This window comes from Chamaesiphon sp. VAR_48_metabat_135_sub (assembly GCF_031418915.1).
Lineage (GTDB): Bacteria > Cyanobacteriota > Cyanobacteriia > Cyanobacteriales > Chamaesiphonaceae > Chamaesiphon.
This window is the reverse complement of the sequence record NZ_JANOJV010000056.1, coordinates 1-42,259: the sequence shown is the minus strand read 5'-3', so window position 1 is coordinate 42,259 and position 42,259 is coordinate 1. Positions and strand designations below refer to the sequence as shown.

The 42,259-nt window shown below is 45.7% G+C and carries 28 protein-coding genes; 15 read left to right on the top strand and 13 right to left on the bottom strand.

What is annotated here, in order from left to right; translation table 11 throughout:
* Positions 1-230: 230 nt before the first annotated feature.
* The 7 genes from atpC to RMO55_RS04310 all read right to left on the bottom strand — a co-directional run bounded on the left by atpC (position 231) and on the right by RMO55_RS04310 (position 17,884).
* Positions 231-632, bottom strand: a complete 402-nt coding sequence (gene atpC / locus RMO55_RS04340) for an ATP synthase F1 subunit epsilon (RefSeq protein WP_310424080.1) — start codon at positions 630-632, stop codon at positions 231-233.
* A gap of 182 nt (positions 633-814) precedes the next feature.
* Positions 815-5,536 (bottom strand): non-ribosomal peptide synthetase, encoded by a 4,722-nt coding sequence (locus RMO55_RS04335; protein WP_310424077.1) that lies wholly within the window; start codon positions 5,534-5,536, stop codon positions 815-817.
* A gap of 167 nt (positions 5,537-5,703) precedes the next feature.
* Positions 5,704-6,444, bottom strand: coding sequence for a hypothetical protein (locus tag RMO55_RS04330; protein ID WP_310424074.1), 741 nt, complete (start codon positions 6,442-6,444; stop codon positions 5,704-5,706).
* Positions 6,441-7,508: a MupA/Atu3671 family FMN-dependent luciferase-like monooxygenase gene (locus tag RMO55_RS04325; protein ID WP_310424071.1), complete on the bottom strand. Its 1,068-nt coding sequence runs from the start codon at positions 7,506-7,508 to the stop codon at positions 6,441-6,443. The genes RMO55_RS04330 and RMO55_RS04325 overlap by 4 nt, the downstream gene beginning before the upstream one ends.
* A gap of 281 nt (positions 7,509-7,789) precedes the next feature.
* On the bottom strand, positions 7,790-12,409 hold the full coding sequence (locus tag RMO55_RS04320; RefSeq protein ID WP_310424068.1) for a polyketide synthase: 4,620 nt from the start codon (positions 12,407-12,409) through the stop codon (positions 7,790-7,792).
* Positions 12,410-12,635: 226 nt separating this feature from the next.
* Entirely contained in the window at positions 12,636-16,100 is a 3,465-nt protein-coding gene (locus RMO55_RS04315) for an amino acid adenylation domain-containing protein (protein WP_310424064.1), read from the bottom strand.
* Positions 16,101-16,378: 278 nt separating this feature from the next.
* Complete coding sequence (locus tag RMO55_RS04310; RefSeq protein ID WP_310424061.1) at positions 16,379-17,884, bottom strand: 3-oxoacyl-[acyl-carrier-protein] synthase III C-terminal domain-containing protein; 1,506 nt, start codon at positions 17,882-17,884, stop codon at positions 16,379-16,381.
* Positions 17,885-18,318: 434 nt separating this feature from the next.
* Here RMO55_RS04310 and RMO55_RS04305 point away from each other — a divergent pair, with 434 nt between their 5' ends.
* The 5 genes from RMO55_RS04305 (at position 18,319) to RMO55_RS04285 (ending at position 23,217) form a co-directional block, all read left to right on the top strand.
* On the top strand, positions 18,319-19,641 hold the full coding sequence (locus RMO55_RS04305; RefSeq protein WP_310424058.1) for an MFS transporter: 1,323 nt from the start codon (positions 18,319-18,321) through the stop codon (positions 19,639-19,641).
* Between the two features lie 55 nt (positions 19,642-19,696).
* Positions 19,697-19,924: a hypothetical protein gene (locus RMO55_RS04300; protein WP_310424053.1), complete on the top strand. Its 228-nt coding sequence runs from the start codon at positions 19,697-19,699 to the stop codon at positions 19,922-19,924.
* On the top strand, positions 19,921-20,202 hold the full coding sequence (locus RMO55_RS04295) for a type II toxin-antitoxin system mRNA interferase toxin, RelE/StbE family (protein ID WP_310424049.1): 282 nt from the start codon (positions 19,921-19,923) through the stop codon (positions 20,200-20,202). Before RMO55_RS04300 ends, RMO55_RS04295 begins: the two co-directional genes overlap by 4 nt.
* A gap of 520 nt (positions 20,203-20,722) precedes the next feature.
* Positions 20,723-21,106 carry a hypothetical protein gene (locus RMO55_RS04290; RefSeq protein ID WP_310424046.1) on the top strand — a complete coding sequence of 128 codons (384 nt, stop codon included), beginning with the start codon at positions 20,723-20,725 and terminating at the stop codon, positions 21,104-21,106.
* 8 nt (positions 21,107-21,114) lie between these two features.
* Positions 21,115-23,217 carry a caspase, EACC1-associated type gene (locus RMO55_RS04285; protein ID WP_310424042.1) on the top strand — a complete coding sequence of 701 codons (2,103 nt, stop codon included), beginning with the start codon at positions 21,115-21,117 and terminating at the stop codon, positions 23,215-23,217.
* Positions 23,218-23,260: 43 nt separating this feature from the next.
* Here the strand turns inward: RMO55_RS04285 and RMO55_RS04280 are convergent, their stop codons facing one another.
* From RMO55_RS04280 to RMO55_RS04260, 5 genes are all read right to left on the bottom strand, one after another.
* A complete protein-coding gene (locus tag RMO55_RS04280) occupies positions 23,261-23,548 on the bottom strand; it encodes a hypothetical protein (protein ID WP_310424039.1) in 288 nt (95 codons plus the stop codon).
* A gap of 13 nt (positions 23,549-23,561) precedes the next feature.
* Positions 23,562-23,819, bottom strand: a complete 258-nt coding sequence (locus RMO55_RS04275; protein WP_310424036.1) for a hypothetical protein — start codon at positions 23,817-23,819, stop codon at positions 23,562-23,564.
* 62 nt (positions 23,820-23,881) lie between these two features.
* A complete protein-coding gene (locus RMO55_RS04270) occupies positions 23,882-25,216 on the bottom strand; it encodes a salicylate synthase (RefSeq protein WP_310424033.1) in 1,335 nt (444 codons plus the stop codon).
* Positions 25,217-25,316: 100 nt separating this feature from the next.
* Positions 25,317-26,843: a benzoate-CoA ligase family protein gene (locus RMO55_RS04265; RefSeq protein ID WP_310424031.1), complete on the bottom strand. Its 1,527-nt coding sequence runs from the start codon at positions 26,841-26,843 to the stop codon at positions 25,317-25,319.
* Positions 26,844-26,886: 43 nt separating this feature from the next.
* On the bottom strand, positions 26,887-27,150 hold the full coding sequence (locus tag RMO55_RS04260; protein WP_310424028.1) for a phosphopantetheine-binding protein: 264 nt from the start codon (positions 27,148-27,150) through the stop codon (positions 26,887-26,889).
* Between the two features lie 670 nt (positions 27,151-27,820).
* On the opposite strand from RMO55_RS04260, the gene RMO55_RS04255 reads away from it, so the two are divergent.
* The 9 genes from RMO55_RS04255 to RMO55_RS04215 all read left to right on the top strand — a co-directional run bounded on the left by RMO55_RS04255 (position 27,821) and on the right by RMO55_RS04215 (position 39,580).
* Positions 27,821-30,925: a filamentous hemagglutinin N-terminal domain-containing protein gene (locus RMO55_RS04255; RefSeq protein WP_310424026.1), complete on the top strand. Its 3,105-nt coding sequence runs from the start codon at positions 27,821-27,823 to the stop codon at positions 30,923-30,925.
* Positions 30,926-31,206: 281 nt separating this feature from the next.
* A complete protein-coding gene (locus tag RMO55_RS04250; protein ID WP_310424023.1) occupies positions 31,207-31,596 on the top strand; it encodes a hypothetical protein in 390 nt (129 codons plus the stop codon).
* Positions 31,597-31,645: 49 nt separating this feature from the next.
* A complete protein-coding gene (locus RMO55_RS04245) occupies positions 31,646-32,005 on the top strand; it encodes a hypothetical protein (protein ID WP_310424020.1) in 360 nt (119 codons plus the stop codon).
* Between the two features lie 215 nt (positions 32,006-32,220).
* Positions 32,221-35,229 carry an S-layer family protein gene (locus tag RMO55_RS04240; protein ID WP_310424017.1) on the top strand — a complete coding sequence of 1,003 codons (3,009 nt, stop codon included), beginning with the start codon at positions 32,221-32,223 and terminating at the stop codon, positions 35,227-35,229.
* Between the two features lie 69 nt (positions 35,230-35,298).
* Complete coding sequence (locus RMO55_RS04235) at positions 35,299-35,469, top strand: hypothetical protein (protein WP_310424014.1); 171 nt, start codon at positions 35,299-35,301, stop codon at positions 35,467-35,469.
* Between the two features lie 94 nt (positions 35,470-35,563).
* Positions 35,564-35,689, top strand: coding sequence for a hypothetical protein (locus RMO55_RS04230; RefSeq protein WP_310424011.1), 126 nt, complete (start codon positions 35,564-35,566; stop codon positions 35,687-35,689).
* A gap of 50 nt (positions 35,690-35,739) precedes the next feature.
* Positions 35,740-36,186 (top strand): hypothetical protein, encoded by a 447-nt coding sequence (locus RMO55_RS04225; protein ID WP_310424008.1) that lies wholly within the window; start codon positions 35,740-35,742, stop codon positions 36,184-36,186.
* Positions 36,187-36,235: 49 nt separating this feature from the next.
* Positions 36,236-38,896 (top strand): S-layer family protein, encoded by a 2,661-nt coding sequence (locus tag RMO55_RS04220; RefSeq protein WP_310424003.1) that lies wholly within the window; start codon positions 36,236-36,238, stop codon positions 38,894-38,896.
* Between the two features lie 204 nt (positions 38,897-39,100).
* Positions 39,101-39,580: an LCCL domain-containing protein gene (locus tag RMO55_RS04215; protein ID WP_310424000.1), complete on the top strand. Its 480-nt coding sequence runs from the start codon at positions 39,101-39,103 to the stop codon at positions 39,578-39,580.
* 174 nt (positions 39,581-39,754) lie between these two features.
* Here RMO55_RS04215 and RMO55_RS04210 read toward each other — a convergent pair whose 3' ends face one another.
* Positions 39,755-40,834 carry a hypothetical protein gene (locus RMO55_RS04210; RefSeq protein ID WP_310423997.1) on the bottom strand — a complete coding sequence of 360 codons (1,080 nt, stop codon included), beginning with the start codon at positions 40,832-40,834 and terminating at the stop codon, positions 39,755-39,757.
* A 282-nt stretch (positions 40,835-41,116) separates the two neighbouring features.
* Between RMO55_RS04210 and RMO55_RS04205 the strand changes: the two genes are divergently transcribed.
* Positions 41,117-42,259: MFS transporter (locus RMO55_RS04205; protein ID WP_310423994.1), on the top strand; the 1,143-nt coding region annotated here is incomplete at its 3' end.

Here is a 42,259-nt window from a genome sequence, read left to right as displayed (position 1 = left end):
TGTCTGATACCAATTTAAAGTGAGTAAACGACAGATTGGCTCCTCCCCGCATCTTCGGGGAGGTTGGGTGGGGTAAAGATCTGTCGCTTTGATTCAAGAAATTGGTATGAGTTTGAATTTGGAACTCCTATTCTATCAAACACAAAACAGCTCCCTAATCAATTAATTAGGGAGCTGTTTTGTATGAGGTATTAGCGTTTGGGAACAATAATTATTCCAATTGCAAACAACTAACCTGCGGCTTGTAGTCTAGCGCGGGCGCGTTTGAAAGCTTGAGTAGCCTGGATTTGTTCTTGACGTGTACCAGATTGAGTAGTAGCTAATTTCTGTTCAGCTTCAGTCAAATCTTTCTGAGCTTGTTCTTTATTAATGGTTTCGCCTAATTCTGCACCGTTAACTAGTACAGTTACTTCATTATTATCAACTTCAGCAAAGCCACCCATCAAAGCGATTGGGATCCATTTATCTTTACCAGATTTAACGCGCATCACCGCAGTATCTAATGCAGTCAAAAGCGATGCGTGACCTGTCAAAATACCTAACTGACCAGTTGTGCTAGGCAAGATTACTTCGTCTGCTGTGCCGTCCCAGACGGTCTTATCTGGAGCAATTACTTTTACTGCTAATGTCATCTTTTATAGTTAGTTTTTATAGTTGGGTTCGAGCTTGATGGCGTGCAGAGATTTTACCCCCAACCCCCTTGTAAAAGCCCCCTCCCCTGCTTGGTGCGCTACACTGTCGGGGAACCCGAACAGTACGCGCATCCGCTTTATAAGGGGGGGTTGGGGGGGTAGAGCACCATCAAAAACGAAGTCTAATCCACTTGTGTGTGCACCGTAGCCAGTAGCTGTGCTACCGTAGCTGCTGGTGCGGTTGTGAGTTTGGTCAGGATCGATCGATAGTTGGCGAGTAGTCGATCGATCGACTCTTGGGTATACCTTTCGATACTATAATTAACCATCACCCGCATTGGTTGAGACATTTCCACATAAAACTCCAAGGGCGTGACCAGATCGTAGAGTTCGGCAGAAATATCATCCCATTGTTGGGTTCGGGTTTGCATGACAACTAGTTCCCAATTGGGGATGGTAGCTAAACCCTGAGTGGAGTTAGTTACAGTCAGACTCGCCATCAGATCGATCGGCGCGTGCTGATCGATTTGGGCGAGTACCGACTCAAATGGGACATCTTTATGGGCGATTGCCTCGTAGATATCCACTTGGAGTCGATCGAGTAACATTTTGCCAGTCAGATCGGGGTGAAGTTGCGATTTTAAGATCGTTTCATTGATAAAGCAGCCCAGCATGGTTTCAGTTTGGGGCACCGTGCGATTACCGATCGTGGTCACGATCGCGACCTCTGTTCGTCCACTTTCAGCCGCTAGAGCCAGTTGTAATCCAGCCGTGAGGATCGCAAAACTGGTAACGCCAAGGGCTTGACTCAAGGCAGCGATCGCCTCAGCCAGATCGTCGGGGAACGCAGCAAACGCATATTTAGACTCAAAAGTCAAGGTTTTGGCCGAGACAGCGGGGTCAGCATTTCCATTACTAGCGACTAATTTTTGCTGCCAGTAGGCTAACTGGCGATCGATTTCAACTTGATGCTCTGGCTGCTGTTGCCAAGCGACAAAATCGGCATATTGCAGCGGGACAGGGGGCAAGGGGGAGGGCAAACCCCGCTCGTAAGCTTGGATGAGTTGATGCAATTCAGCTAAGAGCAGACTGAAGGAACCGCCATCGGTAATGATGTGGTGCATCGTCAGCACTAACCAATGTTCCTGCGGTGCGAGTTGCAACAGATGGGTTCGCAGCAGTGGTGCAACGGCTAAATCGAATTCCGGCATGGCGAGATCTACCGCCAAATTATAAGCTGCTAATTCCCGTTCGGCTGGCGGTAAGGGCTGTAAATCTTGATAATTCAAAGGCAAGTGCAGGCTTGGTAAGATAAACTGGATCGGTTGTTCGTCAACCTCGCGAAATACCGTGCGTAAAATTTCATGGCGGCGGACTATTTCGTTAAAACTTTGCTCGACGACAGCAGGGGTAAGATCGCCAGCGATGCGGATGACGATCGAGCTATTGAGTGCCGCGCTGGTACTCCCTGCATGATGCCACGCCCAGATTGACTCCTGGGAAAATGAGAGCGGTGCTGATGTTGAGAAGGTTCGATTCGCCGAGAGCGACGCTGCGCGAACGATTGGGCGTAGTGACGATTTATTATCGATCGAAAGTCGCTCGACGCACTCTGCCAAACCAGCAACCGTCGGCGATTGAAATAGATCGACGATCGATACTGGTACTTCAAATTGGGATAGCAATCGCGCGATTAGTTTAGTGGCGAGTAAAGAATGTCCGCCCAATTCAAAAAAGTCATCATCGACACCAACGCGAGCGAGATTTAATACCTCACCAATCATGCGGGCAATTTCTGTCTCAATTGGATTGCGTGGGGCGATAAATACTCGATCGAGATCCGATCGATCTAGTTCGGGCGCGGGTAACATCTGGCGATCGATCTTGCCATTACTATTGAGCGGGAAGGATTCTAGCAGCATGAATCCGGCTGGCATCATATATTTAGGCAATCGGCTTTCTAGCAGACGGCGCAGGCTGCGGATGCTCAGTGTAGAGCCAGATTCCGGCACGATATAGGCGATGATTTGCTTATCCCCATTGGCATCGGCGAGATCGATAACTAGACTTTCGCGCACTTGGGGATGTTGAGTCAATAAGGCTTCGATCTCGCCCAATTCGATCCGAAAGCCACGTATTTTCACCTGTCGATCGATCCGCCCCAGAAATTCGATCGTCCCATCCGCCCAGTAGCGGGCGCGATCGCCTGTTTTATACAGACGGGCATCGGGTTTGAAGGGATCGGGGATAAATGCGAGTGCGGTGAGATCGGGGCGATTGAGGTAGCCTCTCGCCACGCCCATCCCGCCGATGTACAATTCGCCAGGGATGCCGATGGGAGTGGGTTGGAGTGCAGAGTCGAGGATATAGGTGCGGGCATTGGCAACTGGTTTACCGATCGGTAGTTCGCGTCCGGTTAATTCTTCATCTGTGAGTGCGGATAAATCGATCGTAGTGGTGACAATTGTGGCTTCAGTCGGCCCATAACTGTTGACAAGATGGACGTGAGGTTTAACCAGTTTTTGCCAGGTTATAAAGCGATCTCGCGCGGCTTTTTCACCGCCCAAAATAACCAACCGGATCGTGTCGGGTAGGGTTAATTTCTGGGTTGCCATTTCTGTTACCATCTGATGCCAGAAGGCTGTAGGCAAATCCAGCAGGGTAATTTGCCACTCTTGGCAGGTATGGAGAAAAATCGCCATCGAACTGAGCATCTCTTCGGTTCTTAATACCAGTGTCGCCCCACACGTCAAACAGGGGAAAATTTCTTCCGCCGCCGCATCAAAACTCAGATTGGCAAATTGCAGCACGCGATCGCGATCTCTAATGGCATATTCCTCAATCGCGGCGGCGGTATAATTTGCCAAAGAATCATGCTGCACCATTACACCTTTGGGTTGTCCGGTTGAGCCAGATGTGTAGATAATGTAGGCGAGGCGATTCTCCAGGGAAGCGGGCTTTCCGCCAACGATCGGCAGAGAAACAGCTAAATCTGTATCACTTTCCAGCTCGATCTTGTCCCAATCCGCATCTAGCAACACCGCAAGGGCATCGAATTTTGGCAGTTTGGCAACGAGGGATTTTTTAGTTAATAAAACCGATACCTGAGCATCAGCAAAGATAAACTCCAAGCGTTCGGCTGGATAGTTGGGATCGATCGGTACATATGCGCCGCCAGCTTTGATAATGCCTAATAAACCGACGATCGTTTCAATCGATCGATCGACACAGATCCCGACTAAACTTTCTGGTTTAACGCCTAAATTTTGGAGATAATGGGCGAGTTGATTGGTACGTCGATCGAGTTCGCGATAGGTTAATTGGCAATCGCCAGCGATGACGGCGACTGCATCGGGGGTTTTTGCTACCTGTGCGGCAAACAAGCGATCGATGCAGGTAATTGGGGCATCATTGACGGCGATTTGACTCCACGCTTGTAACTGTTGGCGTTCGATCGGCGTTAGTAATGGCAGTGCCGACAACGGGCGATCGGGATCGGCGACAATGGCGGTTAACAAGGTTTGAAAATGTCCGAACAAGCGATCGATCGTCGGCTCGTCAAACAAATCGGTATTATATTCTAACTTGACAATCAGCCCAAAATTTGCTTCAACAAAGTGAAAAGTGAAATCGAATTGGGATGTTTGGTTGTCGATCCGACTATGTTGGACATTCAATCCAGGTAGTTCGATATTCTCGATCGCGAAGGTATTCTGGAACACCAGCATCACCTGAAACAACGGCGCATAGGTTAAATTTCGCGCTAGCTGTAATTCTTCGACTAATTTTTCAAACGGGAGGGTTTGGTGAGTTAAAGCACCCAAGACAGTTTCGCGCACCCGCCGGAGTAAGACACTAAAGCTAGGATCTCCCGATAGATCGGTTCTTAACACCAAGGTATTGATAAAACAGCCAATTAAATTTTCGACTTCTGGCTGCACCCGATTGGCAATCGGCGAACCGATCGAAATATCCTCCTGACTGCTATACCGCATCAGTAACGTTTGCAGCACTGCTGTTAACGTCATAAATAATGTGGCTCCATTTTGCTGAGATAGAGATCTAAGCGAGTCAACCAGTGGTTTGGAGAGCGTCAGAGACAGCGTTTTGCCCGTAAATGAGTGAACGGCAGGGCGGGGACGATCGCTCGGTAAGGGCAATAATTCGGGGACATGGTGCAATTGCTGTTTCCAATATGCCATCCCATCAGCTAATACTTTGCCCTGCATGTATTGTCTCTGCCATACCGCAAAGTCCGCATATTGAATCGGTAACGGGGCGAGTGGCGACGGTAGATCGCGCGTAAATGCGGCATACAGGGGACTGAGTTCTCGAAATAGCACGCCGATCGACCAAGCATCAGAGGCAATATGATGCAAGTTGAGCAATAAGATATACTCGGTGGGTGCGACTTGGACTAATACCGTTCGCAATAACAGATCGGTGGCTAGATTAAAGGGTTCGCAAGCCTGCTCGATCGTCAGGAGATCGATTTCTCGTGCTTGTTGCGCTGGGGAGATCGATCGCAAATCGACGATCGACAATTGCCAATTATCGATCGAGATCGCGGTTTGAATTAATTCACCCTCGATCGTCTGATAAGTTGTACGCAGAATTTCATGGCGGGAAAGGATTTCTTTGAGGCTCTTTTCTAAGGCGGCAATGTTCAAATCTCCAGCGATCTTGAGCGAGATTGGGATATTATTAGAAACCGCACTTTTAGTACTTAACTGATCTTGAAACCACATCCGTTGTTGCCCGAAGGAAACCACTGTTTGCGATCGATCTCGTTTCTGAATGGCTAATTGTTTAGCTGGCTGGGTTGCCTGTGAGTTTAAGCGTTGTTTTAATAATGCTTGTTGTTCCGGTGATAGTGCGGCAATTCGTTTTGATAAGTCGTTCATGTGAATAGAATAGTGGATAGAAAATAATTTTGTAGGTTGGATAGAGCGATAGCGAAACCCAACAAACACTCAAACACCCTAGAAATGTTGGGTTTCATTCTTCAACCCAACCTACCCGAAAAGATTTGTCCGTCAATCAGTGGGATGACAGTAAATGTGTATATTATTCAGTCCTCATTCATAATCACCTCACCCAGATCGCGCCTGAGCCACCACCAGCCGATCGCACTCAAACCGCTATAAGCTGTGACAATTGCCGCGATCGCGAAATCCCCAAATAACCAATCAAAACCTAATCCTTCGCCCAACCAAAACGTCCCCAAACTACCTAATAAAATGCCAGATCCTAACTTAATTAATACCTCTGGTACATTTAATAAATACTTGTGTAAAACCGTGACAATAAGTACTGAAAATACGAGCGCGATCGCCGTGCCAGCTAAAGACTCATACCACGCACCCGAAGCTAATCCTAACGTGACAACTAAGATAGCAACTTCAAAAGTTTCGAGGATCGCACTTTTTGCCATCACCCAAAAATTTAATTGATTGAATCCCAAATTTTGCCCATCCAATACGATCTCTTCGGCAGCAAGTGGATCGTCTGACATCCAACCCGCTCGTTTGCCTTTTGCTAGCCGTTTGATAGATTTATTTACCCATCGCCAACCAAACCAGAGTAATGTTACGCCGACGAGAATTTCTAGCCAATTGAGGGGAATCGATCGCAAGATGCCGCCAAAAGGGATGGCAATTATCCCAACTAGTATTACGCCAAAAATACTACCCGCGATCGCTTCTTTTTTATAACCCGATCGCGCGATTGCGTAAGCAATTACAGCAATCTCTAAAAAATCGATGGCTGCTCCGCCTAGTGCCGCGATTAAAATCTGCCAATTAACGTTCATACTAATGTTTTTAGATGATGATTCGATGTATAAGTATCATTGAGATCTTTAAGCAAATCCAAGCTTTCCATTACCCAATCAAATTCCACACCAAAATCAATCAATGCGGCAACTTCATCGACTCCAGCTTGTTGCAAACTATCGACGAGCGATCGACAATATGCGGGCGTTCCCATTAATACTTTGCCGTTAAAATAAGTCTCGAAACTAAATTCCAGTAAGTCATCGAGATCGCGGGCAGTCATGGTATTGGGATCGATCGAAAACCGCAGATCTCCAGCCGATCGAACTACTAGATCGAAATGAGTTTTGAGATAATTTTTGAACGGTTGTTTGACTTTAATTTTAACGGACTCTAGATCGGTACCGATAAAGGTATGAATCATCATGGCAACTTTGCCACTCTGCGGATCGCGACCACTTTGAGCTAAAGATTGACGATATAAAGTGATTTTGCGAAGGATTTCATCTAAACTTTGATACAGCGGGGAGGTGAGGATATTTGCACCGATTTTACCTGCCTCGATAAATGATTCGTCGGATAGCGAAGTAATCCAAATTGGTACTTGAGGTTGTAACGGGCGGGGAAAAGTATTAATGCTAACTGACTTCCCATTGCCGCCGATTAGCTCGATCGATTCTCCCTGCCACAGCCGCTGAAATACTTGAATATCGCGCCACATAATGTCTTTTTTGTCGGCATATTTGGCAGGATACAGGACAAAATCGTTGGGATGCCAACCAGGGGCAAATGAGAGTCCGACTCGTCCTTGGGAGAGGTTATCCACCATCGCCCATTCTTCAGCGACGCGCAACGGATCTTGCAAGGGCATGACCACGCTACCAGAGCGGATTTGAATGTTGTCGGTGAGGGCGGCGATCGCGGCTCCAGCGACCGCTGGATTGGGGTACAAGCCACCAAAAGCATCAAAATGTCGTTCGGGAATCCAAACCGCCGCCAACCCATGTCGATCGGCAAATTTGGCTCCTTCAATTAACAGGCGATACTTATCACGGTTAGTGGTGGAGCCATCCCCAGAGAAATAAAATAAACTAAATTCCATCCTATAGCACTCCTAACTGATTTGTAAGATTGTGTTTTCGAGCGAGGATGTGAGACTACGGTGTATACACAAGTTATTTGAGTTGATGCGTAGTCTGTGTTACCCCACCCCAGCCCTCCCCTTGTAAAGGGGAGGGAGTAGAGCCTCCCCCTTTACAAGGGGGGGTTGGGGGGGTAGAGCACCATCGAAAACGAAGTCTAGCCAACTTGTGTATACACAGTAGGCATGTGAGTAGGGGCAATTCATGAATTGCCCCTACTCACGAGTCGAGGATTGATATATTAATCCTCGACTTGGGATAACTGGGCTTGGATTTCGGCTAGCGATAGATGTTCGATTTCTGCGAGTAGTCGTGCTACCTCATCAGCCTCGGCGGAGTCTACTCGATCGAGTTGCTCGGCGATCGTGCTGGCTAATCCTGCTACTGTTGGGGCTTCAAATAGCAATGTGCCTAGCGATAAATCCACTGGGTACATTTCGCGGATCTGCGAGACTACTCGCACCGCTAGCAAGGAATGTCCGCCCAACTCAAAGAAGTTATCGTTGATGCCCACTCGATCGATCCCCAGTTGTGATTGCCACAGTGCGGCAATCCGTTGCTCGATCTCATTAGTAGGTGCGATGTAAGTAGTAGATTGGAGCGAACGCTGATGTCCGGTAGCTACTGGCGACGGCGGCGCATTCTCCACAGGAGCATCTAAGCCAACGAGATCGCGATCTGGGGCGATGCCTGTCTGTTGCTGTTGGCGATCGAGTACTACTTGCCAATCCTTCGTCGAAACTAAGATCTGGCGGCAGCCAATCTGGAGAATCCGCTCCAATCCATCCATCCCTTCATGGGTGGCAATCCCCATTTCTAGAGTTTCTAAGCGTTTTTGTTTTAAGTAATCGGGCAGCCCCGTCAGATCGGCACCCATCCCCACTTCTTGCCACATATCCCAATCGATCGACAAGATCCGCTGCTGCTGGTTCTGCGCTTGAGAACGGGCAAAAGCATCGAGAAAACAGTTGGCAGCACAATAGTCAACTTGTCCCAATCCACCCAGTACGGCACTGAGCGAAGAAAATAGCACCCAGAAATCGAGCGGACTCGCACCAAAAATCTGGTGGAGGACGAGCGTACCTCGAACTTTGGGACGCATTACGCCTGCGGCGGTTTCAAGAGTTTTAGTCTGCATGATGCCATCGCCCAGAACTCCCGCAGCGTGGAAAATACCGTGAAGTTCGCCAAAAGTTTCGTACAGGCGATCGCGCACGGCTTGCATCTGCTCTAGATCGGCAATGTCGGCATTCAGCACCAATACCTCGGCTCCCATTGCTTCGAGAGCTTGGATTTTCTGAATCCCAATCTTCGTCGCATCTCCATCGCTATGGGTGTCTGTCCATTGTGTCCACTCAGTTTCGGGTGGGAACGGCGAACGACTGACTAAGACTAATTTTGCCCGTACCGTGCTAGCCAGATGTTCGGCAATTGCCATGCCAATTCCACCCATGCCGCCTGTAATTAGGTACACCCCCCGATCGCGAAATGGTGCTGGCGATGTCGCCGCTTTTAAATACAGTGGTTCGTGGATCGGCAACCAGCGATAATTACCCCGATAGGCAACAATCGGGGCTGATGAATTGGCAGCCTGAGCCAAAATCTCGGCAATAATCCGATCGATTGTCCCGTTATCTGTGGCGGGAATTGCCAGATCGATATTGCTACAAGTGAGGTGGGTATATTCTTGAGGGATGACTTGACACGCACCCAAAATCGTCGCTTTTTCTGGGTGAATTACTTCTATTCCCGTCACATCTTGAATATTGCTAGAAACTACCCCAATGTGGATCGGATGAGCGCGATCGATCGGCGACTGTCCGATCGCTTGAGCTAAATAGAGCAAACTATAGAAGCCCAGGGTTTGTGATTCCTCAAAAGAGAGATCCGCGCCCAACGTCCAGAGATGAGTAATAATCGGAGATCGATCGACCTCTAAAATCGATCGCATTAGTGTCTCATAGTGGCTGAGATCGCTAGGATCGATCGTATAAATATCACGATCGTGGCTATATTGAGTACCAATTTTGACCTCAATTACCCGTTCGCCCTGTTGCTGCAAGCGTTGTGTCATCGAGTCTGCGAACCCAGCCGGATCGCTAAATATTACCCAACAACGAGATCGATCTGTCGGTGCAAGTGTGGGTAAAGTCGAACGTTTCCAGGAGGGAATATAGAACCAGTCGCCGATATCCGCTTTTTTAACTGGCGTAACCAGAGCGCGATTTGGCTCGTTTAGCGCAGGTGCGTTGATCCAATACCGCTGTCGATCGAAAGGATAGGTGGGCAGGGGGACGCGCTGGCATTGACGATCGGCATAAAAGCTAGTCCAATCGATATCTACGCCGTTTAACCACAGTTGTCCCAAGGTTTTGAGCAGCAATTCTAGATCCGAAGATTTATCCTGGGGATGGGGGAGGGAATAAAGAATAGTCCGATCTGGTGCCTGTTGTTTGGTTAAGGTGCCTAGAGTTCGCCCCGCCCCGACTTCCAGGAAGATAGCATCGGGATTATTTAATAACTCGGCGATTCCGGCTGAAAATTGGACGGGTTGCCGCAAGTGCTGCGCCCAGTACAGCGGATCGGTAGCTGCTGTGGGGGTAATCCAAGTCCCCGTAACGTTGGAAATAAATGGCATCTGGGGCGGATTGAGAGTAATACCGTGCAAGCATTCGATAAATGGCTCGATCGCGCCTTCCATCAGCGGCGAATGAAAGGCATGAGAGGTATGCAACGGACGGCAAGTAATCCCCCGCGTAGCTAGTTCGCTCTCCAGTCCCGCGATCGCCTCAACTGTCCCCGAAACTACGCTCAGATCGGGGCTATTACTGGCTGCCAGGTAGAGCGAATCGTCGAGTAATGGTTGAAGGTCGCCGACAGACAAATTGACGGCTACCATAGTGCCTGTGGGTTGCTGCTGCATCAATCGTCCCCGCGTCGCCACTACAGTCAGGGCATCTTCCAGCGAGAAGACACCCGCCAGACAAGCGGCAACATATTCGCCGATACTATGTCCGATCGCTCCTTGCGGTGTTACGCCCCAAGAGATCCAGAGTTGGGCGAGGGCATATTCGATCGTAAATAAGGCAGGTTGGGCGATTGCAGTTTGGGTGAGTTGGTAAGTCGCCGATTCTACGTCTACTCGATCGGCAAATAGGATCGGGCGAATGTCGATTTGATGTTGAGACTGAAGGAGAGAAATACAGCGATCGCATTCCGATCGAAAGGTAGCTTCGCTCTCATACAGTTCTCGTCCCATATTCACATACTGGGAACCTTGCCCAGGGAATAGGAACATTATCGGCGGATTGCTGGCTGCTGACTGTCCGGTGAATACTCGATCGGAGTCTCCCACACTAAATACTTCTACCGCATCTTCCAGACTGGATACAAGAGCAATCCGGCGATGTTCTAAAGCCCACCGTCCGACTTGGAGCGTATAAGCAACATCAGCTAAATTGAGATCCGTGGCGTGCTGGAGTCGATCGACCAAATTAGCTGTCGATCGATCTAATGCGGTATCTGTTTTCGCGGAAAGTGCCAACAGTTGATAAGCTCTCGGCTGTGACGTTACCGGATAGAGCGGTGGAGCCTCTTCTAAAATGGCATGGACATTCGTACCGCCAAACCCGAAGGAACTGACACCCGCTCGTCGGGGAGTACCGTTAGTTTTCCACTCGGTGAGTTGAGTATTGACGTAAAACGGACTATTGGCAAAATCGATTTGGGGGTTAGCAGTCTTAAAATGAAGACTGGGGGGAATCCGTTTGTGATGCAGTGCCAACACCGTTTTAATAAAACCTGTAATCCCCGCCGCCGCATCGAGATGTCCGATATTAGTTTTGACAGATCCGATCGCGCAAAACTGTTTGAGATCTGTCGATGCACGAAAAGCTTGAGTCATCGCCGCAACTTCGATCGGATCGCCCAATGCCGTACCCGTACCGTGAGTTTCCATATAGCTAATGGTTTCCGGCTCCACTTCTGCCATCAGTTGGGCGGCGCGAATCACTTTGGCTTGCCCTTCCTGACTGGGTGCGGTGTAGCCAACTTTCATCGCTCCATCGTTATTAATCGCCGAACCTTTGACTACCGCATAAATCCGATCGCGATCGGCGATCGCATCTTCTAAGCGTTTTAATACTACTATTCCCAGCCCATTACCGCCCACAGTGCCATTTGCATTAGAGTCGAAAGCGCGACAATGCCCATCGGGAGACACGATTTCATCCGGCGAGAGGGTCGTTTCACTCTGCGGTACCTTCACCGCCACCCCAGCGGCTAGAGCCATGTCACATTCGCCACTGAGCAGACTTTGACAAGCTAAATGCACCGCAACTAAGGAACTAGAACAAGCCGTCCCCACGCTGATACTCGGCCCCCGGAGATTCAATTTATAAGAGACACGAGTGGGTAAATAATCTTTATCAACTCCCACTAATGTGGGCAAAAATCCCCGCGATTCGATCAATCCTGGATTCGGACTGAGGTTATATAACAGGTAAGTTCCCATCCCTACACCTGCAAATACCCCGATCGATCGCTCCTCATTTTCCGAGCTATAACCAGCATTTTCGAGAGCCTCCCACGCCGATTCCAAAAACAACCGATGTTGAGGATCCATTGTTTCAGCTTCTTTAGGATTGAAACCGAAAAAAGCAGCATCAAATCGATCGACATCTTTTAAGACCGCCCCAACCCGCTCGATTCCATTAGATCGCGCCTCACCCTCATTAAATGGTGTAATTAATTCGACCCCATTCTCTAAATTTTGCCAAAAATCATCGATCGTCTCACTACCTGCAAATTTGCCAGCCAGTCCAATTACTGCTATTTCTAAACCGTTAAAATTTGAATTCATATCACTATATTTTTATTGTTTTTTGGTAATCGATCGCGACTAAGCTGCGATGGAAAATCCCCTCCGAGGAGGGGTGCCCGTAGGGCGGTGTGGGTCAGATCTAAGCTTCACCCCAACAGCCCGATCGAGTTTATTGGTGGGGTTGAACAGGTTTTACGAAGGTTATTCATTTTTTAACCGCAGAGGCGCAGAGAGCGCAGAGAAGATCGAGTAGAGAGAATTGATCTTATTTACTAGCCAATTTCGATCGTTCCAATCGTTGTTTAAGCCGATCTTTCCCCTGACTTAACTTCTGCCGATCCTCCACACTTTGCTGCCTCAAAACATTGACATCCTTAGCTTGCATCAACCGCTGCGCCAAAGCCCTCACCGTCGGATAATTAAACAAATCCACCAGCGAAATCGATGCAATTTGTGTGGGTAAAACCTCACCTAATTTGCGATAAACAGTGGTAATCAACAGTGAATTAGCACCGAGATCGAAGAAATTATTAGTCACTCCGATTTCCTCGATTTCTAATACTTCTTGGAAAATAGACGCGATCGAACGTTCGATTTCATTCTGCGGGGCGGTATATACTACCTCCCTCGATCGAAATAGATCCAGTTGTGTCGGTAATGATTGCCTGTCAACTTTGCCATTAACAGATAGTGGCAAAGCATCCAAAAACATGAAACTCGATGGCACCATATAATCGGGGAGTTTGCGCCCCAGGGAGTCGCTCAGTTCCTCGACGGTGGGTAAATTCGATCCAGATACGATATAAGCCACCAACCGCGCTTGCTGACTGTCGCCGATGACTTTGACGATCGCGGTTTGCACGGCGGGATGTTGCATCAGGGCTGCTTCCACTTCCCCTGCTTCGATCCGATAGCCGCGTAGCTTGAGTTGAAAGTCTACCCGTCCCAAAATTTCGATTGTGCCATCTGGTAAATAACGACCGCGATCGCCTGTCCGGTAGAGCCTTTCACCTGTGCGTGGATGGATGATAAAATTAGCCTGCGTCCTTTCCTCATCGCGCCAATAACCTTTGGCTACTTGTACGCCAGCGCAATACATTTCACCTGCTACCCAAGTGGGACAGTTATTTAGGGCTTCATTTAAGATGTAATACTTAGCATTCGCCATCGGATGCCCGTAGGGAATACTTTTCCAAGTGGGATCGACTGCGCCGATCTGATAGCCGATATTCCAAATTGTAGTTTCCGTGGGGCCACCAATACTCAATAATTCGATCGCTGGTACTAGGTTGCGAATTCGATCGGGTAGTCTCAGTGGTAGCCAATCCCCACCTAAAATCGCCAAGCGCAAACTGCTAGTAAATGGCGTATCGCCGACGGCATTTACTAACATTTCCATCATCGGCGGTACTGAGTTCCACAATGTCACCCGTTCGCGCTGGATTAATTCCGCCCAATGGTTGGGATCTTTAACTAGCCGTGCATCGGGGATGACGATCGATCCACCTGCTGCCAACAGTCCGAAGATGTCATACACGGATAAGTCGTGATTGAGAGCGGTTACAGCTAATATCCGATCGGTAGATCCGATCTGAAACCGTTGGTTGGTATACACTACCACGTTAGCCACATTCCGATGTGTCACCATGACCCCTTTCGGTAAGCCAGTGGAACCGGAGGTATAGATTACATAAGCTAAGTCGTCGGGAGTTTGGACGGATTCGAGTGGTGCATTACTCTTTGTTGTTAAATCTTCAGTATCGATCAATAATCGCTGAATCCGATCTTCCCACTGTAATTTATCCTCTAACCAGGATTGGGTGAGGACGATCTCGATGTCACTATGTTTGAGTAAATACTGAAGGCGTTCCGGCGGTAAATCGGGCGCGATCGGCACGTAAGCCGCCCCAGATGCTAAAATCCCCATCACAGCGACGATCTGTTCCCAGCCTTTTTCCATCACCACGCCGATTAATTGATTCGGCTGTGCCCCAAGCTGTCGCAAGCGATGACCGAGGCAAGTGACACGAACGCTCAATTCTCGATAAGTTAGGGACTTACCCGCAGCGATAACGGCGATATTATCCGGTGCTTGGAACACGCGATCGGCAAACAGTTCGTGTAATAATGCGTCGGAAATCGCTGCATCTGTCGCGTTAACCGCCTCCCGTGCGAGTAATTGCGCTGGCGGCAGCAGTTGAGGCTGTGGCTCGTGCCAGAGTGCCTCATCATCGGCTAAATGTTGGAGCAAATCGCAGTAAGCCGCAAACATCTCATCGATCGCACCTGCGGGAAATAGTTCCTCCACTACATCCCAATTGAACGTCAGCGTTTCTTGCTCCTCCCACACTTGAATATCCATCCAAGCTTGTGAGGCTTGACTGATTCCATACACTAATTCACCAAAATGGCTAAATGTCAAGGTTTCCTGCCCGATTCCCGCAAACCCCAACGTACTCGTAAAAATCACAGGCATCGCATTCGGGACATTCCCCTGACGGCGGGTTAGCTCCCGCGTCACCCGTACCCCACTATAGTAGCGGTGTTCCAAATCCTGCCAGAGTTGGGTTTGAATCCGCATTGCTCGATCTCGGAACGATTCAGGCGCAGAATTATCTACCCCTAGTAGTGTTACCGATGTGAAATCTCCCAACAGCCGATCGACGTGGGGATGCAGCGGTAATCGATTGAACAGTGCCAAATTGAGCGTAAATTGCGGATTCTGGCTCCACAGGGCGAGAATTTCGGCAAAGGCAGCCAGTAACATCCCTGAAGGAGTCAGCCCGATATTTTTCGCTTTCTGCTTCAGCCGTTGCCAATCCGCCGTCCCCATCTGCGCGTTATAACGGCGACAGCGGTGCTGTTTGAGTTCCTTGGGACTTTTCGCCAGGGGTAAATCGGGCGCGGGTGGTAGCTTATCAATCCGATCGAGCCAATATGCCCGCGATCGCTTATACAGCTCGGTTTGACAGAGATTTTGTTCGGCGATCGCATAATCCCGAAACGAGATATCTAATGCGGGCAACACGCAATCCGGCTGCTGATAAACTTGAAACCACTCCTCAAACAGGCGAAACAAGCTCCACGCATCAAATACCAGCAGATCGTAACTAATATGCAACCGCAATCGCGCCCCATCCAACCGCGTCGCCCGAAAATCAAACAACGGAAAGCGATCGGCTGGTAATACCTGGTGAGACATCTCCTCCCGTATCCCCGCCAATCCAGCTTCAATTTCAGTCTCCGCCTTCCCCCGCAAATCCACAACAGGCATCCGATAAAGTGGTACTTCCTCCAGAATTCGCTGCTGTCCATCGGGCATTACTACCGCCCGTAACATATCATGCCGATCGATTAATCGTTGGAGCGCGATCTGCAATCGATCGACATCTAAATCCCCGCCTTCAATTTCGTAATAACCATGATTGGAAACACCGCCCAACTCTAAAATCCCACTCCGCCCGATCCAAAAAGCGTGCTGCATATCCGTCAGCGGAAAAGGTTCATACCGCGACTCCGGTGCAGCCACAAGCACAGGTAAATCGTTAACAGGCTGGCGATCGCGATGTTGTTGCAATAACGCGACAATTTCAGCTTTTTGCGCCTTTAGTGCCTCCCGCACTTCAGTGGTTAATTTCCCCTGCGGCGCATCTACAATGAGTGCATCGCCTTCTATGGATAATTTAATCCCGCGATCGGCTAGTGAGTCAATTAGTAGATGTAGATTCATAAATTAATAATTAATAATGTTCCGATCTCTGCGCCCTCTGCGCCTCTGTCTTGATTCGCTAAACCGTCGGGGAACCCGACGAGCGCGAATCGCTGCGGTTAAAAAATCTTGGAAATGATTGAAAGGTTGTTTGATGTGGAGCGCAGATCTAAATCCCCCTAAATCCCCCTTAAAAAGGGGGACTAAGAAAGAGTCTAATTCCCCCCTTTTTAAGGGGGGCTAGGGGGGATTCTTCGGGTTTGTGCTTAACAGAATTGACAACCCAACACCCCAAACCCTTACAAACTAAACACCTCTCGCCCCGATCGATCCACATCGCCCTCATCCCTTACCACCCCTCCCATCATTTCCGAGATCGCCATGCGATCGAGCAAAAATTCCGTCAGATTGTAAATATTCCGCTCACCCAAAAACTGTTCCATCGGCACCCGAATCTCTAAACTAGCTTCGAGTTGACTCCGAAAGATCGTCGCCACCAACGAATCTAACAACGTCGTCAGCACCACTTGAGGATCGAGATCCGCTGGCGAAATTTGGCGTAAATTGGCTAACGATTCCACTAAATAAGGTTCGAGGATGGCATGACGATCGCCCACAGGCACCGCCAACAGTCGTTCTTTAATCCCAATTCCACCACTCGCCACCGGATTACTAGCTAACGGTACGAAACTCTCGATTGACGATCGAATCGTCACCAATTCAGTGCTAGCACTACCCAATGCCACATCGCCCCAGCGCATTACCATCGCCGCCGCCGTCGCTCCCGCACCATTGGCATACACCAGCACCAAATCGTCGGGTCGAATTTTGCCACTAGCCGCTGCATGATAGAGATTGGCAAGGGGAAAAACTGGCCCAATATTGGCGTATGTCGGGTAGAGATCGATTATCCGCTCTCGATCGATTCCCAGTGCTTTGGCGCAAACGTTGGCATACCAAGCCGTCGGCGTATTAAATGCAAAATAATCGATGCGATCAAGACTAATTCCTGCCGCCGCTACCGCTGACTGACAGCACTCGCGGACAGTATCGGCTGCTGTTACTGCTAGGCTACTGACATTCTCACCCGTTCCAGTTTGAATGCGGGGGTTGCCGTGGGAATCGATCGTTAGTTCGTGAGTATATGCGCCGCAAGTCTCGATCGTCGGGACGATCTGCGTACTGAGAATGCCGCGATTTGTTCGATCTGCACCAACCACCATCGCCGCCGCACCATCACCCATCGACCATGAGAGAGTATCCGCATCATTTACCGCTTGAGAGCCAATGTGCGACACCACGATCAAAATCTGGCGATAGGTGCCAGTTTGGATGAAAGCCTGCGCTGTTTGGAGCGCGATTAACGCACTGGCACAAGTAGATTCTAGATTCCACGCCGGACAGCTCAATCCCAATTGCTGGGCGAGATGAGTCGCCAAACCAGGGCCGACATCACTGGGAAACAGGGAAGAGACGATCGCCAGATCCACGTCTGCTGCTGCCAGATTTGCCGCTGTCAGAGCCGATCGAGCCGCCTGACACTCCAGCAGTAGGGATGACTCATCATCCGCTAATACCCGCCGCTGAACGCTGCCTCGGAACGGATCTGCTAAAAAGGGCGTGACTTCTTGCAGCCACAGATCGATTCCACTGGGAATGGGAATTAAGTCTGTAGCTGGAGTGCGCCTGACCTCTCGCTGTCTAGTTTTGACAAATAATTCGGGAAATTTTTCCAGCCAATAATCGTTGGTGCGAATGGTTTGGGGAAAGTTGATGGCAAGCGATCGAATACTAACTGACTGCATGGTAAATATCTATTTTAATTTGTATTTTTGAGTATTATTCTCATTAATTTTAGAAAATATTAGAAGATATTTAAAAAGCTATCTTTAATTAATATCGGTAATAGGTTAAGGATATTTGCTTCACTCTGGTACCGCACAAGGTTTACAATCGTCGCTGATTATCTAGTTCACGAGCGGCTCTCGCCCGCTCTAGTAGTTCCCCGATGGTCACTGAAATCACGAGGAGGTTGTCTTGATGCAGTATGGGCGGACATTAAGCAACATCAGCCGAGACTTTAGTTTCCAAGCAACTCTCGATCTCTAGTCTAGATCGATAAAATTATTATTGAGAATTTATACTAATATCTATATCACGATCTAAAATACAATTGCAAGAGTACAGCGATCGATTATCGATATGTTGTGACATCCTTTTAATCCTCAAGATTTTTGCCGTGCGTATCTTTACAATTCTCTGGAGTGGGCAGATGGCATCTGCGATTGGGACGGAAATGACCCAATTTGCCCTCACGATCTGGATTTGGCAACAGACTCAGACCACAACAGCGATCGCGCTGCTAAGTTTTTTCTTTCTACTCCCCCAAATTGCGATCTCTTTATTGGCAGGGATAATTATCGATCGCTTCAATCGTCAAAAGTTGATGATTTTTAGCGATGTCTGCGTGGGTGCATGTACGATAACGATCGGACTACTATACTCGATCGATCTACTCCAGATCTGGCACCTGTATGGGTTAGCCGTCATCTACGGTTGTTGCGGACAACTCCAAGGGCTGGCTTTTTCCGCATCGATTTCGTCGATCGTGGACAGGAAACACTACAGCCGTGTTAGTAGCATGAGAATGCTAATTATGTACGGCGGGACAATTATCTCCCCCGCTCTAGTCGGTAGTCTGTATCCGACAATCGGACTAATGGGGATCATCGCGATCGATCTGGCAACATTTATCATCGGGATTAGCACCGTGCTAATGGTGCGGATTCCACAAGTCAAAAGTTCGCCAAGCGATCGGGGCGACGGTAAAACCATCTGGCAACAACTATTCTGGGGGATCGACTACATCCGCGCCAGACCGAGCTTAGTCGCCATTACCACCATCTTTTGCCTATTCCTATTTGCCTACCACACCACCGAAACCCTCTACCCGCCGATGATTCTGGCACGGACAGGGAGCAATGCCCAAATCCTCAGTACCGTCGCAATCTCCGCCGGAATCGGCGGTGTAGTCGGCGCAGTAGTATTGAGCATCGTCGGGGGCGTACCGCGCCAAATTCAGGGAATGCTCATCGCCTTTATCGGCGTTGGCTTAGGCTCTGTGGTATTAGGTTTGGGGCAAAACCAAGCAGTGTGGATGGTAGCCCAATTCTTTGCCGCCTGTTGTATCCCACTCGCCTACAGTTCCACCGATGCGATCTGGTATACAAAAGTCGAGCCAGCAGTACAAGGACGAGTATTAGCCGCAGCCCATACGATCGGGTCGATCTTTGGTGCGTTAGCCAGTCTGGTGGCGGGAGTATTAGCCGATCGCATCTTTGAACCACTAATGAATTCAGGTAACTCGATCGCTTCAGCCTTGGCACCGCTATTCGGTACGACTAAAGGATCGGGGATCGCTCTCCTGCTAACGATCTCTGCCATTGCGATGGTATCGATCGGCATCAGCGGCAATGCTTTCCCCAACCTCCGCAATGCTGAAGCCCTATTACCAGACTGCGATCGACCTAATCTAGATAGTGAGATAAACCCGATCGAGTAGATGAATGTTAAAATCGAACAGAGGTAGTCTAGCATCTTTGCACAATTAGACATTCATGATCGATCTTCATACTGAATCAAATTTTCAAAAAGCGATCGAAGCCGCAGAACAGCTATCTGTAGATGAGCGGCTGGTACTTTTGGATGTTTTGCGACAACGGATCGGGCAGACTAAGCGACAAGAATTGGTGTCTGAAGTAGCAGCGGTGCGCGAGGAATATCGAGCTGGAAATGTTCGATTTGGTTCGGTGAGCGATCTGATGTCTGAATTGGACGAGTTATGAAGATTGGGTGGACACCAAGATCGAGCAGAGCTTTTAAACGTCTAGTCAAGCGCAATCCCCAGCTACGAATATTAGTAGAGCAGACGTTGCAACAAATGGGATCGGATATATATCATCCTAGTTTGAAAACGCATAAACTGATGGGCGATTTAGATGATGTTTGGTCTTGTTCGGTCGATTACAGTTACCGAATTTTGTTTGAATTCGCGATCGATCCTGAAACGGATGAAAGGGCAATTTTGCTGTTAAATATTGGTTCTCACGATGAGGTTTATTAGTAGCTGGCGATAAAGCTGGACAAAATCAAAAAAAGTTTTACAAACAACTTATCGATCGAGCAGATCGTAGATATACAGCTCATCTCGATAAATTATGCTGAAACTGTTGGCGGAGCCTTTCGGTAAGATAATCGATTTTTAACATCTATTGATCGCGTTTCGATCGGTATTCATTACTGGCAAATTTAACGATAGACTAATCCAGTAAATTAGCAAACTAGAGCGCGGATATTTTTTTTGCAGATCTGGCTCTATATTTCGCCATTGTCTGGCAACATTAAACTCCATATTGACGTTAGCGTAGCCTACCGTAGGTAATCGCAACTTCTAATAGCGAGTCATCGATCGAGTATGTCTTATCTTCTCTAAGCCAAGTCAGAATCTCTGCCAGATGCCAAATAGGTAGTATAAGCTAGTATAAATATGTCAATATCGATGTGCCCACCATCATAACTCTGTTGCGGAGATTTATCGATAGATGGGTATACTATTATCATAGCTCGATGAAATATTTAATAGTATGACCGCAAGCTCTAACATCAGACTGACGATCGAGTTTAACGATCCTGCGTCAAATCCAGAACGAGAAGACGAACAAGCACAACTTCTCATTAACGACCTTCAAGATAAAGATATCGATTTCATCGATACTGTCAATCGCGTTCCCGATTCTAGCTCATCAGATGAAGCTAAATCTGCTGGCGGGTTTTTGGTAGGGCTATTAATGGCAGAGGTGAAAATCGATAATGCGAAAAAATTATTCGGCTATTTGCGAGATCGATTGGGTGGTAAGACGATCGAGTTGACTGTTGAAGCTAATGGTAAAAAGCTTTCGGTGAAAGCTAGCAGTCGGGAAGAATTGGACTACGCCATTAAAGCTGCTCAAGATTTCATCTCGAAGTAGGCTCAAAGATGACAAAGGTAGCGTTATTGATTGGGGTGAGTGAATATGAATCGGGATTGAGTCCTTTGCCTAGTGCTGTGGCGGATGTCGATGCGCTGTATCGTGTTTTGATCGATCCAGAGCGAGGTAATTTTCTGGCAGAAAATATTAAAGTGCTGAAAAATCCAGATCGACAAGAGATGGAGAATGAAATTTTTTGGTTGTTTAACGCTCGCCAGAAAGACGATTTACTCCTGTTTTATTTCTCTGGACATGGCATCAAAGACGATCGTAATAATAATCTCTATCTCAGCACGCGGATTACTCGATTGGATGGTGCGTCTCTAGTTCATCCTTCGGCAGTAGCTGCTACATATTTACAAGATTCGCTCAAGTTCAGCAGATCCGAACGACAGGTAATTATTCTAGATGCTTGCTATAGCGGTGCTATCGCGCAAGGCATGACAGTCAAAGATGATGGGACAGTGAGACTGGACGACTATTTAGGTGGGAAAGGGAGAGCAATTCTTACTTCATCTACCGCTACTGAAAAGTCTTTTGGTGCTGATTCAACCGAGCATGGAAGTTCGGGATTATCCACTTACACTCGTTATCTAGTCGAAGGCATCGCCACAGGAGCAGCAGATCTAGATGAGGATGACTGGATCTCTGTAGACGAGTTACATGAATATGCCTCCAAAAAGGTGAAGAAAGAATCGCCTGCGATGACTCCTAAATTCTACCCAGTAGAAGAAGGCTTCAAGATCCGACTATCAAAATCACGAGGTGACGGGCCGAAATTAAAGTACGAGCGGGAAGTTCAAAAACGTGCGGAGGAAGGAAATGGCGAATTTTCGATCTTTGTGGAGAGGATGCTCTTAGGAAAACAACAGGAGTGGGGCATCGAGCCAGAGGAAGCTAAAGAAATAGAAGATAGGGTATTGCAGCCCTATCGGGAATATCGACAAAAACTGAGAGAATACGAGCAGACGATTAAGAACGCAGTACAGAATAATTACCCCTTTAGCGATCGAGAACAAGCAGATTTTGATGAATATCAACAACAATTGAAGTTACGAGATGAAGATGTTGCGGAGATTCATCAACGAGTAAAATATATTTCATCAGAGCTATTAATAACACCAGTTAACAATCCCCCCATCGAACAATCCCCTGAATCTCTTACTCCTCGACTGCCTGTTGAACTATTAATAGCTAGAGTTATAAATTTCCAGAGGGATTCTGTTGCTTATGCTTCCTTCACATTGTTAAGATTGTTAGTACCATTATTTTTATTTGTAGTAGAAATACCAAAGAGGAATTATGTTATTGGTGCTGGGATCGCATCATTGTTATTGGTAATAATACAATCAAATAGTAACCAAATAACAGTTAAGCCTAATAGAACAGAAACTCCAGCTTTAAAGCAAATCACTCAGAGTACTGATATTGCAGGTAACTGGGCAGAGCCTTTCATCAAATCTCTGGTAGAAAAGGACATCATCAAAGGTTATCCCGACGGTAGCTTTAAGCCGGATCAGCCTATTACTCGTGCTGAATTTGCTGCTTTATTAAATAGAGCGTTCGATCTCCAACCTCTTAGAGCGGGACGTAAATTCAAAGATATCCCCGAAAAATACTGGGCGGAAGAAGTCATCCAAAAAGCTTATCAAAGTGGGTTTGTTTCTGGTTATCCCAACGGAACCTTTGCACCAAATCAAAATACTTTGCGGATTCAGAGTCTAGTCTCTTTAGCCAATGGTACCAAAATAGAACCTTCTAGTACGCTAGATCTTAACAATGTATTTTATGATGCAGCTCAAGTGCCTAGCTATGGTCAAAATGCTTTGGTAGCAGCAACTCAACGATGCATGGCGGTAAGTGCAGAGTACAATAGCAGTCAACTCCCAGGTGGTAATTTTGGGCCAAATACTGTTGCAACTCGTTCCGATGTCGCTGCTTATGTTCACCAAACATTAGTGGCTGCTGGCAAGCTGACTGCGTTAGACAAATATAGTTCTGGAAACAAGTACATCGCATCCTGTCCTCAAGGTGTTTACACTACGAGTATTTCTAGTAATAATACAAATAATGTACCTGTGGCAAAATCACAACTTTATCCTGAGCCATAGAGCCGTAGCTCACCTTACTGATTTTACTCATCTAAACTCTCATTCATTGATATTTGGACTTCAGTTCAAGTGCCGCACAAAAGCTATTAAGACTATTTAATAAAGCATTGTAGTAATAATAAGCATCATCACGATCGATCTGAAGATGATTATACAAAGCCAGTTCTGGTTCTGATACTAGAGACACCTGCGGAATATCCAAACCCGCTGCGGTTAAACGGATGGATGCGATCGAGATTAATAGCGACCCGATCGTATTATTTCTGCCGTGGTAAAGATCTTCTAGTCCAGGTAAGATTAACTCCGATCCTGGCAATTCATTTAGTTCCATTATTTATCTCTCTCTAATGTACTTTCACAACGATCGATAAATCGATATCCACTGTAGAACTACGCCACCCAATCAGTAGAGCACTAGCACCACCTGTAAAATAGATACAGCCTGAACCACGAGCTTCTCTACCCAATGCTTTCATGAGTTGTTCAATCTTCTGAGGATCGACATTTGAGCGCATAATTTTACAATCGAGCCGGATTTCTCGCACAAATTCAAAGGTAACGGTACCTTTGCCCAAATCTATCTTACCGATATATCGGTTCAATTTATCGGAAGTGGGTCAGGACAGGTTTGAATGAATTAGTATCAACCTGCCCCTACGGATTTTTAGCTGTCAACTGATTTCAACACCAAATTCGTCAACATCGTATTCATCTTATTCACCGACTCCACATACTCATGTTCCGGTACAGATTCAGCCACAATCCCCGCGCCAGCATTGAAATGAATCGTGTCACCGTACTGATAAGCCGATCGAATGGCGATCGCCAAATCCGCCGTACCGCGACTATCGATCCAACCAATCCCACCCGCATATAGCCCTCGTGGTTCTGTTTCCAAGCGATCGATCCACTCCAATGCGGCTTGTTTATTAATTCCCGAAACCGTAATCCCAGGGAATAACACCTTCAACGCATCCCAAAGTGTCTTATCGGGTTGCAGTTCGCCACCCACGCGAGATGAAAGATGTTGAACGCAGCGGTATTGCTTGACTTCCATAAAATCCAACACCCGCACGGTTTCCGGTACACAAAGTGCAGCTATTTCATCTTGAGCCAGCCAGATCGAAAGTGCGTGTTCCTTCACTTCCTTCGCATCGGTAAATAACTCGCGACTTAACTGCTCGTCTCGCTCCAGATTTTCAGAACGGGGGCGAGTTCCGGCGAGGGGATTGGTAATCGCAAATCGATCGGCATCGACAGTCATCAAAATCTCAGGACTGAAACCCACCGCACTGACATCATCGAACTGGAAACAATAAGATCGCGCTGAATTATTACTCTCAGTACCCAGACGATAGGTACCCAAAAGATCCATCTGTCCCTTAACTTTGACCGATCGAGCGATAATCGCTTTATGCAAATGTCCGGCTTGAATCGCCTCTACCATTTCGCTCACTTTAGCTTGATAATGTTCGCGATCGGCAAAATCTAGCGTCGGCGGTGTAGCGGTATAACTCCGCAACGGGCGATCGATCGCCAGAGCTTCGATAATTTTAGTCAGAGATTTGACGCTCTTAATCCGAATCCCTTTATCGGTAATCTGGAGTTCGGTTTCAGGAATCGAAAAATACAACAAAGGTTGCTCGATCGCTTTACTATAACTCGAATAAAACCGCGCCATATCGAAACCCACGTAACCATATGCTGTCCAATTCTCGATCGGTAATGATGCCAGCATTTGTTCTACCTGCTGGAGCGGATCGCCAACAATCGATCGTGATTCGATTTCTCCTAAATAATCTAAAGTTACAGTGTCAGTACTCACCGCAATACTAGCTAAGGTATTCCCCGCAATTCGCGTCTGTCCATCGCCCTCGTACAGCATATAACTGGAAAATAAACCGATATCTAACAGATTTTGTAATAAAGATTGCGGATCTTTGGTTTCTGGAACGAACAATTCATGGTAAACGAGTGGCTGAGTGTCAGTGGAAAACATAAGTATTTATTTAGTGGATAGTGGATAGTGGATAGTGGTTATTCGAGCTAACGACTGGAAACCGCGCGGTTAGAAACCGATGCGGCTGGAAACCGCAACGCTAAATTTTCAACAATGCTTGACGATGTACCTTGCCCGTCGGCGTGCGCGGTAGCGCGTCCAAAAACTGGATACTTTTGGGAACTTTAAATGGGGGCAACTGTGCTTTAACCGCTTGACGAATACTGCGTTCTAGCTCGATCGAGGGTGTAAAGTCAGCTTTGAGACTGACATAGGCAATTACCTGAGTCAAATCTTCATCACTCGGTACCACCGCCGCATCTAACACGCTTTGATGCTGGAGCAAAATATCCTCGACTTCAAACGGAGAAACCCACATCCCATTGACCTTAAAAAAGTCATCATTGCGTCCCATGAACCGAAAATAACCATCGGCATCACGCACATATTTATCCCCCGTCCGCATCGTCGTCCCATATAGAGCCGATCGCGTTGCAGATAGACGGTTCCAGTAGCCCAGCATCAGACTCTCGCCCGATACTTCTAAGGCTCCAATTTCACCATCTGGGGCGGTTAATCCGCGCTCGTCTACCACGCGCACGTCATAACCAGCCACTGGACGACCGGAAGTGCCCGGACGACATTCCCCTGGTCGATTAGAGAGAAATATATGCAATAACTCCGTCGTCCCGATGCCTTCGCAAATCTCTAACCCATACATTTCTCGCCACTTGAGCCAGATTGTCGGGGGTAGTTGTTCGGCGGCGGAGAGGCACAATCGTAATGAAGTTGGATCGAGGGGGGCAATCTCATGTACGGATAAAATGCCAGCATAGATACCTGGAATGCCAAATAACACCGTCGGTCGGTAAGTTTGAACATCGGCAATGATATCAAAGGCATTCGCCGCATCGGAGAGAATGGCAGCCGCACCTACCGACATCGGCATATACAATGTATTCCCCAATCCATAGGCAAAGGGCATTTTGGCAACAGAATAGATGATGTCATCTGCCTGTAAGCCGACCAATTCTTTGCCATAATTTTCGGCACAAACTACCATGCTCTGATGCAGATGGATCGCGCCTTTCGGTCGTCCGGTACTGCCAGAGGTATACAGCCAAAATGCGGGTTCCTCTAGATCGGTTTGCACCCAATCGACTGATTCATCCTGTTGGTTTAGTAGAGAAATTAACGATCGATCGCCATCAATTTGCAAGATGTGTTGCAAGCATGGCGACTCAATCTTGCCCAACCGCTCCAACCACGCTCGATCTGTTACCAGCATTTGAGCGCGACAGTCTTGGAGAATATACCGCACGTCTTCTAACGTACAAGCCGTATTAATCGGGACTGGTATAACTCCCAACCAAATCGCACCCCAAAATGCGAACACGAACTCTGGCGTATCCGGTAATAAAATCGCAATCCGCCGTTCTCGCTCTACCCCCAATTCAGCAAATAATTTAGCCATCCGCCGCACCCAACTATGCACCTGTGCATAAGTGTAAGTGTCATCGCGGTAGTAAATAGCAACGCGATCGCACCGATCTGAGGCTAAATTAGCTTCGAGAAAATGAGCCGCGACGTTAAAGATATTGGGCAAGCTAGTAGATATAGTTTTCATCTTAAAATTTCTGGCGATCGAGAACTAAATTGGCGGTCTAGAATTACGCAGATCGAGCGGGTAGCGGTGCTGCTACCATCTGACAAATTTCAGCCAAAGTGAGATCTTGCCGCGTTCCTAGCTTCAGATCGAGGTCGAGTTGGCGTTTCAATTCGAGGGAAAGTTTAACTGTCTCGACCGAATCTAGCCCCAGATGTGCATGGATGAGGGTGTCTTCCCCGATCGTGTCTTCAGGAATGCCCAAACCGACCAAAATCGCTTTGAGCGTAGCCATTACCATTAAATTGTTCGTTCGATTTCCCGTCATGGCGCGTGATTAGTTTAAATTTTGGATTGTAAATTATGGCTGTGGATTAGTATTGACTCTAAATCTCACTAAGTACGGTAATGTAATCTGACGATCGGACTGCCAATATTCTGGCATTACTCGTTGGCGTAGCCGCGCTCGCTGTAGGTAATCGGGGGATAAGACAAGGGAAGCGGGGAAATGAGAAATCGTGTCTTGGAGCGGTAACGCCAATATTTTTCGAGATCGAATTGTCTATTACTATCTCAATTATTGATAATTATTTTTGATAACTAGAAAGAGTCTAGTACATTATCTTTACTTTTGGCAAGTAGATTCGATCGCCTAATTCAGCAGTTATCCTGGTAAAACGACTCATACAAGTAGCAGTAATTAGCTGTTTGTCTTGCTTTCCGTCCAAATACGCACCTGATTCACCTTTTGTCATGATGCTAGATCTGTGCTTTCGATCGGCGGTTGTCTCAAGTATCCAACCCTATCTCTAGCAAATAGGCGAGGGATATTTGCATATAATTCTCATAACTTTTCGATCGTGCTGGAGAGCGAATACTTGTGTACCGTGGCAAAATGTGAGTGTATTTTTCGCGTAAATAATTGTATCTATAATCACTACCCATGTGAGAATTAACACAAAGAAAAATATTATAGATGACAAGAGTTAAATATATCCATGATTAAATACCTTCTCGCCATCCTCGCCACCACAGCTCTATTTTTACTCCCAACTATTGCCCGCGCTCAAACATACCAACCATCAAACCGCACTCCAGTAGCTGATAATAGTCAAATTCGCACTCAAGTATCTGGTGCTAATAATAACTTTAAGATTGAGGGTGGATTGCAGCGGGGGCAAAATTTATTTCATAGTTTTACAGATTTCTCCGTACCGACGAATGGTTCGGCAAACTTTACCAATCCGACTGGAAATCAATCGATTATTACTCGTGTCACGGGTAATTTATTTTCGGATATTAATGGATTAGTCAAGACTAATGGTGCGAACTTTTTACTGATAAATCCCAGTGGGGTGGTATTTGGTTCGGGTGTTAAATTGGATGTGGGCAAGTCATTTGTCACGAGTACGGCGAATGGCATAAATTTAGTCGATGGGAGTGGGAGAACGATTGTGTTTGGCACTAATCCCAATGGCGATGCACCGTTATTAACCATTAACCCCAATGTCTCGTTTAATGTCTCCAGTTTAATCGTCGGCGGCGGGAATGGACAGGTTAAGAATTTTGGGACGCTGCAAACTAATAACGATAGTCAATATATCGGCTTAATTGGTGGGAATGTAAGTTTGAATGGTGGGAAGATTTTTGCTCCAGGTGGGAGAGTAGATATCGGCGGACTAAATACGAATGGTACGATGAGTGTCAATGGTGATGGTTTAGTATTTAATAGTCTTGGGTTAACGAGAAGTGATGTGTCGATCGCCAATAACTCAAGTATCAGTGTTAGAGCAAAGCAAACCCTAAACCCAGTCGATCCGGTTTTCTTTTCAACTGCGATATCTCCAGGTAGTAGCATTAATATCAGCGCGAATAGGATCGATCTAACTAACTCTGGCAATCGATTTCTGGGTGATAAGAATAATCCTATCAATCAGGATCTAGGTGGTTTAGATGCTGGTTTAGATGTTAATTCAGGCGTTAAAACTGGAAAAATCGGGAATATTAAGCTCGATGCTACTGGAGATATTAAAATCCAACGAGCGGCAATGTTTAATCTCGTCAGATCGGGTGCCCAAGGCATTGGTGGTGGGATTAAAATTACGGGAAATAATATCACCGTCACAGATCGATCAGAGATATCAACTAATCTATCCGAAAACGCCGTCGGACGCGGTGGCGACATTGAGATTAACGCACTGGGAAATTTTAACCTCACCGAACCAAACTACCCAGATGTTCTAAAACTTGGCGGTGATGCTCAATCGGTCATCGCCGCAAGTACTTACGGACGTGGGAATTCAGGCAAAGTTAAGATCGCAGCTTCAGGTAGTTTAGTAGTCAGTGATAGCAATACGATCGCTAGTACGATCGAGTCAACTGGAGCGGGTGATAGTGAGGGTATTGAAATTAATGCTAGCTCATTTTCATTACTCAATGGCAGTCAAATCTTGAGTTTTGCGAATCCTAGTGAAACGGGGCAAAAGGGAAATGCCGGAAATATCGATATTATAACTACCGGAGATATCATCATTTCTGGCAGCAAAGATCGCTCGGTCTTAACTAATATTGAGGACAGAACAAACCCCTTATCTAAAATAGCCAACAGTACTTTTAGAGAAGGTAATGCTGGCAAAATTACTCTAGTTGCCCCTGGTAAATTATCGATTGTTAATCGGGGCGCAATTCGGAGTCGAATCGAAGAAAACGGGTCAGGAAATAGTGGGGGAATTAAAATTAATGTCGGGGAAATGCTACTTTCTAATCTCAGTGAAATTAGTAGCTCTGTAGGAACAGATCAAGAAGCTATTGGCAATGCGAAGGGAAACGCTGGCGATATTAATATTAAAGCGATCGGGAATATCACCATTAATGAAGATCGAATTGTGAAAGACTTGGAGGAAAATAATGACGCGGCTTCACTCATTGCCAGTAATGTAAATGGAACTGGAAATGGTGGAAAAGTCGAGATCGAAACTCTAGGTAAAGTATCAATAGGCAACCGTGCTGTAATCGCCAGTACCGTCGAGGCAGGACTGGGTAATGGTGGGGAAATTAAAATTAATGCAGGGGAATTAGAAGTATTCAACCAAGCTCAGATCTTAGCTGTTGCAGCAGATCCTGCCGATGACAGACCGGGAAATGCCGGAAATATCAATATTAAAACGATAGGCAATATTACCATCGCTGGTAATATTAATCCTGCCTTCGTGAAAGAAAATAGCAATTCTTTTATAACTAAAATAGCCAGCAGTAGCTTCCGCAATGGCAATGCTGGCAAAATTACGATCGATGCTGGCGGAAATGTATCATTGCTCAATAAAGGGGGCATTGTTACCGAATGTAAGGACGGTTGTAAATCACAAACAATCGGAAATAGTGCTGGCAGTATCAAGATTAAGAGTAGGCAACTAAATCTCGATCGAGGTGATATTTCTTTAGCAGCAAATGATAATGGCGGGAATATTACCATCGCTACTCAGGATGCGGTCTTAATGCGACGTAATAGTAGTATTTCTACAAATTCCAGAGGAGGCGGCGATGGGGGTAATATTACCATTGATTCAAAACTTGTCATCGCCGCCCCCAAAGAAAACAATGATATTACCGCCAACGCCATTAAAGGTCAGGGTGGTAATGTCAACATCAAGGCTCAAGGTGTATTTGAAATCCAATTCCGTTCCCAGCAAAATGATAATACCAACGATATCACTGCCAGTTCTGAGTTTGGACGGAGTGGGAATGTCGAGATCGAGACTCTAGGTACAGATCCAGGCAAAAATAAGGGCGAACTTGTGGCTGCGCCCAACGATGCGAGTAACCAAATTTCTCAAGCCTGTGGTGCTAGTCAACGAGATAACAAATTCTATATTACTGGGCGCGGTGGACTACCGCCAAATGCTAGCGAACCCCAAGAGAGTGATGCTTTGTGGTCAGATGCGCGGGCGGTGAAGGCGACACCAGCTACGACGGCAGATCTACCACGGAAATACCCGCCACCAGCGATCGGGTGGGTATTGGAACAGAATGGACGAGTGCGATTAATTGCCGCTCAGACAGAGTTAGGATCGACGGAAACCAGGGTTGTTTGTCCGAATCGCTAGATTTTTCCCGTACTGGGGTGAGGGCTGAGAAGGCTTTCCCGCAGTCGATGAATAAAATTTATCGGTCAATCGTATAAGTTAGTAGTAACCAACGTCGATCGATCGAATCGATCGATGTCCACACTTTTAAACCTCGACAGTACAACCAAAATTTAGATTTGTTCGATCGAGGCCAGCAGTAGCACGATCGAAACAGAAACAACATAACTATTCCCCAAAATGTCAATATTTTGAAGGGATCAAATTGTGCATCAAAAATATTCAACTACATTTTTTTACAGATGAACAAACTAGTAGTCCAACCTCCAAACAAAACTAATTTTTATCTAAGTTTTGCGATCTTATCGATCGGTATAGCTGCTGGAAGTCATACCGCGATCGCCAAAACCGTTGGTACAGATAATCAGTATCTAGGAACTCAATTATCGATCGGTAGTAAAAACTTGAATATGTCCGATCTCCTTATCGCTGGCGGCGAACACCATCGTAGTGACGAAGATCGTCGAGATCGCCGTGAAGATCGCCGAGATCGCCGTGAAGATTGCCATAAAGGTGAGCACCATCAAAGTGGGAAGAAACCAGACATATCTGAGCGAAAACAACACATGATGATGTTAAAGATGCCCAATCTCCGGATAGAAGGCGGCGACAGAGAGGCAGCGAAAGATTAGCAAGCACAAAGACTCTGAAGATATTTGTCCTTTAACATAATTTACCGTGATGCAAACTAATTTCTATTTAGTTCTTCTGACTTTAGTTGGTTCGATCGTCAGCAGCCAAACTACAATCGCCCAGACCGATCGACTCTCTAATCGGGTGTCGATCGCTGATAATACACCAGGAGATCGAGACTCGATCGGTAGCAAAAACTTTAGTATGTCCGATCGCCTGATCGCTGGCGGCGAACACCATCGTGGTGACGAAGATCGTCGAGATCGACGCGAAGATCGCCGTGAAGATCGCCGAGAAGGTGAGCACCACAAAGGTGGGCACCGTGAAGATGAGAAGAAATCTGAAAAATCTAAGCAAAAGATAGTCAACATGATAAAGATGCCCAATCGTCGTATAGAGAGCGAGTGATTCAAAACCTAGATCGGAAACTATCCTGAAGTACTAGCAAAGAAGGGTCGATCGATGCTTAGTTTCCCTAGAACTAGGCGGCGCAAGTTACGGGACTATTCTCGAAACCCGAATCCCGAATAGTAGCTTTATTTCCGCCGCTTAGTAATAGGCATCCAAAATAAACTTATATAAAAATAATATTTACAATGATGCAAACTAATTTCTTCGGAATTATGCACTCACAAACTAATATACAATTACAGTATTGGTTTGGAGATTTTAATTTTCCGCCACCCTCTACCACACACCCCACACCCAGCTTCAAACCACGTAAGTCCTATCTCTATTTAATTCTGCTGATTTTAGTCAATCTCATCATCAATATTCAAACTACTGTCGCCCAAACATATCGATCTTCCAATCGAATTCCTGTCCCCGATAATACGCTAGGAACTAAAGTTTCAGGTGTAAATAATAACTTTAATATCACTGGTGGATTAAGTAAGGGACAGACTTTATTTCATAGTTTTAGCGATTTTTCTGTGCCGACAAATGGACAAGCTAATTTTTATCGTCCAGCGGGAAATCGGGATATTATTGCCCGCGTAACAGGGGGATTATTTTCAGATATTGATGGGCTGATAAATACTAATGGGGCGAATTTCTTCTTGATTAATCCTCAAGGAGTGATATTTGGCCCCAATGCGCGGTTAAATGTGGGCAAAGCGTTTATCGCGAGTACTGCTGATGGGATAGATTTAGTTGATGCTGGGGGAAAAACCTATAATTTTGGGGTGAGTGGTGCGGGAGATGCGCCGTTAATTAAGGTTAATGCTAATGTTTTATTCAACCCAAATAAATTAATTATGGGTGGGAATATTTCGGGAACTGTAGGAATCGTCAACTATGGAACTTTAAAAACTAAGAATGACAATCAATACATCGGATTAATTGGTGGAAATGTGACGCTAGATGGGCGATATGGTGGGGGGAAGATTGTTGCACCTGGAGGACGAGTAGATTTAGGTGGGGTAAATTCAGCAGGGACAATTACCATCGACGATCGAGGTTTGGTTGGGAGTAATGGTGTGAAATTTGGTGATGTATCTCTAATTAATGGAGGACAGGTAACTGTACGAGCCGATCGAACATTAGGCACTGTTAATACCTTTTTTAATAATGTTACGGCTCCTGGCAGCAGCATTAATATTAGTGCTAATAATCTCAAGCTTACTAACGATCGATCGACAAATAATAAAGATTCATCTAGTTTAGATGCAGGTTTAGCTATTAATTCAGGTATTAAAACAGCAACTGGTGGCAGTATTAATATTAACAGCACGGGTAACATTACTCTAGACAATGCCGCCCATATTAAAAATACAATTTCATCGCAATCTGGCGGCAAAATTGGCGATATTAAGATCGTCGCCAATTCTGTCGCTCTAAATAATGGCAGTAAGATATCAACACGTAGTAATGGCACTGGCAATGCTGGTAATATTGATATCCAAACCGCAGGTAATCTAACTATCTCTGGTACAGACAATCCCAATCTGTTAACAGGTAATGATAGCAAGGCATTATCACAAATAAGTGCAGTTACAAATGGAAAAGGTAATTCGGGAAAGATCTCCATTAAGGCTGGTGGGGATGTGAAAATAACCAATCTAGGCGGAATTTTTGCTGGAGTTGAGTTTAAGGGAATTGGCTATAGTAAAGGTATCGAGATCGCCGCTAGAAATTTGAGCTTAACCAATACTAGTCAGATCGCCGCAGGTAGTTCTGGACAAGGCAATGCGGGAAATATCGATATTACAACATCAGGTAATCTAACTATTTCTGGCACTGATAATCCTAAATATTTAACAAACGACAATCAATATCCACTATCAAATATATCAACCCAGAAGATTGATGATACAGGTGATACAGGGAAAATCACAATTAAGGCTGGCGGCGATATATCTATAAATAATCGAGGCGCACTCTTTGCCGGTAAAAATGACACGGGGACAGGAGATAGTAAAGGGATTGAAATTCATGCTAACAATTTCAGCTTGACCAACTTTAGCCATCTCTATGCTAGTAATAATGGTGTTGGAAAAGGCGGCAACATTGACATTACAACTATAGGAAACATAATTGTATCTGGGACTGATAATCTCAACTTTGTACCAAAGCAAAATGATGATGCTGTATCGACAATAGAGACTAACACTGATGGTAAAGGTGATACAGGGAAAATCACAATTAATGCTGGCGGAGATTTTTCTGTAAAAAATTTAGGCGGTATTTATGCTGCTATACTACCAGGTGGAAGAGGAGATAGTAAAGGAATTGATATCACAGCCAGAAACTTAAAATTAGAAAATTATGGCTTTATTCAAACAGTTAATGATGGTGGTAAAGGGGATACTGGCGATATCAATATCAAAACAAAAGGCACTATAGATATTGTGAATTTGAGTCGAATATCTAGCCGAAACAAGGGGAGCGGCAAGGCAAACGATATTTCGATTACTGCCAATCGAATCAATCTGGACAAAGGAGAAATTTCTACTAATAGCAATACAGATAGTGGTGGCAATATCTCCCTGAATTTAACCGATTTACTACTACTGAGAAATGACAGTAAGATTTCCACTAATTCTGAAAGTTTAGACAAAAGAAGTAATGGTGGAAATATCACTATTAATAGTCCCCTAATCGTTGCCTTACCAGGCAATAATGACATCACGGCTAATGCATATAATGGCACGGGTGGTAAGGTTAACATCACCAGTAAAGGACTATTTGGCATCCAATATCGTCCCAACGGACAGGATTCATTTTTTACTAACGATATTACCGCCAGTTCAAAATTTGGATCGAATGGCATCGTCAACATCAACACCCCAGGTACAGATCCAGCGAAGGATAAAGGCGAACTCCCCGAAGCGCCCAACGATGTTAGTAAGCAAATCTCCCAAGCCTGTGGAGCCAGTCAACGGGATAATAAATTCTATATTACTGGGCGCGGTGGATTGCCACCGAATGCGCTCGAACCCCAAGAGAGTGACGCTCTGTGGGAAGATGCTCGTGCAGTTCAGGCTAAACCAGCTACCATTGCCAATCTAGCACCGAAATACTCACCACCAGCTATTGGTTGGGAATTTGAACAGAATGGACGAGTGCGATTAATCGCTGCTCAGACAGGGGTAGGCGCGACGGGAACCAGAGTTGTTTGTCCGAATCGGTGACTTTCCCCTCTCCAACATCGATCGATGTCCACACTTTTAAACCTCGACAGCGCAACAAAAATTTAGATTTTGTCGATCGAAGCCAGCAGTAGCACGATCGAAACTGAAACAACATTAACTATCTCCCACAAGGTCGATCGAATTGAAACTATTACCAGAGCGCAAGTTACGTTACTATTTCGTACTCTAAATCTCGAATCTCATCTGAATAGTCTCTTTCTTTACCCCCAACAATACTAGTTGATTTGGCTTAGATCGAGCGAATAATCGCAATTTAATGTAGGCAATTGTATCTGAAATTACGGCGATCGAGGCGATCGCATGACAAAAAACCATGATACATATAATAATTGAAGGGAGCGATCGAGGCGATCGGCTCGCTTATTTGACTGAATCGAAAACACTAATTGCAAATTCAACATATTTTGCCAAATTTGATGTTTTATTATCCGATCGCTAAATAAAAGTTAAATGATGCCTCAAAAATATTCGACGAATTTTTTTACAAAGATGAATGAATTAATAGCCCAACCTGGACAAAAAACTAAGTTTTATCTAAGTTTTGTGACTTTGCTGGTTGGTGTAGTGGCTGGTAGTCATACGGCGATCGCCCAAACTGGCGCAGACACTCAGAGCCAGCATCGTTCATTCGATCGAATACTGGTATCCCATCAGCATCTAAGTAATCAAGGTAGTAAACATTTGAATATACCCAAGGGCTTTATCGCTGGCGGCGAACGCCCGGACGATCTCGACGAACGCAATGACAAACGCAATGGCAAACACCGTGACGGTAAGACTACTGGTGGCGGCCAACACCATCAAGGTGTACTACCAATGCCTAAGCCTAAAATAGATGACGGCAGTGGAGATCGGATTCAACACATAATCATGCCAAACCCTCGCATAGATACTGGCGAAAGGAAGAATCCATCCATAACGGCACCGAAACATTAGCAAATACAAAAGCTCTGAAGATATTTGTCCCACAACATAATTTACCGTGATGCAAACTAATCTCTATTTAGTTTTTCTGACTTTAGTCAGTCTCATCATCAGTAGCCAAACTACTATTGCCCAAACATATCAACCATCTAATCGGTCTCCTGTCGTCGATCCTACCCTGGGAACACAAGTATCTGCTGGAAATAATAACTTTAATATCACAGGTGGGTTAAATAAGGGACAGACGTTGTTTCATAGTTTTAGAGATTTTTCTATACCGACGAATGGACAAGCTAATTTTTCCCGTCCAGTGGGAAATCGAGATATTATTACTCGCGTGACTGGCGGAGTATTTTCAGATATTAATGGGCTGGTAAATACGAATGGGGCAAATTTCTTCCTAATTAACCCTCAAGGGGTAGTATTTGGAACCAATGCTCGGTTGAATGTGGGGAAAGCCTTTTTCGCGACTACTGCCAATGGCATAGATTTAGTCGATGGTGGGGGTAAAAGCTACAACTTCGGGGTGAATGGGGCGGGAGATGCCGCGTTATTAACGGTTAATCCTAATGTTTTATTCAACCCCAATAAATTAATTATGGGTGGGAGCGATTCTGGGAGTAGAGGGATCGTAAACTATGGAACTTTGCAAACTAGTAAGGAAAGTCACATCAGCTTCATTGGTGGAAATGTTACGTTGGACGGGAGCGATGGCGGTGGTAAGATTGTTGCACCTGGAGGAAAAATAGATCTCGGCGGTGTAAATTCCGCAGGGACAGTGACGATCGATAATGGGGGATTAGTATTTGGTAATGGTTTAACATTTAGTGATGTATCTCTAGTGAATGGAGCGGAGACAAATGTTAATAATGATAGCGGCAATGCTGGTAATATCGATATCCAAGCTAGAAATTTAAGCCTAACCAACGCTAGTCGCATTTTGGCAGCTAATAATGGCACTGGAAATGCTGGTAATGTCGATATTAAAACCACAGGTAATATAACTATTTCTGGCACTAACGATCCCAACCTTTTGACGGGCGATCCCGATAATAGCAATTCATTATCAAACATATTTGTTAGTACAAGTGGACAAGGCGATCCTGGTCAGATCTCCATTGATGCTGGTGGGGATTTGACGATAACAAATCGGGGTGGGCTTTTAGCTAATATTAATCCAAAAGGCAACGGCAACGGTAATAGTCAAGGTATCGATATCAAAGCTGCAAATATAAGCCTAACAAATATCAGCAGTATCCAGGCGGCTGCTTATGGACAAGGTAATGGTGGCAGTATCAAGATTAATACCACAGGTAATCTAACTATCTCTGGTACTGATAATCCTAAGTTAATAACATATGAACAGAGAGACCCACTATCAACGATATTAACCCAGACTGATGGGAAAGGTGATGCAGGAAAAATAGCAATCGAGGCCAAAGGCAATGTATCTATAAATAATCGAGGCACAATTTTTGCAGGGATAAATAATACAGGACAAGGAAATAGTAACGGGATTGAAATTCGAGCCAATAATTTCAGCTTAACCAATTTTAGTAATATCTACACAGCTAATAATGGTACGGGAAATAGCGGCAATATTGACATCAAAACTAAAGGCAATATAATTATATCTGGAACTGAGAAGATTGATTTTGCAACAAAGAATGATGATGATGCAGTATCGGTAATCGATAATAATAACAATGGAAAAGGTGATACTGGAAAAATTATTATTGATGCTGGTGGAGATTTGTCGATAAAAAATCTCGGCGGAATTTTTGCTATTATTACAAAAGACGGAATAGGAAATAGTAAAGGTATCGAGATCGCCGCCAGGAATGTAAAATTGCAGAATCGTGGATTTGTAGCAGCAAATAATGACGGTGGCAAAGGTGATACAGGCGATATCAAAATTCAAACGACAGGCGTTGTCGATGTGCTGGATGCGAGTAGAATATCTAGCAAAAGTATTGGGGTAGGAAAGGTCAACACTATTTCGATTAATGCTAATCGAATCAACCTAAATAAAGGGGAAATTTCTACCAATGGTGGCACAGTTAGTGGTGGCGATCTCTTCCTGACTTTGAACGATTTACTACTGCTGATAAATGACAGCAAGATTTCGACTAATTCTGAGAGTTTAGACAGAAAAAGTAGTGGTGGAAATATCACGATCGGGAGTCCCCTAATTGTTGCCTTACCAGGCAATAATGACATCACTGCTAATGCATATAATGGCACGGGTGGTAAGGTTAATATCACCAGTCAAGGACTATTTGGCATCCAATATCGTCCCAAAGGACAGGATTCACCGTTTACTAATGATATTACGGCTAGCTCCACCTTCGGACAGAGTGGAACCGTCAACATCAACACCCCAGGTACAGATCCTGGTAAAGATATCGGCGAACTTGTGGCTGCGCCCAATGATGCGAGCAACCAAATTTCCCAAGCCTGTGGAGCCAGTCAGCGGGATAACAAATTGTATATTACTGGGCGCGGTGGACTGCCACCGAATGCCAGCGAGCCTTTGGAGAGTGAAGCTCTATGGGAAGATGCTCGCGCAGTTCAGGCTAAATTAATTACTACAAATACACCGCAGCGATATGCACCGCCAGCCATTGGTTGGGTATTGGAACAGAATGGACGAGTGCGATTGATTGCCGCCCAGACAGGGGTAGGAGCGACGGGAACCAGGGTTATTTGTCCAAATCGTTAGGATTAGGGGCAATTCATGGAGTGGTGACTGAATAAAATTAACTAACTAATCGTAGATGTGAGTAGCCACCAATTTAAGCTTACTTGTTGGCGTTGATTTGCAAGCTATTTAAGCCGATCGATCCACAATCATTTTTTAGTTTCGATCGATAAGTATAGATAGTGGCAACAACTACTAAACCAAGAATATAGGTGAATATTTGATATGCTATCTACCACTAAATTAACTAAATCGATTGTAATTTTTAGCTCGATCGCGTCCTCAGTGCTAGCATCAACTTTACTACCGATCTCTAAATCCGCTGCCGAATCAGCCCAACCAATTCAATGGAGTGATAGTCCTAACCACTTGAGATTAGAAAACCAGATCGATCGGGAATTTACGTTTATATGCCCCGAGAACGGTTCGATTGCGGAGGTTACTGGAACCGATCTATATGCCACCAGTTCCTCTATTTGTACTGCTGCTGCTCATGCAGGAGTAATTAAAGTAGCAACAGGTGGATTTGTCAAGATTAGAATCAAGCCCGAAGCAGATGTTTATGAGGGCAGTACTCAGAATGGAATTGAAACTAGTGAGAATGGACCTCCAGTCTACAATAGCAGTTTTATCGTTCTCGATGCCAACGGTCGATCGATCCCCTCCCAGAGTGCGGTAAAAATTAATCCAGATAACGGCTTTTAGTCAATTATTCTAATCGCAGTTCAGACAATATTCGGGACATTTATTCCCAGACATTACCCAATACGCTTTTTGTTAAACCAATATTTGTTCTAGCTTTAGTCCGCGTAGGCGGACTTTGCAATACTAGCGGCAACTTCAGTCGCTGAGTAACAACAAGCGTATTGAGACATCACCTTAGCTAATTCGTTTGAGGGAGATCGGAATTGTTTTTTGACCTGTGGGTAGCGGGACTCTCAGGATAATCGTATCTCGATCGAGACACTTGTATGGTAATTTTACTGGAGGTGAATCTCGATCGCCAAACAACATAAACAATCGATCTCCAGTCAGTTTTAGACTAGTACCCAAGTTAAGTTTAGTATTTGTCCGCTGATAATTCTGGGAATTGAATGTTAAAGTACTATCGGTATTTACCTGGAATCTAGCGGTGCTATTACCCGCTAAACTCAAGCTAACTTTATCAATTTTTGCTCCAGTTTCTTTTGATTTTAGTGTGTATTTTTGCTCTAGATCGACTGCTTCAAATACGGCATTACCATCTTTGTTAATGGTGAGTTTCGCATATCCGAGCATCTGAGGATCGGCAATTGTGGCTTGAGTAAAATTTTGGATCGTTGGTAGCCAATATCCACTGAGATCGCTAATTTGCCAAGTCCCCACATAACAGTATGGTTCCCCCATCGGTGGGGGTGGAATATCTACGGTGGGAGCTGGAGGCGGCTTGGGAAGGGGGAGATCTGCCGACAGCTTGGGCTTGCTCATCGAAGTTTTCGCGCCGTCGATAGCGACGGGGCGGAGGGCAATCCGCGATTTAGATTTGCGGCCAGGTTTTCCGGTGACCGTAATATTATACTGCTGACCGCGATCGGGATTGGTCGTCGTCAAGCAGAGTTGCGATACCTCACTAACAGCGGGAAAGCTAAACCTAGAGTCGGTGGGAACAGCTCTATCCGCTTGCTGCTTGTTGCTCACATCATTGTGAAAAAATCGCAATCCTTTGGTTTTGTCATAGACGGCAAATTTCAGAATCCCCACTCCAGCAGTTTTGACTCTGAGTGTAATGCGGGTGTCTGGTTCGACGGATAATCCATAACAGACTTCGCCTTGGGGATTGCTAGGAGATCGGGTTAATAAGCCTGTATATTGTTGACCCAAAGTCATCGGTAAGATCGAGGAGGCATCTCTAGCTACCGCAACAAAGGGGAAAATCAGTGTGAGCAGCGGTAAAATCCGCAGGATTGAGAACTTAGACATATGGTAGATTAACACCCGTTAGCGGAGCTTCTGGCGCAGAGAATGAGCATCGATGACGATCTTGATGGTTGACAGACAAGCGAGTCGATTCTGCACGGGGAAGGCTACCCCAACGATTGCTGTAAATAGTCGTATAACTACATACTTCCCAATCTAGGATCTAAATTAACTACTATGTGGCTAAATCCGATCGAGACTCAGCTCCGTACTATATGTAGATATACGCTCATTGAGAGTGACATCGACTGCTGGTGGCAATATTTTAGTACAAATATATAAATCATGTTAAGTGCGAGCTGGTACAAAATTATTGGGTTAGCTACCTTGCAAGGGGCAATTTCACTGACATGGTTAATTTATAATATTTACCTACCAAAACTGTTAGTTAGTTATGGATTTAGTCCAGGATTAGCAGTCTTATTGTTAATTGTCGAAAATGCAATTGCAGTAATTTTAGAACCTTTATTTGGGAGTTTATCAGATCGAGCATATCGGTGGTTGGCGACCAAATTTGGAATTATTTCCTTGGGCGTAATTTTGACTTCGGCAATCTCGATCTCGATTCCAGCAATTGTCATTTTTGGCGATTTATCTGGTGCAGTCAAATGGATTATTCCCGGCATATTAATTGCCTGGGCAATGGCAATGACTGTATTTCGGACACCTGCAATTTCATTAGTTGGTAGATATGCCTTTGCGAGCGAATTACCAATTGCCATGAGTTTTCTGACTCTAGCTGGTGGATTTATTGCCGCCTTAAAGCCGATAGTTCAAGATTTTATCCTCGCGATCGGTCCTGCATTTGCATTTGCGGCTTCCTCGATCGTGTTATTGGCAGCGACTGGGCTATTACGCTATTTCGATCCAGGGATGAATGATGATTTACCAGTTACAAAACGTCAGCCGATTCCTTTTGCAAACATTGGTTTATTAATTGGAATGGGATGGGGTCTTGCTTGGGGTTCGCGCGCACTATTTGAAACTCTTCCCAAGATTATTAAGATAAATCTGCCCCAATTCGATCCCACTTTCTTGATGGTAATTATATCATTAGCAATTGCTGTTTCTGCTCTACCTGCTGGTATGTTTGCGGTTAAATATGGCAATCAACGGGCGATGCTAATTGGAATTGTGGCTACTTTAATCGGATTGTTAAGTATGGTTTTCTTACCATCAGCGATCGCCACCACGATCGCGATCGTCCTATTTATCTGCTGCTTTAGTTGGGCGACAAACGGGGCGATTCCTTTAGCCATAAATCTCTTTCCTGCCGATCGCATGGGATTAGCTGTTGGACTCTATTTTAGTGGGGTTACGGCGGGCTTAAGTTCGTTTAGTTCGCTGTTTAATCCGATCGCTAATTTAACACCATTACTAGGTGCTGTCTGTGGATCGATCGGCTTAATTGTTACGGGAGGATGTGTT

Excerpts from the sequence above, each read along its gene's own strand:
- RMO55_RS04260 (WP_310424028.1), bottom strand. The coding sequence starts at position 27,150 with ATGACGGGAAATCGAACGAACAATTTAATGGTAATGGCTACGCTCAAA.
- atpC (WP_310424080.1), bottom strand. The coding sequence starts at position 632 with ATGACATTAGCAGTAAAAGTAATTGCTCCAGATAAGACCGTCTGGGAC.
- RMO55_RS04240 (WP_310424017.1), top strand. The coding sequence starts at position 32,221 with ATGCACTCACAAACTAATATACAATTACAGTATTGGTTTGGAGATTTT.
- RMO55_RS04335 (WP_310424077.1), bottom strand. The coding sequence starts at position 5,536 with ATGAACGACTTATCAAAACGAATTGCCGCACTATCACCGGAACAACAA.
- RMO55_RS04290 (WP_310424046.1), top strand. The coding sequence starts at position 20,723 with ATGACCGCAAGCTCTAACATCAGACTGACGATCGAGTTTAACGATCCT.
- RMO55_RS04320 (WP_310424068.1), bottom strand. The coding sequence starts at position 12,409 with ATGAATTCAAATTTTAACGGTTTAGAAATAGCAGTAATTGGACTGGCT.
- RMO55_RS04230 (WP_310424011.1), top strand. The coding sequence starts at position 35,564 with ATGATACATATAATAATTGAAGGGAGCGATCGAGGCGATCGGCTCGCT.
- RMO55_RS04315 (WP_310424064.1), bottom strand. The coding sequence starts at position 16,100 with ATGAATCTACATCTACTAATTGACTCACTAGCCGATCGCGGGATTAAA.
- RMO55_RS04280 (WP_310424039.1), bottom strand. The coding sequence starts at position 23,548 with ATGGAACTAAATGAATTGCCAGGATCGGAGTTAATCTTACCTGGACTA.
- RMO55_RS04210 (WP_310423997.1), bottom strand. The coding sequence starts at position 40,834 with ATGTCTAAGTTCTCAATCCTGCGGATTTTACCGCTGCTCACACTGATT.
- RMO55_RS04215 (WP_310424000.1), top strand. The coding sequence starts at position 39,101 with ATGCTATCTACCACTAAATTAACTAAATCGATTGTAATTTTTAGCTCG.
- RMO55_RS04225 (WP_310424008.1), top strand. The coding sequence starts at position 35,740 with ATGAATGAATTAATAGCCCAACCTGGACAAAAAACTAAGTTTTATCTA.
- RMO55_RS04270 (WP_310424033.1), bottom strand. The coding sequence starts at position 25,216 with ATGTTTTCCACTGACACTCAGCCACTCGTTTACCATGAATTGTTCGTT.
- RMO55_RS04330 (WP_310424074.1), bottom strand. The coding sequence starts at position 6,444 with ATGAACGTTAATTGGCAGATTTTAATCGCGGCACTAGGCGGAGCAGCC.
- RMO55_RS04325 (WP_310424071.1), bottom strand. The coding sequence starts at position 7,508 with ATGGAATTTAGTTTATTTTATTTCTCTGGGGATGGCTCCACCACTAAC.
- RMO55_RS04295 (WP_310424049.1), top strand. The coding sequence starts at position 19,921 with ATGAAGATTGGGTGGACACCAAGATCGAGCAGAGCTTTTAAACGTCTA.
- RMO55_RS04255 (WP_310424026.1), top strand. The coding sequence starts at position 27,821 with ATGATTAAATACCTTCTCGCCATCCTCGCCACCACAGCTCTATTTTTA.
- RMO55_RS04310 (WP_310424061.1), bottom strand. The coding sequence starts at position 17,884 with ATGCAGTCAGTTAGTATTCGATCGCTTGCCATCAACTTTCCCCAAACC.
- RMO55_RS04250 (WP_310424023.1), top strand. The coding sequence starts at position 31,207 with ATGAACAAACTAGTAGTCCAACCTCCAAACAAAACTAATTTTTATCTA.
- RMO55_RS04285 (WP_310424042.1), top strand. The coding sequence starts at position 21,115 with ATGACAAAGGTAGCGTTATTGATTGGGGTGAGTGAATATGAATCGGGA.
- RMO55_RS04300 (WP_310424053.1), top strand. The coding sequence starts at position 19,697 with ATGATCGATCTTCATACTGAATCAAATTTTCAAAAAGCGATCGAAGCC.
- RMO55_RS04220 (WP_310424003.1), top strand. The coding sequence starts at position 36,236 with ATGCAAACTAATCTCTATTTAGTTTTTCTGACTTTAGTCAGTCTCATC.
- RMO55_RS04245 (WP_310424020.1), top strand. The coding sequence starts at position 31,646 with ATGCAAACTAATTTCTATTTAGTTCTTCTGACTTTAGTTGGTTCGATC.
- RMO55_RS04265 (WP_310424031.1), bottom strand. The coding sequence starts at position 26,843 with ATGAAAACTATATCTACTAGCTTGCCCAATATCTTTAACGTCGCGGCT.